General features: G+C 56.7%; 61 protein-coding genes and 1 tRNA gene (2 of these 62 running past the window's edge). 30 read left to right on the forward strand and 32 right to left on the reverse strand.

What is annotated here, in order from left to right; translation table 11 throughout:
• The 4 genes from ftsY to AC2FIZ_RS05060 form a co-directional block, all read left to right on the forward strand.
• Positions 1-1,028, forward strand: the 3' portion of a protein-coding gene (ftsY, locus tag AC2FIZ_RS05045) for a signal recognition particle-docking protein FtsY (protein ID WP_496790671.1). Its footprint begins 91 nt before the window's first position; 1,028 of the gene's 1,119 nt are visible here — the last part of the coding sequence; its start codon lies off the left edge, out of view; the stop codon is at positions 1,026-1,028.
• A gap of 86 nt (positions 1,029-1,114) precedes the next feature.
• Entirely contained in the window at positions 1,115-2,017 is a 903-nt protein-coding gene (locus AC2FIZ_RS05050; RefSeq protein WP_496790673.1) for an EamA family transporter, read from the forward strand.
• A gap of 17 nt (positions 2,018-2,034) precedes the next feature.
• On the forward strand, positions 2,035-2,640 hold the full coding sequence (locus AC2FIZ_RS05055) for an inner membrane-spanning protein YciB (protein WP_142634562.1): 606 nt from the start codon (positions 2,035-2,037) through the stop codon (positions 2,638-2,640).
• Between the two features lie 142 nt (positions 2,641-2,782).
• Positions 2,783-3,451 (forward strand): Crp/Fnr family transcriptional regulator, encoded by a 669-nt coding sequence (locus tag AC2FIZ_RS05060; protein ID WP_142634564.1) that lies wholly within the window; start codon positions 2,783-2,785, stop codon positions 3,449-3,451.
• Between the two features lie 215 nt (positions 3,452-3,666).
• On the opposite strand, the gene AC2FIZ_RS05065 is transcribed toward AC2FIZ_RS05060, so the two are convergent.
• From AC2FIZ_RS05065 to rpiA, 7 genes are all read right to left on the reverse strand, one after another.
• Entirely contained in the window at positions 3,667-5,157 is a 1,491-nt protein-coding gene (locus tag AC2FIZ_RS05065) for a Do family serine endopeptidase (protein ID WP_425595912.1), read from the reverse strand.
• A gap of 130 nt (positions 5,158-5,287) precedes the next feature.
• Positions 5,288-5,482 carry a DUF2065 domain-containing protein gene (locus AC2FIZ_RS05070; RefSeq protein ID WP_142634568.1) on the reverse strand — a complete coding sequence of 65 codons (195 nt, stop codon included), beginning with the start codon at positions 5,480-5,482 and terminating at the stop codon, positions 5,288-5,290.
• Positions 5,482-6,378 (reverse strand): protease modulator HflC, encoded by an 897-nt coding sequence (hflC, locus tag AC2FIZ_RS05075; RefSeq protein WP_142634570.1) that lies wholly within the window; start codon positions 6,376-6,378, stop codon positions 5,482-5,484. Before hflC ends, AC2FIZ_RS05070 begins: the two co-directional genes overlap by 1 nt.
• Complete coding sequence (gene hflK / locus AC2FIZ_RS05080; protein WP_142634572.1) at positions 6,378-7,520, reverse strand: FtsH protease activity modulator HflK; 1,143 nt, start codon at positions 7,518-7,520, stop codon at positions 6,378-6,380. Before hflK ends, hflC begins: the two co-directional genes overlap by 1 nt.
• Before the next feature lie 72 nt (positions 7,521-7,592).
• On the reverse strand, positions 7,593-8,951 hold the full coding sequence (gene gor, locus AC2FIZ_RS05085) for a glutathione-disulfide reductase (protein ID WP_281972308.1): 1,359 nt from the start codon (positions 8,949-8,951) through the stop codon (positions 7,593-7,595).
• Between the two features lie 61 nt (positions 8,952-9,012).
• Complete coding sequence (locus AC2FIZ_RS05090; protein WP_281972309.1) at positions 9,013-9,549, reverse strand: hypothetical protein; 537 nt, start codon at positions 9,547-9,549, stop codon at positions 9,013-9,015.
• 3 nt (positions 9,550-9,552) lie between these two features.
• Positions 9,553-10,341: a ribose-5-phosphate isomerase RpiA gene (rpiA, locus tag AC2FIZ_RS05095; protein ID WP_271946345.1), complete on the reverse strand. Its 789-nt coding sequence runs from the start codon at positions 10,339-10,341 to the stop codon at positions 9,553-9,555.
• Positions 10,342-10,508: 167 nt separating this feature from the next.
• Between rpiA and AC2FIZ_RS05100 the strand changes: the two genes are divergently transcribed.
• From AC2FIZ_RS05100 to AC2FIZ_RS05115, 4 genes are read left to right on the forward strand one after another with little or no spacing between them, the layout of a single operon-like run.
• Entirely contained in the window at positions 10,509-11,210 is a 702-nt protein-coding gene (locus tag AC2FIZ_RS05100; protein WP_142634580.1) for a glutathione S-transferase family protein, read from the forward strand.
• Between the two features lies 1 nt (position 11,211).
• On the forward strand, positions 11,212-12,585 hold the full coding sequence (locus AC2FIZ_RS05105) for an L-serine ammonia-lyase (RefSeq protein ID WP_142634582.1): 1,374 nt from the start codon (positions 11,212-11,214) through the stop codon (positions 12,583-12,585).
• A 19-nt stretch (positions 12,586-12,604) separates the two neighbouring features.
• On the forward strand, positions 12,605-13,021 hold the full coding sequence (locus AC2FIZ_RS05110) for a GFA family protein (protein ID WP_142635156.1): 417 nt from the start codon (positions 12,605-12,607) through the stop codon (positions 13,019-13,021).
• A gap of 42 nt (positions 13,022-13,063) precedes the next feature.
• A complete protein-coding gene (locus AC2FIZ_RS05115) occupies positions 13,064-13,978 on the forward strand; it encodes a DMT family transporter (protein WP_281972310.1) in 915 nt (304 codons plus the stop codon).
• On the opposite strand, the gene AC2FIZ_RS05120 is transcribed toward AC2FIZ_RS05115, so the two are convergent.
• Entirely contained in the window at positions 13,923-14,618 is a 696-nt protein-coding gene (locus AC2FIZ_RS05120; protein ID WP_496790677.1) for a thiamine diphosphokinase, read from the reverse strand. The two genes, AC2FIZ_RS05115 and AC2FIZ_RS05120, sit on opposite strands and share 56 nt — an antisense overlap.
• Positions 14,619-14,752: 134 nt before the next feature.
• Here AC2FIZ_RS05120 and AC2FIZ_RS05125 point away from each other — a divergent pair, with 134 nt between their 5' ends.
• A complete protein-coding gene (locus AC2FIZ_RS05125) occupies positions 14,753-16,348 on the forward strand; it encodes a hypothetical protein (RefSeq protein WP_282021377.1) in 1,596 nt (531 codons plus the stop codon).
• Positions 16,349-16,461: 113 nt separating this feature from the next.
• Here the strand turns inward: AC2FIZ_RS05125 and AC2FIZ_RS05130 are convergent, their stop codons facing one another.
• From AC2FIZ_RS05130 to nthA, 5 genes are all read right to left on the reverse strand, one after another.
• Entirely contained in the window at positions 16,462-16,704 is a 243-nt protein-coding gene (locus AC2FIZ_RS05130) for a DUF2842 domain-containing protein (RefSeq protein WP_142634590.1), read from the reverse strand.
• On the reverse strand, positions 16,704-17,999 hold the full coding sequence (locus AC2FIZ_RS05135; RefSeq protein WP_142634592.1) for an adenylosuccinate synthase: 1,296 nt from the start codon (positions 17,997-17,999) through the stop codon (positions 16,704-16,706). The genes AC2FIZ_RS05130 and AC2FIZ_RS05135 overlap by 1 nt, the downstream gene beginning before the upstream one ends.
• A gap of 216 nt (positions 18,000-18,215) precedes the next feature.
• Positions 18,216-18,551: a nitrile hydratase accessory protein gene (locus AC2FIZ_RS05140; RefSeq protein ID WP_281994809.1), complete on the reverse strand. Its 336-nt coding sequence runs from the start codon at positions 18,549-18,551 to the stop codon at positions 18,216-18,218.
• Entirely contained in the window at positions 18,544-19,224 is a 681-nt protein-coding gene (gene nthB / locus AC2FIZ_RS05145) for a nitrile hydratase subunit beta (protein ID WP_281994810.1), read from the reverse strand. The genes AC2FIZ_RS05140 and nthB overlap by 8 nt, the downstream gene beginning before the upstream one ends.
• On the reverse strand, positions 19,221-19,835 hold the full coding sequence (gene nthA / locus AC2FIZ_RS05150; protein WP_142634598.1) for a nitrile hydratase subunit alpha: 615 nt from the start codon (positions 19,833-19,835) through the stop codon (positions 19,221-19,223). The genes nthB and nthA overlap by 4 nt, the downstream gene beginning before the upstream one ends.
• A 151-nt stretch (positions 19,836-19,986) precedes the next feature.
• Between nthA and secG the strand changes: the two genes are divergently transcribed.
• The 10 genes from secG (at position 19,987) to AC2FIZ_RS05200 (ending at position 28,196) form a co-directional block, all read left to right on the forward strand.
• Entirely contained in the window at positions 19,987-20,352 is a 366-nt protein-coding gene (gene secG / locus AC2FIZ_RS05155; protein ID WP_142634600.1) for a preprotein translocase subunit SecG, read from the forward strand.
• Between the two features lie 161 nt (positions 20,353-20,513).
• On the forward strand, positions 20,514-22,157 hold the full coding sequence (pyrG, locus tag AC2FIZ_RS05160; protein WP_496790680.1) for a CTP synthase: 1,644 nt from the start codon (positions 20,514-20,516) through the stop codon (positions 22,155-22,157).
• Between the two features lie 102 nt (positions 22,158-22,259).
• The gene (locus AC2FIZ_RS05165; protein ID WP_142634604.1) at positions 22,260-23,024 is read left to right on the forward strand and encodes an isocitrate lyase/PEP mutase family protein; all 765 of its coding nucleotides are present in this window, start codon (positions 22,260-22,262) and stop codon (positions 23,022-23,024) included.
• Positions 23,025-23,127: 103 nt separating this feature from the next.
• Positions 23,128-23,577, forward strand: coding sequence for a tellurite resistance TerB family protein (locus tag AC2FIZ_RS05170; RefSeq protein WP_142634606.1), 450 nt, complete (start codon positions 23,128-23,130; stop codon positions 23,575-23,577).
• Positions 23,578-23,597: 20 nt separating this feature from the next.
• Positions 23,598-24,035, forward strand: a complete 438-nt coding sequence (locus AC2FIZ_RS05175) for a tellurite resistance TerB family protein (RefSeq protein WP_496790681.1) — start codon at positions 23,598-23,600, stop codon at positions 24,033-24,035.
• Positions 24,032-24,763: a phosphate/phosphite/phosphonate ABC transporter substrate-binding protein gene (locus tag AC2FIZ_RS05180; RefSeq protein ID WP_281972317.1), complete on the forward strand. Its 732-nt coding sequence runs from the start codon at positions 24,032-24,034 to the stop codon at positions 24,761-24,763. The genes AC2FIZ_RS05175 and AC2FIZ_RS05180 overlap by 4 nt, the downstream gene beginning before the upstream one ends.
• 146 nt (positions 24,764-24,909) lie before the next feature.
• Positions 24,910-25,686 (forward strand): ABC transporter ATP-binding protein, encoded by a 777-nt coding sequence (locus tag AC2FIZ_RS05185; protein WP_271946306.1) that lies wholly within the window; start codon positions 24,910-24,912, stop codon positions 25,684-25,686.
• Positions 25,687-25,719: 33 nt separating this feature from the next.
• Positions 25,720-26,433, forward strand: a complete 714-nt coding sequence (locus AC2FIZ_RS05190; RefSeq protein WP_271946303.1) for a transporter substrate-binding domain-containing protein — start codon at positions 25,720-25,722, stop codon at positions 26,431-26,433.
• A 72-nt stretch (positions 26,434-26,505) separates the two neighbouring features.
• A complete protein-coding gene (locus AC2FIZ_RS05195; RefSeq protein ID WP_142635158.1) occupies positions 26,506-27,393 on the forward strand; it encodes an ABC transporter permease in 888 nt (295 codons plus the stop codon).
• The gene (locus AC2FIZ_RS05200; RefSeq protein ID WP_281972319.1) at positions 27,390-28,196 is read left to right on the forward strand and encodes an ABC transporter permease; all 807 of its coding nucleotides are present in this window, start codon (positions 27,390-27,392) and stop codon (positions 28,194-28,196) included. The genes AC2FIZ_RS05195 and AC2FIZ_RS05200 overlap by 4 nt, the downstream gene beginning before the upstream one ends.
• Before the next feature lie 149 nt (positions 28,197-28,345).
• Here the strand turns inward: AC2FIZ_RS05200 and AC2FIZ_RS05205 are convergent.
• A tRNA-His gene (locus AC2FIZ_RS05205) sits at positions 28,346-28,422 on the reverse strand.
• A gap of 47 nt (positions 28,423-28,469) precedes the next feature.
• Positions 28,470-28,952: a GNAT family N-acetyltransferase gene (locus AC2FIZ_RS05210; RefSeq protein WP_281972320.1), complete on the reverse strand. Its 483-nt coding sequence runs from the start codon at positions 28,950-28,952 to the stop codon at positions 28,470-28,472.
• Positions 28,953-29,029: 77 nt separating this feature from the next.
• Between AC2FIZ_RS05210 and AC2FIZ_RS05215 the strand changes: the two genes are divergently transcribed.
• Positions 29,030-29,218, forward strand: coding sequence for a DUF6324 family protein (locus tag AC2FIZ_RS05215; protein ID WP_496687475.1), 189 nt, complete (start codon positions 29,030-29,032; stop codon positions 29,216-29,218).
• Between the two features lie 4 nt (positions 29,219-29,222).
• Here the strand turns inward: AC2FIZ_RS05215 and AC2FIZ_RS05220 are convergent, their stop codons facing one another.
• Positions 29,223-29,654, reverse strand: coding sequence for an MmcB family DNA repair protein (locus AC2FIZ_RS05220; protein ID WP_281972321.1), 432 nt, complete (start codon positions 29,652-29,654; stop codon positions 29,223-29,225).
• A 113-nt stretch (positions 29,655-29,767) separates the two neighbouring features.
• On the opposite strand from AC2FIZ_RS05220, the gene AC2FIZ_RS05225 reads away from it, so the two are divergent.
• Positions 29,768-30,088, forward strand: a complete 321-nt coding sequence (locus AC2FIZ_RS05225; protein ID WP_271946295.1) for an ArsR/SmtB family transcription factor — start codon at positions 29,768-29,770, stop codon at positions 30,086-30,088.
• Positions 30,085-30,510, forward strand: coding sequence for an SRPBCC family protein (locus tag AC2FIZ_RS05230; RefSeq protein WP_496790683.1), 426 nt, complete (start codon positions 30,085-30,087; stop codon positions 30,508-30,510). The genes AC2FIZ_RS05225 and AC2FIZ_RS05230 overlap by 4 nt, the downstream gene beginning before the upstream one ends.
• Positions 30,511-30,785: 275 nt before the next feature.
• On the opposite strand, the gene AC2FIZ_RS05235 is transcribed toward AC2FIZ_RS05230, so the two are convergent.
• A complete protein-coding gene (locus AC2FIZ_RS05235; RefSeq protein ID WP_496693323.1) occupies positions 30,786-31,682 on the reverse strand; it encodes a LysR family transcriptional regulator in 897 nt (298 codons plus the stop codon).
• A gap of 90 nt (positions 31,683-31,772) precedes the next feature.
• Here AC2FIZ_RS05235 and AC2FIZ_RS05240 point away from each other — a divergent pair, with 90 nt between their 5' ends.
• A complete protein-coding gene (locus tag AC2FIZ_RS05240) occupies positions 31,773-32,600 on the forward strand; it encodes a TauD/TfdA dioxygenase family protein (protein ID WP_496678226.1) in 828 nt (275 codons plus the stop codon).
• A gap of 112 nt (positions 32,601-32,712) precedes the next feature.
• Here AC2FIZ_RS05240 and AC2FIZ_RS05245 read toward each other — a convergent pair whose 3' ends face one another.
• From AC2FIZ_RS05245 to AC2FIZ_RS05265, 5 genes are all read right to left on the reverse strand, one after another.
• Entirely contained in the window at positions 32,713-33,018 is a 306-nt protein-coding gene (locus AC2FIZ_RS05245) for a hypothetical protein (protein WP_142634632.1), read from the reverse strand.
• A 59-nt stretch (positions 33,019-33,077) separates the two neighbouring features.
• Positions 33,078-33,560, reverse strand: a complete 483-nt coding sequence (nusB, locus tag AC2FIZ_RS05250; protein ID WP_142634634.1) for a transcription antitermination factor NusB — start codon at positions 33,558-33,560, stop codon at positions 33,078-33,080.
• Positions 33,557-34,108, reverse strand: coding sequence for a 6,7-dimethyl-8-ribityllumazine synthase (locus AC2FIZ_RS05255; protein WP_281972326.1), 552 nt, complete (start codon positions 34,106-34,108; stop codon positions 33,557-33,559). Before AC2FIZ_RS05255 ends, nusB begins: the two co-directional genes overlap by 4 nt.
• 2 nt (positions 34,109-34,110) lie before the next feature.
• On the reverse strand, positions 34,111-35,232 hold the full coding sequence (gene ribB / locus AC2FIZ_RS05260; protein ID WP_281972327.1) for a 3,4-dihydroxy-2-butanone-4-phosphate synthase: 1,122 nt from the start codon (positions 35,230-35,232) through the stop codon (positions 34,111-34,113).
• Positions 35,233-35,341: 109 nt separating this feature from the next.
• Positions 35,342-35,929, reverse strand: a complete 588-nt coding sequence (locus AC2FIZ_RS05265; protein WP_142634640.1) for a riboflavin synthase — start codon at positions 35,927-35,929, stop codon at positions 35,342-35,344.
• Positions 35,930-36,067: 138 nt separating this feature from the next.
• Here AC2FIZ_RS05265 and AC2FIZ_RS05270 point away from each other — a divergent pair, with 138 nt between their 5' ends.
• The 3 genes from AC2FIZ_RS05270 (at position 36,068) to AC2FIZ_RS05280 (ending at position 40,598) form a co-directional block, all read left to right on the forward strand.
• The gene (locus AC2FIZ_RS05270; protein ID WP_281972328.1) at positions 36,068-37,366 is read left to right on the forward strand and encodes a capsule polysaccharide biogenesis protein; all 1,299 of its coding nucleotides are present in this window, start codon (positions 36,068-36,070) and stop codon (positions 37,364-37,366) included.
• Between the two features lie 92 nt (positions 37,367-37,458).
• Positions 37,459-38,592, forward strand: coding sequence for a polysaccharide biosynthesis/export family protein (locus tag AC2FIZ_RS05275; protein ID WP_496704911.1), 1,134 nt, complete (start codon positions 37,459-37,461; stop codon positions 38,590-38,592).
• Positions 38,592-40,598 (forward strand): capsule polysaccharide biogenesis protein, encoded by a 2,007-nt coding sequence (locus tag AC2FIZ_RS05280; protein ID WP_496790684.1) that lies wholly within the window; start codon positions 38,592-38,594, stop codon positions 40,596-40,598. The genes AC2FIZ_RS05275 and AC2FIZ_RS05280 overlap by 1 nt, the downstream gene beginning before the upstream one ends.
• On the opposite strand, the gene ribD is transcribed toward AC2FIZ_RS05280, so the two are convergent.
• The 6 genes from ribD to AC2FIZ_RS05310 all read right to left on the reverse strand — a co-directional run bounded on the left by ribD (position 40,595) and on the right by AC2FIZ_RS05310 (position 44,179).
• Positions 40,595-41,695 (reverse strand): bifunctional diaminohydroxyphosphoribosylaminopyrimidine deaminase/5-amino-6-(5-phosphoribosylamino)uracil reductase RibD, encoded by a 1,101-nt coding sequence (ribD, locus tag AC2FIZ_RS05285; RefSeq protein WP_281972331.1) that lies wholly within the window; start codon positions 41,693-41,695, stop codon positions 40,595-40,597. The two genes, AC2FIZ_RS05280 and ribD, sit on opposite strands and share 4 nt — an antisense overlap.
• Complete coding sequence (gene nrdR / locus AC2FIZ_RS05290; protein WP_142634651.1) at positions 41,692-42,162, reverse strand: transcriptional regulator NrdR; 471 nt, start codon at positions 42,160-42,162, stop codon at positions 41,692-41,694. Before nrdR ends, ribD begins: the two co-directional genes overlap by 4 nt.
• Before the next feature lie 121 nt (positions 42,163-42,283).
• Positions 42,284-42,697, reverse strand: a complete 414-nt coding sequence (locus tag AC2FIZ_RS05295) for a secondary thiamine-phosphate synthase enzyme YjbQ (RefSeq protein ID WP_281972406.1) — start codon at positions 42,695-42,697, stop codon at positions 42,284-42,286.
• Between the two features lie 19 nt (positions 42,698-42,716).
• Positions 42,717-43,115, reverse strand: a complete 399-nt coding sequence (locus tag AC2FIZ_RS05300; protein WP_142634653.1) for a hypothetical protein — start codon at positions 43,113-43,115, stop codon at positions 42,717-42,719.
• Between the two features lie 78 nt (positions 43,116-43,193).
• On the reverse strand, positions 43,194-43,796 hold the full coding sequence (locus AC2FIZ_RS05305; RefSeq protein WP_496790685.1) for a DUF4166 domain-containing protein: 603 nt from the start codon (positions 43,794-43,796) through the stop codon (positions 43,194-43,196).
• Positions 43,739-44,179, reverse strand: coding sequence for a thiol-disulfide oxidoreductase DCC family protein (locus tag AC2FIZ_RS05310; protein WP_282021544.1), 441 nt, complete (start codon positions 44,177-44,179; stop codon positions 43,739-43,741). The genes AC2FIZ_RS05305 and AC2FIZ_RS05310 overlap by 58 nt, the downstream gene beginning before the upstream one ends.
• A 329-nt stretch (positions 44,180-44,508) precedes the next feature.
• Between AC2FIZ_RS05310 and AC2FIZ_RS05315 the strand changes: the two genes are divergently transcribed.
• Complete coding sequence (locus AC2FIZ_RS05315; protein WP_281994815.1) at positions 44,509-45,486, forward strand: helix-turn-helix domain-containing protein; 978 nt, start codon at positions 44,509-44,511, stop codon at positions 45,484-45,486.
• Positions 45,487-45,679: 193 nt separating this feature from the next.
• Here the strand turns inward: AC2FIZ_RS05315 and rpoD are convergent, their stop codons facing one another.
• The 4 genes from rpoD to AC2FIZ_RS05335 form a co-directional block, all read right to left on the reverse strand.
• Positions 45,680-47,668: an RNA polymerase sigma factor RpoD gene (gene rpoD / locus AC2FIZ_RS05320; protein ID WP_271946269.1), complete on the reverse strand. Its 1,989-nt coding sequence runs from the start codon at positions 47,666-47,668 to the stop codon at positions 45,680-45,682.
• Between the two features lie 114 nt (positions 47,669-47,782).
• Positions 47,783-49,732, reverse strand: coding sequence for a DNA primase (gene dnaG, locus AC2FIZ_RS05325; RefSeq protein WP_496790687.1), 1,950 nt, complete (start codon positions 49,730-49,732; stop codon positions 47,783-47,785).
• An 80-nt stretch (positions 49,733-49,812) separates the two neighbouring features.
• The gene (locus tag AC2FIZ_RS05330) at positions 49,813-50,109 is read right to left on the reverse strand and encodes a hypothetical protein (protein WP_142634663.1); all 297 of its coding nucleotides are present in this window, start codon (positions 50,107-50,109) and stop codon (positions 49,813-49,815) included.
• Positions 50,110-50,254: 145 nt separating this feature from the next.
• Complete coding sequence (locus AC2FIZ_RS05335; RefSeq protein ID WP_271946263.1) at positions 50,255-51,685, reverse strand: Glu/Leu/Phe/Val family dehydrogenase; 1,431 nt, start codon at positions 51,683-51,685, stop codon at positions 50,255-50,257.
• A 332-nt stretch (positions 51,686-52,017) separates the two neighbouring features.
• On the opposite strand from AC2FIZ_RS05335, the gene AC2FIZ_RS05340 reads away from it, so the two are divergent.
• The 3 genes in view from AC2FIZ_RS05340 to AC2FIZ_RS05350 are tightly spaced (at most 4 nt apart) and all read left to right on the forward strand, a layout consistent with a single transcriptional unit that may run on beyond the window.
• Positions 52,018-53,631 (forward strand): TadE/TadG family type IV pilus assembly protein, encoded by a 1,614-nt coding sequence (locus tag AC2FIZ_RS05340; protein WP_281994817.1) that lies wholly within the window; start codon positions 52,018-52,020, stop codon positions 53,629-53,631.
• Entirely contained in the window at positions 53,628-54,161 is a 534-nt protein-coding gene (locus AC2FIZ_RS05345) for a TadE/TadG family type IV pilus assembly protein (RefSeq protein ID WP_142634669.1), read from the forward strand. Before AC2FIZ_RS05340 ends, AC2FIZ_RS05345 begins: the two co-directional genes overlap by 4 nt.
• 4 nt (positions 54,162-54,165) lie before the next feature.
• Positions 54,166-54,619: the 5' portion of a hypothetical protein gene (locus AC2FIZ_RS05350; RefSeq protein ID WP_142634671.1), read on the forward strand. Its footprint extends 227 nt past the window's final position; 454 of the gene's 681 nt are visible here — the first part of the coding sequence; its start codon is at positions 54,166-54,168; its stop codon lies beyond the right edge, outside the window.

The following is a 54,619-nucleotide window of genomic DNA, read 5'->3' on the forward strand; positions in this document are numbered from 1 at the left end:
AGGAAACAACTGCACCGGATTCAATCCCGCCAGCGCCAGCGCCGCATTCCGAACCGGGACCCGAAGTCGCGCAACCGGACATGGCACCGGAACAGGCAGTTGCCAAACCGGTGGCCACTACAGCCGAGTCTGCGCCGTCCAAATCCATGCTCGGGCGGCTTTTCGGGCGCGCCGAAACCGAGACAGCAGTTCGCCGCACGCTCGATGACGACATGCTGGAACAACTTGAAGAGCTGTTGATTGCATCCGACATGGGTGTGGACACAGCGCTGCGCGTCACCGCCAATATGGCCGAGGGCCGTTATGGCCGCAAACTTTCGACACAAGAGATCAAGCAGCTTCTGGCGCAGGAAGTCGCCCGGGTTATGGAACCCGTTGCAAAGCCCATGCCGCTCTATTCCAAACGCCCACAGGTGGTACTGGTCGTTGGCGTCAACGGATCGGGCAAGACCACCACGATCGGCAAACTAGCCAGCCAGTTCAGGGCGGCCGGCAAGAACGTAGTGATCGCAGCTGGAGACACCTTCCGCGCAGCCGCCGTTGAACAGTTGCAGGTCTGGGGAGACCGCGCAGGCGTTCCGGTCCTGACAGCCCCCGAAGGCTCGGACCCCGCCTCCCTGGCCTTCGATGCGTTGACGCGCGCGCAAGAGGATGGCGCCGATCTGTTGATGATCGACACCGCCGGTCGTCTGCAAAATCGTGCCGACCTGATGGAGGAATTAGCCAAGATCGTCCGGGTGATCCGCAAAGTCGACGAAACCGCACCGCACAATACCCTTTTGGTTCTGGACGCCACCACCGGTCAGAACGCACTCAGTCAGGTCGATACCTTTCAGAAACTGGCCGATGTCTCCGGCCTGGTGATGACCAAGCTGGACGGCACCGCAAAAGGCGGCGTGCTGGTGGCTCTGGCTGACAAGTTCGGCCTGCCCATTCACGCAATCGGCGTCGGAGAGCAGATCGACGATCTCGCCCCTTTCGATCCCGAAGAATTCGCAGCGGCCCTAACAGGCCTGGAAAAAGGCTAGTCCCTACTTCATCTGGCTAAAAATATCTTCGGGGGTGTGGGGGGCAGACAGCCCCCCACCCTCTCCACCCGCGAAAGGTCGATGTCTTGAGCGACTGGCTCATCTCTCTGGAAGGCACGCCCAAGGGCCATGACCTTGCCCTCGGGCTCGCGCTGATGGCCGCCTTCTTGCACGCGGTGTTCGGAGCCTTGCAAAAAGGCCGTCACGACCCGTGGCTGTCCCGCGGGGCCATAGACGCCAGCTACTGTCTTCTGGCTGCACCTTTCGCGTTTTTTGTCGTGCCCTGGCCCGAACCCTATATGTGGCCAATCTTCGCCACCGTCTGGCTGATCCACATCGCTTACAAGATACTGCAGGCAATGGCCTATACCAAGGGCTCTTACACGGTGGTCTATCCCGTCGTGCGCGGCACCGGACCACTGTTCACCGTTTTCGGCGCCTATCTTTTGTTTGGCGAGACCTTCTCTGCCACGCAATGGTTTGGTGTCGCGGTCTTGCTGGCCGGGATATTCGGGCTTGCGGCCTATAATCTGCGGTTTCTTGAAACCAACCGCGAAACGCTTGGGATCGCCCTAGCCTTGGCCCTCGCAACTGGCCTGTTTGTGGCGTTATATACCACCTATGACGCCTATGGCATTCGTGCGACGGCCGATCCGTTCACCTTTCTGGCCTGGTTTTTCATGATCGACGGGGCCGCCATGCCGATCTATGCGTTCTTTCGCTGGCGCGTGATGGCCCATCGCCCGGCCTTGGGACCCTTGGCGCTGCGCGGCATCGCCGGCGGGATCATCGCCCCCCTATCTTTCGGGGCCATCATGCTGGCCACGCGGTTGGACAAGGTCGGCGAAGCCGCCGTTCTGCGGGAAACCTCCACCGTCTTTGCCGCCCTGATCGGCTGGCTGGTTCTGAAAGAAACCGTCGGCCCAAGGCGGATCGCGCTGATGGCATTGATTGCACTCGGCGCCGTAATAGTTGAAATGGGCGGGTAAGCAGCAGGACAAAAGACATGACAGGCAAGACCGACATAAATCCATTTCTGAAACAGGTGCTGGAACTGGGTCCTCCGCTGGCCTTTTTCTTCATCTACCTGCGCTTGCGCGATGACAGCTTTATGATCGGCGGCATCGAGTATTCCGGCTTTATCATTGCCACGATCATTTTTGTGCCGCTGATGCTGGGGGCAATGGGCATCTTGTGGTACCTGACCGGCAAGCTAAGTCGGATGCAGATATTTACAGCTTTCATGGTCATTTTCTTCGGCGGCCTGACCGCCTGGTTCAATGACGAGCGGTTCTTCAAGATGAAAACCACGCTTGTTTATGGCCTGTTTGCTCTGATCCTGGGGATCGGGCTGCTGCAAAAGAAATCCTATCTTGCCTATGTTCTGGACGAGATGCTGCCCATGAAACACGAAGGCTGGATGATCCTGACCCGTCGTCTGTGTGCGTGTTTTGCTGTTCTGGCCGTCGCAAATGAATTCGTGTGGCGCACGATGTCGACTGACCTGTGGGTCAAGATTGAAACCTTCGGATTTCCCATTGCCCTGATGGCGTTCCTGATGCTGCAGTTCAGCCTGTTGCAAAGCTATATGGATGATCCCGATCATCAATGACGGCTAAATCCTCAACCGCCCTTCGGATGACTTTTCCGTGAAGCGCGGGAGGCCATAAAACCTAACAAAATCCTTGGCTAAACGCTTGGGCTATGAAAAGTTGTGTCACCACTCACCTTTTCCCGCCGGAGCACCACACCAAATGACGGCTTTCCCAAATAGTGGCTTTCTATCCGAAGCTTCAGACCGGCTGAGATCAATGCTCTCAGCACAGGCGACAGAGATTTCTCTCGAACCTGGTGATATCCTTTTCGAACAAGGGGATGAAGGGGATGCCCTCTATGCCATTCTTGCCGGCACGCTAGAGGTGTCCTTCTTGGCGATGAGCGGTCGAAAACTCTCGTTGACATTGATGAAGCCTGGCGAGGTCTTTGGTGAAATCGGCTTGTTCGACAATGGCCCCCGCACCGCAACCGTGGCCGCGGCCGAGGCCTCTCGGGTGCTGCGTGTGCGTAGGTCCGATGTCATGAACCAGATCCGCCAACATCCTGACCTTGCGGTGGATATGATCCGACTGGCCGGTTTGCGCATGCGGTGGATGGGGTCGCAACTGAATGAACAGGTCTTTTTGCCGATGCCTATCCGGCTTGCGCGCAAACTGCTGCATCTGTCCAACCTTCAAGACGATCCAACCACTCGCATTACCCTGTCCCAAAGCGAGCTGGCCGAATTCGTTGGTGCCACGCGCGAAGCTGTCTCAAAGACAATTTCAACCTGGAAACGCGACAAGGTTGTCGAAGCTTCGCGGGGCGGCCTGATGATCCATGATTTTGAGGCGCTGCGGGAACTGGCGGATTCCGACCTCATTTGACCTGTTGTGACCTGCTTCACATACGACGGATCGCATTAAGATTACGTTAGGAACTGTTACCGTAGGAGGTCAGAGAATCATCCCCGATATCTGTCCACTGACCTCTCCCTGTACCAGAGCCATACGCCTTCCCCGGCGTGTGGCTCATCTTTTTTCAGCACAGAAAAAAGGCCAGAGCAGGTGCCCTGGCCTTTCTGTTTGTTCAACCTAAGAGATCACTCTTCAAGGCTCAGCGCGACAAAGCGTGGATCTCCACCGCGCCGCACCAAAAGCAGCAGTGACTTCCGCCCGGCCGTGCGGGCTTCTTCCATTCGGTCCTCGAGATCAGAAATCGCAGTGACCTTCTGCTGGCCAGCCTCGGTGATCAGATCACCGGCGCGCAAACCCTTGGCATAGGCTTCTGACGCCTCGTCCACTTCGGTCACAACCAGCCCCTCGGTATCCGGCTCCAGCCCCAGATCAGCACGCAGGGCTTCAGTCACGGGCGATATCGTCAGCCCCAGAATATCGGCATTTTCCTCAACCGGGGCTTCTTCTGCCTCACCCTCTTCGCTTTCGGCCCGCTCGGCATCTTCGCGGCGGCCCAGAGTCACAAGCACTGTCTGCGTGCTGCCATCCCGATGCACCACCACACGGACCGACTTGCCAACCGTTGTCTCACCAACCTGACGTACCAATCCACGGGTGTCATCGACCTCGACACCATCAAAGCTGAGGATCACATCGCCCGCCAACAGGCCTGCCTCTTTGGCCGGGCCCTCGGGTACATCGCTGATCAGTGCGCCACCCGGCTTGTCCAGGCCCATCGCCTCGGCCATATCCTCGGTCACGTCCTGAATGCGGACACCCAGCCAACCGCGGCGGGTCTCGCCGAACTCGCGCAGTTGGTCGACAACCTTGACCACCACATTCGAGGCCATCGAGAAGCCAATCCCGATCGAACCACCATTCGGCGACAGGATCGCCGTATTCACGCCGATCACCTCGCCATCCATATTGAACAGCGGCCCGCCCGAGTTCCCCCGGTTAATCGCAGCATCGGTCTGGATATAGTCGTCATAAGATCCGCTGAGCGCGCGGTTCCGCGCCGAGACGATCCCCGCCGAAACCGAAAACCCTTGCCCCAGGGGATTGCCCATCGCAATCACCCAGTCGCCAACGCGCGCAATGTCACTATCACCAAACTTGACGTATTTCAGCGGCCCGGTGGCTTCGACCTTCAAAAGCGCGATATCGGTTTTTTCATCTGTTCCGATCACTTTCGCAGGCAGTTCTTTCTTCGGTTGACCGTCGCCCGGGAAGAATTCGACCAGTATCTCATCAGCCTCGGCAATAACGTGGTTGTTAGTAACGATGAAACCATCCTCGGATATCACAAACCCCGAGCCCAGCGAATTGCTGCGGCGGGGGCGGTTATCTTCATCCCCGTTACGGTCTTGAAACTCGCGAAAGAAATCTTCGAACGGAGAGCCTTCGGGAACGATCCCCTGTGGGCCGGTCTGGCCCTCGATCAGTGTCGAAGTGGTGATGTTGACCACCGCTGGGCTGATCTTATCGGCCAGCGGAGCCAGGCTTTCGCCCCGCGCCTGGGCGGCCACTGACTGCGCCAATACAAGCAGCATCCCGGCAAAGGCCAGCCACATCAACCGCATGAAACCAACAACGTCGCCCCGCCGGACGGATATACTGCGCGCTTGTGACTGCACGTGGGAACTCCTTGTCGTCAACACTATCTGGATCGCCCGCAGGCGGCCCTTCTTGATATCCAATGTAGCTGGTTTGTCCTTGCCCGCAACTGAGGATCGCGGGGAAATCACCATGAAGTGTAGCCGTTGTTCAAAACCCGACCTGATATGCACCCCATAGCAACACGAGACCTCCCACCATACATAACAATCCTGCAAGCCGACGTGCCTGCTCTGGCATAGACCGCAACGCCTCTAGCATACGTTCAATAAGCGAAGGGGCCAGCGCATAGGCCAGCCCCTCAACAATCAACACCAGCCCAAAGGCCAGAAGGATCATACCCATTATTCAGACGCCTGCCCCGCCGATTGGCCCCGGCCGGTGGGTGATTTGAGATAGTTGAAGAACTCGGAATCCGGGCTCAATACCATCGAGCTGTTACCGCCCTGCAAAGCATTCTGATAGGCGGTCAGCGAACGATAGAATTCAAAGAATTCAGGGTCCGCTCCGTAAGCTTCGGCAAAGATCGCATTGCGTTCGGCGTCAGCCTCACCGCGAATGATCTCAGCCTCACGCCGCGCATCCGACACCAGTTCGACAACGGTCCTGTCGGCCTGGGCACGTACGCGCTGTGCCGCCTCATTACCACGGGCACGTTCGTCCGTTGCTTCGCGCTCCCGCTCGGCCTTCATCCGGTCAAACGTCGCTTCGAGGTTGGCCTGCGGCAGATCGGTCGCTTTCAGACGCACGTCGATGACGGTCACACCCAGCGCACGTGCCTCGGCAATCGCACTATTGCGAATACGCAACATCAGCGCAGCCCGGTCCGAGCTCAGGATGTCACGGGATGAAACTGAACCCAGAACTTCGCGGGTTTCAGCGCGCAAGATGCGGTCCAGACGATCCTCGGCAACCGGGATACCACCGACACCAACCGCCTGGCGGAACTGGTTCAGATCGGAAATCCGGTAGCGGGCGAAGGCATCGACGACCAGACGCCGATCATCCAACGGCGTCACTTCAAGCGGTTGAACGTCGATGGACAGGATACGGTCGTCATAACGGACAACTTCCTGAATAAGTGGAATTTTGAACGCCAGACCGGGATCTTCTTTCACCGCGACCACACGGCCGAATTGCAGAACCAGCGCACGCTCGCGTTCATCAACGATAAAGATCGAAGACAGCCCAGCGACGCCAAGGATCACCACAAGGATGAGGATAATGGGTGACTTACGCATCAGTTGCTCTCCCCGGATTGATTGCGGCGCAGTTCGTTCAGCGGCAGATACGGCACAATGCCCTGTCCCTGACCGGCCGAGTTTTCGTCCAGTATGATCTTGTCGACATCACCCAGAATCTGCTCCATCCGCTCCAGATACAAACGTTTGCGCGTTACATCCGGCGCTTTGGAGTATTCTTCCAGAACCGCGCTAAAGCGGCTGGCTTCACCTTGTGCGCTGTTGATCTGCTGGGCGCGATATCCTTCGGCCTCTTCCACAACTTGCGCGGCTTCACCACGTGCTTCGGCCAGTACCTTATTGGCATAGGCGTCGGCGACGTTCTGCAGACGGTCACGTTCTTGTGCGGCGGCCTGAACATCGCGGAAGGCCGCGATTACGTCCTGTGGCGGGTCGGCTTTGTCAAAGTTGACACGCACAATGTTCACGCCGGAATCATAGCTGTCCATCGTCGACTGAATCAATTCCTGCAAGCGATCAGCAATCACACCCCGATCTCGGTTCAGGATCGGTGCCAGCTCGCTTTGTGCAATGATCTCGCGCATGGCCGATTCCGACACGGCGCGGATCGTCTGGCGCGGGTCGCGCAAATTGAACAGATACTTGGCCGGGTCATTGATGTTCCAGACCACCTGATAGTCGATATCGACAACATTTTCGTCGCCGGTCAGCATCAAGCCATCATCGCTACCACGGGCTCCGCCCATGTCTTCGTTCTGCTCGCGGGTCACAGGAATGACCTCGGCAGTTACAAATGGCCAAGGCGCAAAGTTCAGACCGGGATTTCCAACGTTTGAAAATTCACCCAAAAACAGCTCTACTGACTGTTCTTCCGGCTTTACCGTATAAAAGCTGGCCGCCCCCCAAAGGACTGCACCCACCACCAACCCAATGGCAACGGTCCCTTTGGTAAAGATGGGACCACCACCGCCGCCACTGCCCGAACCATTGGTGCCACGACCACCGCCGCCGCCCATCAGGACGCGCAGCTGTTCCTGGCCTTTTTTCATCAGCTCGTCGATCTCGGGAATCTGCGGGCCTTCATTTTCGGGAGGCTTGCGCCCATCCCCGTTGTCACCCCGATTTCCTCCGCCGCCAGAAGAGCCTCCGCCCCCCCAGGGGCCGCCGCTGTTGCCCGCCATTTTTATCTATTCCCTTGTGTTGAACCGTGTGATCACGGGTTCCCTTGTAACTTGTGTGCGCGCGGTTGCAAATCAAGCCGTACGCACAGGATGACGCATTGTTACCAGTTCTTCCGCCATGACCGGATGAACTGCAACGGTGCGGTCGAAATCTTCCTTGGTTGCACCCATTTTGACGGCAATGCCAGCCAGTTGAATCATCTCGCCGGCGCCCGGTGCCACAATGTGACAGCCCAGTACCTTACGCGTGGCCTGAGAGACGATCAGTTTCATCAAAACCCGCTGCGTGCCACCTGCGAATGCCTTTTGCATCGGCTTGAACGAGGTTGCATAGATCTCGACCGGCTCTTGGGCTGCAGCGTCTTCTTCGCTCAACCCGACCGTGCCGAATTCCGGCTGCGTGAAAATCGCAGTTGGAATCAGGTCGTGATCCACAGGTGTCGGGTTGCCTTTGAATACGGTTTCGACAAAAGCCATCCCTTCGCGGATCGCAACCGGAGTCAGGTTTACCCGATCCGTCACGTCGCCAATCGCATAGATCGAGGGCACGCCGGTCTGGCTGTAATCATCCACGATGATCTCACCTTTGCGGCCGCGTTCAACGCCGATCGCCTCAAGCCCCAGATTGTCGGCATTGGGCGCGCGACCAGTGGCATACATGACCACGTCAAACAGCTGTTCCGTGCCATTGGTGGCCTTTACGCGAATCTTGTCACCGTCTTTGGCCATCTCAAGCACATTGGTGCCCAGATGCAGATTAATCCCGTTCTGGCACATCTCTTCGCTGATCAGACCGCGAGCTTCTTCGTCAAAGCCCCGCAGGATTTGCGCACCGCGGTAGAACTGTGTGGTTTTCACGCCCATGCCGTTCATGATTCCTGCAAACTCGCTGGCGATATAACCGCCACCAACGATCAGGATGCTTTCGGGCAGTTTTTCCAGATGGAAAATCTCGTTCGAGGTGATCGCCAGGTCCGAGCCCGGAAACTCGGGCACAACAGGGCGTCCCCCTGTGGCGACCAGAATATGCTTGGCCGTCATGCGGGTGCCATCGGCCAGCTCAACCGTATGTGCGTCCACCACATGTGCACGCTGATCAAAGCTTTCGACGCCGTTGTTTTTCAGGATGTTGCGATAGATGCCTTCCAGCCGGTCCAGCTCGACATGGAGTTTGCCGCGGAAGAGATCCCAGTCAAATGCACCGGGTTTGACGTCCCAGCCATAAGCCTGTGCATCTTCAACCATGCCAGAGAACTCGCTAGCAAATACCATCAGCTTCTTAGGGACACATCCGCGGATCACGCAGGTCCCGCCATAGCGATCCTCTTCCGCCAGTGCCACTTTGGCCCCGTTTTCGCCAGCCGCCACACGCGCCGCCCGGACCCCGCCCGAGCCGCCTCCGATGACGAAAAGATCATAGTCAAAGCTCATTTACAGTGCCTCTTTCAGTTTTCTGACAACGCTATCGAGCCATCATCAATGATGTACCCGGTCACTCATGACGGCCCAGGCTGGACCACTGGGACAGTTGATCTTGCCAGGACGCATACAGATTTGGTCGATAATGCTCAATCGTCTCTACGAAACACTCAGATATGGGTTTCGGCATGGATTGCAACGGAAGGGGTAAACACTCATGCCCGCCATCTGACTTGTTGAAGCTAACAAAAAAAATAAGGCGTCGTTTTTGCTCGGTTTCGTCCAACGCATCAATGTAGCGTACATCAGGCCAAACAATGTCTTGGATCGTTCCTCTACGCGTGCGGAGCTTCAATCCACCAGAGTCCACTAGGGCCACAAGCGACGGCATATTGAGTGAGACTAGATAGTTCATGAACAACACGACGGAAGTAAGGACAACGAGCACCAATGTGAAAAGCGTGCCACCTGTCCACCCCGCGGAAACAAAACCCCACGCCGCCACCACAGCCGCAATCCCGATCTTGATCAGGTTGCGTTTTAGCGTCCTGGCTCGCGCAGCCAAATCTGCTTCGGTTTCGCGGTATTCAGCAACCGGAGAGGTGCTCATTCCTTAATCCGCCAAATCCGTGAACAGGTTGTCTTTGCCGCCATCAAACAACTCGTCCAGTTCCACCGTTCCCTCGTTGATGTCGCGCAGTTCGACCCGTCCATCTCCATAACCGATCACGACCTTGTCGCAAATGTCGATGAACAACCCGTTCTCGACCACGCCGGGTACCTGGTTCAGCACCAGCGCCATCTGCCTTGGGTTTCCGATCCGTTGCAAATGCAGGTCCAGCACGTGATTGCCTTCATCCGTGACAAACGGCGCTTCTCCGTTCATGCGAAGCGCCGAGCGGGTACCGAGAACATCCATGGTATCCAGCACCTCTTCGATCAGGGTGCGTGTGGTCTGCCAGCCAAAGGGGATCACCTCGACCGGCAATGGGAAGGCACCCAGAGTCTCGACCTCTTTGCCGGCATCGGCGATGACCACCATCTGGTCGCTGGCCGTGGCTACGATCTTTTCCTGCAGGTGCGCGCCGCCGCCGCCCTTGATCAGATTAAGCTCTCTGTCGAATTCGTCCGCACCGTCGATGGTGATGTCCAGCCATCCCGCCTGATCCAGAGAAACAACCTCAATGCCCAGTTCGCGGGCCAGTTGGGCCGTCCGGGTCGATGTCGGAACACCCTTGATCGCCAGACCTTCTTCTCTGACCCGTTCCCCCAGCCGACGCACCATCCATGCAGCGGTCGATCCGGTTCCCAGGCCGACTCGCATCCCATTCTGCACCATGTCAGCCGCACGGCGTGCTGCGACGTATTTTGCAGTGTCGATGGGCGACAGATCACCGGCCATTTCAGCATCCCCCTAATTTGCTGCGGAACTTATACGGAATGCCTACAACAACTGCGAGAGAGAATTGTCCGGATCGGTAGACCAACATGTCGCGAAACTACGCGTTTCCTATGGGAAACGTCGCAATCAGGTCTGTTGAAAACATACGTGAGGTATACATAGTTCGCATGAACACGCCTTACCGCCTGCACTATGCCCCGGACAATGCTTCGCTGGTCATCCGGCTGGCGCTGGAAGAGATGTGCCTGCCCTATGAAACCGTTCTGGTAGACCGCCGCCAAAGCGCACAGGACAGCCCGGAATATCGCGCGCTGAACCCCAATGGGCTGATCCCGGTATTGGAAACACCACAGGGGCCGATCTTCGAAACCGCTGCTATCTTGTTGTGGCTGGCGGATACGCATGGCCGGCTGGCCCCTACCCCCATGGACAGCAACCGCGCCGCGTTTCTGAAGTGGCTGTTCTTTGCCTCCAATACGCTGCACGCTGATCTGCGTATTCTGTTTTATGCCGAAAAATATATAGACGCAGCGCAGGTCAATCCTTTGCGCGCCGGTATCCGCCCTCGTTTGCGCCAGCACTTGCGCCTGCTTGACGATGTTGCGAAAAGCGCGCCTTCCTGGCTGAGCCCGGACATACCATCGGTCCTGAGTTATTATCTGGCCTGTCAGATGCGCTGGATGGCGCTCTATCCTGCGAAGGCTGATCGCAGCTGGTTTCAGATCGCTGACACGCCGCATCTGCAGCGAATGCTGATGCAGTTGGAGACGCGCCCTGCCACACGTGCCGCAATCGCGGCCGAGGGTTTAGGGGTTACACCCTTTACCTCACCAACCTATGCTAACCCACCGGAAGGCTTTGCTACCTGATATGTTTCTGTCTGTCTTCGATATGTTCAAAGTGGGCATTGGCCCGTCCTCGTCCCATACGATGGGACCAATGGTTGCTGCCGCGCGGTTTCTGGACATGATGCGCGCCTCTCCGTTCGAATTTTCAGGGCTGCGCGGGTCGTTGCACGGGTCGCTGGCCTTTACCGGTGTCGGCCACGCAACCGATCGCGCCACGATCCTGGGCCTGGCCGGATTTGTGCCCGACACATATGATCACGAACGGGCCGAGGCCGCACTGGCTGGCATAAGTGAGACCCACAGCGTGACCCCCGAAGGATTGCCCACGCTGCAGTTTGATCCCAAGGCCGATCTGGTTTTCGACTATGAAAACAATCTGCCGGGCCATGCTAACGGTATGGTCCTGATGGCCACGGACGCACAGGGCGACGTGATCCTGCGGCAGGTCTATTACTCGATCGGTGGCGGCTTTGTTCTGACCGAGGAAGAACTGGCCCAGGGCAAGGCAACCGATGAAGGCGCACCGGTGCCCTTTCCTTTCAAATCGGCGGTCGAGATGTTGGACATGGCCAAAACCAGCGGCAAAAGCATCGCCGAGATGAAGCGCGCCAACGAGATCGCGCGCGGCTGTGCAGACAGTTTTGCCAAAGGCACCGCGCGCCTCTGGCAGGTCATGAACGACTGTATCGAGCGCGGTCTGACCACCGACGGCATTCTGCCAGGCGGTTTGAACGTGCGTCGTCGCGCCAAAGGCATCTATGACGCGTTGATGGCCGAGCGTGGCATGAACCTGAACGCGCCCCACACGATCAACGACTGGATGAGCGTTTACGCCATGGCCGTAAACGAAGAAAACGCAGCTGGCGGTCAGGTGGTGACCGCCCCCACCAATGGTGCTGCCGGGGTTCTTCCAGCGGTAATGCGCTATTATCTGGACCATGTACCCGGTGCTTCAGAGAACCACATCGAAGATTTCATGCTGACTGCGGCCGCTATTGGCGGGCTGGTCAAATACAACGCCTCGATCTCGGGCGCCGAGGCCGGGTGTCAGGCTGAAGTCGGCAGCGCCGCAGCCATGGCTGCAGCCGGGCTGTGCGCGGTTATGGGCGGCACCCCGGAACAGGTGGAAAATGCCGCCGAGATCGCTCTCGAGCATCATCTGGGCATGACCTGTGATCCTGTCGCCGGACTGGTTCAGGTACCCTGTATCGAACGCAACGGGCTGGGTGCGATCAAGGCGGTATCAGCGGCCTCCTTGGCCCTGCGCGGAGATGGTCACCATTTCGTACCACTGGACGCCGTCATCGAAACCATGCGTCAGACAGGGCATGACATGCACGAAAAATACAAGGAAACGTCATTGGGCGGTTTGGCGGTGAACGTGCCGAATTGCTGAAACAAAGCGGGGAAGCATGATGGATGGCCATTGTCTTTGCGGTAAAGTTTCATTTCAGGTGGACCCGCCTGTTCTGTCCTGTGTAACCTGCCACTGCGACAGTTGCCGCAGACAATGCGCGGCCCCGATGACGGCCTATTTCGGGATCCGCGATGGACAGTTGAAATGGACGGGCCAGGCACCAAAGACATTCGCATCCTCACCCGGCGTAGAACGCAGCTTTTGTCCTGATTGCGGCTCGCCGATCTCATTCCGGTCTGCGTCCATGTCCGGCATAATGCACCTCTACGTGGCCCTTCTGAAGGACCCCAACCAGTTGCAGCCAACACTGCATGTCGCGCATGAGGAAAAGCTGGACTGGTTGCAAATGGATGACGGGCTACCGATCTGTATCGGCCCGGACTACACCAAGATGCAGCCTTTGCCTGAAACCTAGCTTTCGCTTTCCCCGGTTCAGCCAAAGCGCTAGCGTCGCTGCATGACACAGGATCGTCCCGTTTTTGGCATCGTGCTGATGCTTGGCTTTTGTGCGCTCGCACCGTTGGGGGACGCGGTCGCCAAATTGCTGGGCGAAACCATGCCACTTGGGATGCTGGTCTTTGTCCGGTTTACACTTCAGGCCCTGTTGCTGGTTCCGCTGGTCGCCTGGACCGGCAGGCCCTGGCAAATGCCGAGGCGCATTTTTCGTCTCGCTGTCATAAGAACTCTGCTGCACATCGTCGGTATCACCGCGATGTTTAGTGCCCTGCAATACTTGCCCCTGGCAGACGCTGTGGCCATCGCCTTTGTTATGCCGTTTATCATGTTGCTTCTTGGCAAACTGGTACTAAAGGAAGAAGTCGGCAAGCGGCGCCTGATTGCGTGCCTTGTGGGCTTTGGTGGTACATTGCTTGTCATTCAACCCAGCTTTGCCGAAGTCGGATATGCGGCTTTGCTTCCACTTGTCGTCGCGGTGGTGTTTGCCCTGTTCATGCTCGTGACCCGGCAAATTGCAAAAGCTACAGATCCCATTGCGCTGCAGGCCGTGTCGGGCGTCATAGCCTCTGTCATCCTACTGCCTGCACTGTTGGTGGGAACACCCGCCGGAATCTGGGAGCTGTCCCTGATTGCTCCGAATTTGGGCGATGTCTGGCTTTTGCTTGCAATCGGGCTTCTCGGTACGGTCGCACATCTGTTCATGACTTGGTCGCTGCGATATGCACCCTCTGCAACATTGGCCCCGATGCAGTATCTCGAAATCCCGGTCGCCACGGTGTTTGGCTGGCTGATCTTTCACGACCTGCCCGACGGTGTCGCCGCTTTGGGCATCTGCATCACCATCGCCGCCGGCCTCTATGTCATTCTGCGTGAGCGGGCCAGCGCCCGGACGGCCCCGACAGAAGCGCCTGCATGACCTGATCCAGCATCGCCCTGGGAAACATTACCAAAAGGCCCGGCCCATCCATACGCAATTCAACCGAGCCCAATGCGCGGTTGGACGTTCCGACAGCGCCATTCGGCTCCATCACCAAACCGTCGATTGGCCATTCAAGGCCGCGGCTTTCCCCTGATACACGCTGTAATGGAAACAATGAGACGACATCTCGAGGTGCCATAGAAACCGAGATTTGGGGGGGTGCGTGAAAGATGATCTCACTTTCGCCAATCAGAATACAGGGCTGATCTTGCCTGCGAACCAAGACGTTTAGTGCTGCTAACTGGTGATCCAGACGCCCCCCGAGAAAACCGACCCCAATCACCAACGGCGCCTCGACACTGCGCAGGGCTTTGTCGAAATCCGTGCTGTTTTGTTCGCTAATTGGAAACAGTCGATCCAGCGGAATCTGATCTTTGTGATCCGAATCAAGCGAATCAAAATCACCGATAACAGCGTCTGGAATGCGCCCAATTTCCAACAAACTTGCCGCCCCGCCATCTGCGGCGACGGCCAACTTGGTGCGAATCAACGCCAAATCCAAATCTTCAGGGCCAATTTGACCGCTTCCAACTAGCGTGATTGACTCTTTCGAACGTACAATTCGCGTCTTTTTCATGAGATTGATCATTTTTTCCGGGTTTTGACACATTGAGACCACAAAATGATAGGTTCATGGACAAAGTTCTGAGCCAATAGCTCTGCCCACGACCGGGCTGATGGCTCGTGTAGTTTGTAGAGGACGTACGTCTGATGGTACAGAATAACAAGGTTTTGACAGTTTCCTACGGAACCTTCTCGTGCACTTTGGAAGGATTTGACGATTCTTTTGAAACGATGAAGTCGATTGCCGAATACTTCCGCGACCTTGCAGCGGATGACAGGTATTTTGGGTCCGAACCTCCGCAACCAGACGCCGAAATGCTGACCCGCATTGCTCAGCGAGATGCGACGCGTAAAGTCGAAGCCAGCCAGAGCGAAAACGGATTGCTTCTGCGGGCGCAAGACCGTGCCGCTTCACCGCCCCTTTCTACCGCGCCCATGACCCCGCCCAGTACCCCAAGTGCTCCGGCCTATACCGCTGCCCCCTCACAGTCCGCGTCCATCGCAGAGGCCGAGCCGGTTGAGGGTCGACCCGAACCCGCCGCCGATAGTATCGCCGCAAAGCTGCAACGGATCCGGGCGGTGGTCTCTCATAGCGAAGAAAACTCGGTGATCTACGCCGAGGATGAAGATTCCCCCCTGATGAAATCCGAAACCGGCCCAACTGATGCCGTATCGGCTGCCTTTCAGGCCGGAACTCTGACCCCCACAGATCTGGCCGAATCCCCCGCGGCCGATGCTGAGGTTGAAGCGGCTCAGGAATTTGAGCCCGAACCTCAGATGGACATGCCCCCACCCGCCGCGGAAGAGGCAGAGATCGAAGGCCCGGCCCAAGAGACCCCCGCCGTGCCAGAAATTGATGTCGCACCTACTGCCGACGACGTGACCACTGTCGAGGCAGAAGAGGTTTTGATTTCGGATCTGAGTGCCGAGACGGACGAAGCCGAGAGCGACGAAATCGACAATATCCTGACAGAAGACATTTCGGCGGACGCAGACGAATCTGAAGAGGTTGCCGGCTATTTGACCGAAGAAGACGAGGAAACTCTGCTTGATGAAATCGCCAGCGTCGAAGCCGTGTTGTCCGCCCGTGCATCCGAGCCTCTGCCTGAGGAACCGAACCTGGACGAGGACGTTTCTCGCCTGATGGAAAAGGCGGTCAAACAGATGGATGATCCCGCGACCGCCAATCAGCGCGAGACATATTCCCGTCTGCGCAATGCAGTGGCCGCAACCAATGCTGATCGTGCAGATGCGCTAAACCGTAATCAGGCTCAGCAGATCAGCCCGCGCCGCCCCGAAAGCAATGTTACAACTGCCCGTCCCAAGGCAGAGCCTGCCGCTCCCCTCAAGCTGGTTGCTGAACAGCGCATCGACAATAAAGACGAGGATGAAATGGGGCCGATTTCTCCGCGCCGTGTAAAATCCAAACCGCTGGGTCTTCCGATCGAGGAAAGCGGCTTTGCGCACTATGCGCAGGAACAGGGCGCACAATCTCTGCCGGACCTGCTGGAAGCTGCGGCATCTTATCTGTCGTTCATCGAAGGACAGGAACAGTTCTCGCGCCCGCAACTGATGAACAAGATCCGTTCTCTCAAGCAGGACGATTTTAATCGCGAGGAAAGCCTGCGCTCATTCGGGCAACTGCTGCGCGACGGCAAGATTGAGAAAGCTGGCGGAGGTCGGTTTGCGGCTTCGGACGAGATCGGGTTCCGCCCTGACGGAGATGAACGCGCCGCAGGCTGAATTCAAACCGAAAAGAAAAAAGGGCCGGAGACCAACTCCGGCCCTTTTTCATTGGGCGATCTTTTGTGGGCAGGCGTATGAACCCGCCGCAGGATGAGCCCCGAATAGGCCGCTTAGTCAGAGGATCCGTTAGGATCTTCTTTTCCAACACCTTTGAAGATGAATTTGAAAGGCAGAGCCCACAAAATGCCGAGCGCTACGTATACCAGAAGTTCCAACCATATTGGTGGCCGGTCCAACCAGTTTATCACCGTCACCACCGCAACGATATAAGCCGGCAGGCCAATCAGCAGCAGCACCATCGACCAACGACGACGCGCTTTATAGCTCAGGCCATTTTTCTGTTCGCCGGCCATCAGTCAGCAAACGGGTCTGTCACCAAAATGGTGTCGTCCCGCTCTGGGCTAGTGGACAGCAATGCAACCGGACATTCGATCAACTCTTCGACCCGACGCACATATTTGATGGCATTTGCAGGCAAGTCCGCCCAACTGCGCGCGCCTTCCGTTGATTCGCTCCAACCAGGCACCTCTTCGTAGATCGGAGTACATCGTGCCTGCTGATCGGCTGCAGTGGGAAGATAATCCAGACGCTTACCGTCAAGGTCATAGGCAACACAGATTTTCAGCGTCTCGAATCCGTCCAGTACGTCCAGCTTGGTTAGCGAAATACCGTTTACGCCACTAGTGGCACAGGTTTGGCGCACTAGACAGGCATCAAACCAGCCGCAACGCCGCTTGCGCCCGGTGGTCGTACCAAACTCGTGCCCACGCTCACCCAGACGCTGGCCATCCGCATCATCCAATTCGGTTGGAAACGGCCCCTCACCCACACGGGTCGTGTAAGCCTTTACGATGCCAAGGACAAAATCAATCGAGCCGGGCCCGATGCCGACGCCGGTCGCCGCCTGACCGGCGATCACGTTGGACGAGGTCACAAACGGATAGGTTCCAAAGTCGATGTCCAGAAGGGCACCCTGCGCGCCTTCAAACAGAATACGCTTACCAGCCTTGCGCTTTTCGTTCAGTACTTTCCAAACGGGTGCTGCGAAAGGCAGAATCTCGGACGCAATTTCCCTTAGCTGAGCAATCAGTGCATCGCGGTCCACGGGTTCGATCCCCAATCCCTTGCGCAGCGGGTCATGGTGCTGCAGCGCGCGATCTACGCGTGCCTCAAGGGTCGCCTCGTCTGCCAGGTCAGCAACCCGCACAGAACGCCGCCCAACCTTATCTTCATATGCGGGGCCAATTCCCCGACCCGTGGTCCCGATCTTGGTTCCTTTGCTTGCCGCCTCTTCGCGTGCGCGGTCCAGTTCACCGTGGATGGGCAGGATCAGCGGGGTGTTCTCTGCGATCATCAGCGTTTCGGGCGATATCTCGACCCCCTGCGCCTGGATCGTTGCGATCTCTTTCAGCAGGTGCCAGGGGTCAAGAACAACGCCATTGCCAATGACACTCAGCTTGCCGCCACGTACCACACCGGATGGCAGAGCGTGCAACTTATAGACGGCACCGTCGATTACCAACGTATGACCGGCATTATGCCCGCCTTGAAAACGCGCGATCACATCGGCCCGTTCACTGAGCCAATCGACGATCTTGCCTTTTCCTTCGTCACCCCACTGGGCGCCGACAACAACCACATTGGCCATATCTGGTCCTTTTGCGCTGAGATATCAAACCCGGCTCGTATAGCGATGTGTCAGCGACAGGGAAACCGATAATTCGCCGCAGATCATAACCACACTGTGCGTGGTGCCTCCGGCGGAGTTATTTTTGGCTAGATGAAGAGAGGATCCCTTGCTTCATCTGGCTCAAAATACCTCGGGGGAGTCGCGGCTTGCCGCGGTGGGGGCAGCGCCCCCTTTCTAGCCATTCGACAAATGAACGGGTTCACCATGTGGAGTCGTCAGATAGGCCTCCTCCCAATCCAACGAGACTGCAGCGACATCACTTGGGTTCGCGTCACCCATTTCGGCTAAATAGGCCTCGAGTGTTTCCAGCCAGGCATGGAAATAGTCGTTGCCACCATTCAGCTCTTTGCTCAGACCATGGCGTTTTAGCATCTTCGAAAATCGATCGGCCCATTCCGACCATTCGAATCGTCCCGCTTCATTCAGCGCGACAGTGACCGCAAAGACCTGTGCATGCCAGGGCTCTGCGAATGCCAACTCGGGTAATGGCTGTGCGTTACACTCACTCATCGGGCACCAGATAGCTTTGCCACAGATCTAATATGACCTCGTCATTTCGGTTCTCGGGATCGGCCCAAAGCTCCGAGGCCGGGAATGCAACCGCATATAATGGTTCAGGTGCCTCTCCCAGACCATGAGCATTGGAATCCGGCAAAACATGCGTCCCATGCAGGCGTAATATCCGACCGCAAGCGCCAGAAGCGTAAGATGGCAATCTGGTATGACCACCGTTTTTCAGGCGGTTGGCAGCCGGTCGTACTGTACGCACCTTTTGGCCGGGATCAAACTGCACCGCGATATTCGAGGGTCGATCAGCCGGACCGCCTTTGGACAGTGCGCCCTCAACCGCCCCGGCTGTCAGCGCGCGGGAAGCCAAAGGATGTGAAGCATCCGTTCCTTGGCCCAGAAGGTCTTCCAATGTCAGGACCCCCTGCTCTACCAACAGATCTGCAAGTGCTGACACCCATTTTTCGTAGTAAGAGAATCGTGCATAGTCTTTGGGCGACAGTCGTTCGCGTGCATGGCGCGAGATGTCGATATTCCATTGTCCCAGAAACCCGGCAGCCAATGTCAGTGCCAATGCGCGCCCGTGCCATTCTTCTGGGAAAATCACTGCATCTTGGGATTCGGGGATCACCGGACCGTCGCCGAACCGTCCTCCCATATCGTGAACGCGGGTCATGACGGCACCTTTGGCAGGCCGGTTCCGATCATACTGTCACGGGTCACAAGCGCGGTCAGGTCGTCTTCGGTCATCCCATCGGTGCCATCGGGGCGCATGGGTAGAACAAGATAGCGTATCTCGGCCGTTGAATCCCAAACCCGCACGGCTGTTTCATCCGCCAGAGAAACTCCGAACTCTGACAAAATTTTACGCGGCTCACGCACGGCCCGCGCACGATAGGCATCCGATTTATACCACCCCGGTGGAATCCCCAACAAAGGCCATGGGTAGCAACTGCACAGCGTGCAAACGACCATGTTGTGGAGATCAGGGGTATTTTCGACAACAACGATATGTTCACCTTGCCGACCGTAAAAACCAAGCTTTGTCACCTCGGGCGTTGCATCCTTAAGCAGTGCTGCCTTAAAGGCCGGGTCAGTCCAGGCTTTGGCAACAACCCGGGCACCGTTCTGCGGGCCAATCTTGTTTTGGTAAGTGTCGATGATCTCATCCAAAGCGGCCGGGTCGATCAGCCCCTTGCGGGTCAGAATCGTTTCCAGCGCCTTGACGCGAAGGGCGGGTTCAGGCGGCAATAAGGCGTGCGGATGGTCGGGATCGTCATGTGGCATGGGTCGCAGCCTGCTTTACCATCCCCTTGCCTGTCCAGTCTCTTTGCTGTGATCCCGAAGATCACTTGGCGTGATGGTAACTCGTGACTTGCCCCCGGAACCAAACTTGCATAAGTACCTCGCGATACACGCCACGCTGTACAGGACCACCATGGAAAACGTCGTTCTCATTATCCATCTTCTTCTGGCTTTGGGCCTGATCGCCGTCGTCCTGATGCAGCGGTCCGAAGGCGGCGGCCTTGGCATGGGTGGCGGCGGAGGCGGTGCCATGGCTGGCCGGTCGGCTGCAACAGCATTGGGCAAGGTGACCTGGATTTTAGCCGCGTGCTTTATCGTCACTTCGATCACACTGACCATTCTGGCGGCACAAAAATCCTCGGGCAGCTCTGTGCTCGACCGGATTGGGACACAGGCACCGGCCGCGACCGAAGAAAGCACACCGGCAATTCCGTCGGCGGATGACCTGTTGCCTCCGGCACAGGGTGACAACGCGCCTTTGATCCCGCAGGCCAACTGACACACAAAACCTAGAAACAGAAAAGAGAACTGCAACAGCATCTTGCGGTTCTCTTGCGCTATTGGCGCGAATCCTTTATACGTGAAGTCCCGTGATGCAGCGGTTTTTCTTGAACCGCCGGGCAGCTGATATTGACGTCTCACGGGGAGCAGCCGAAAAACATGGCGCGTTTTATTTTCATCACTGGTGGTGTGGTTTCATCCTTGGGCAAAGGATTGGCTTCGGCGGCTTTGGGCGCGTTGTTGCAGGCCCGCGGATATTCGGTGCGTCTGCGCAAGCTGGACCCCTATCTGAATGTCGATCCGGGCACCATGTCGCCTTTTGAGCATGGCGAAGTGTTCGTTACAGATGACGGGGCAGAAACCGATCTGGACCTTGGCCATTATGAACGTTTTACCGGCGTCGCCGCGCGCAAAACCGACTCGGTCAGTTCCGGGCGGATTTATTCCAACGTGCTGGAAAAAGAACGCCGCGGCGATTACCTGGGCAAAACCATTCAGGTGATCCCGCACGTCACCAATGAGATCAAGGATTTCATCGCCATAGGCGAGGATGAAGTCGATTTCATGCTGTGCGAGATCGGCGGCACCGTGGGCGATATCGAAGGCCTGCCCTTCTTTGAGGCCATCCGCCAATTCAGCCAGGACAAACCACGCGGCCAATGCCTGTTCATGCACTTGACCCTGCTGCCCTACATCAAAGCCTCGGGCGAATTGAAAACCAAGCCAACCCAGCACTCGGTGAAAGAGCTGCGTTCGATCGGTCTCGCCCCCGACATTCTGGTCTGCCGGTCCGAAGGCCCGATCCCGACGAAGGAACGTGAAAAGCTGGCTTTGTTCTGTAACGTCCGCCCCGATAGCGTGATTGCTGCGCAGGACCTCAGCACCATCTACGATGCTCCGCTCGCCTACCACCGCGAGGGACTGGATCAGGCGGTTCTGGATGCCTTCCAGATCAGCCCTGCCCCCAAGCCCGATCTGACCAAATGGGAAGACGTCAGTGATCGCATCCACAATGCCGAGGGCGAAGTGAAGGTCGCCATCGTCGGTAAGTACACCCAGTTGGAAGACGCCTATAAGTCGATAGCCGAGGCGCTGACCCATGGCGGGATGGCCAACCGTGTCCGCGTCAAGGTCGAATGGGTCGATGCCGAGGTATTCGATACCGAAGAGGCCGCCCCGCATCTGGAAGGCTTCCACGCGATCCTCGTGCCCGGCGGATTCGGTGAGCGCGGTACCGAAGGCAAAATCAAGGCTGCGCAATACGCCCGCGAACATAAAGTGCCCTACCTGGGTATCTGCCTGGGCATGCAGATGGCCGTAATTGAGGCCGCGCGAAATGCCGCTGGCATCAAAGAGGCCGGGTCCGAGGAATTCGACCATGAATCCGGTAAAAAGCGTTTCGAACCGGTGGTCTATCACCTGAAAGAATGGGTGCAGGGCAATCACAAGGTCGAACGCAAAGTCGGTGATGACAAGGGCGGCACCATGCGCCTGGGAGCCTATGACGCAGTTCTGGCCGAAGGGTCAAAAGTGGCCGATGTCTATGGCGGTACCGCCATCGAAGAGCGCCACCGCCACCGCTATGAAGTGGACATCAAATACCGCGACAAGCTGGAAAAAGCTGGTCTCAATTTCTCAGGCATGTCCCCCGACGGCCGGTTGCCAGAAATCGTCGAGTGGTCGGATCATCCGTGGTTCATTGGGGTCCAGTACCACCCCGAGCTGAAATCAAAGCCGTTCGACCCGCATCCTTTGTTCCGCGACTTTGTGCGCGCTGCCAAGGACACCTCGCGTCTGGTCTGACACCAGGCACGAAAGCAGATTGTATCGGTCAGCGCGAAAAGACTGTACGCGCTGACCCTTTGCACGGTTAACTGTCCGCAACTCAGAGATAGGAGACCGTCCATGACCGATCAGATCACCAATGCACTGACATTCGCGGCCCTGCACAAAAAGGGCGAACCGGTTATCCTGTACAATATCTGGGATGCTGGCAGTGCCGGTGCCGTGCGCGACGCTGGCGCCCAAGCCATTGCCACTGGAAGCGCTCCTGTTGCGATGGCACAAGGGTTCAGCGACGGCCAAAACATCCCGATGCAGGCCGCGCTGGACAATGCTCGCCGGATTGTCGAATCCGTTGATCTTCCGGTTACTCTGGATTTCGAAGGTGCGTATGCGGCTGATGCTCAGGGTATCTCTGCCAATGTCAGGCTGGCCCTTGAATCCGGCGTTGTCGGCTTCAACTTCGAAGACCAGATCATCGGATCAAATGAGTTGTACGATATTGAAACTCAGGCCGCCCGTGTCAGCGCGATGCGTGAAGGTTGCGATGCGGCGGGCGTTCCTGCGTTTATCAACGCGCGGACCGACATTTTCCTGAAGGCGCAGCCCGAAACCCATGATGATGCGATGCTGGAAGAGGCAATGGTCCGAGCACAAGCCTATTCAGATGCAGGGGCCAGCGGATTCTTCGCCCCCGGCCTACGGGATCAGGCCATGATTGCCCGGTTAGTAGAGTCAATCGACCTGCCGCTAAATATCATAGCATTACCCGGCACACCGGACACCGCCACTTTGGCTGGGCTGGGAGTCGCGCGTATAAGCTATGGCCCTGTACCCTATCGGAAAATGCTGGCCTGGCTGCAAGACGAAGCGCGAAAGGTACTCTGACCCAGCGCGCTATCCGGCTGTAGCAGGCGGTCTTTTGATCATTCTGAGCCTTGCGCGATAGTCCGTGCTTGGCGGGTTATCAAATATGGAATAATCTCTGACCATGTTGAAAAAACTCTTTCAGGCTTTCCGCCCGCCACAACACGACAATCTGCCCGACCCAGACGCTGAACTTGCACTCGGGGCGCTTATGGTGCGCGTTGCACAAGCGGACAGGGATTATAAGCTGGAAGAGATCAGCCTGATCGACCGTATCCTCGCCCGACTTTATCAACATAATGCGATCGAAGCCGCAAAGGTCCGCGCCACCTGCGAGAAACTGCACGCAGCCGCACCGGAAACGGACACGTTCGGTAAGCTGATCCGGGAAACCACGGACCTGCACGAGCGCTTGGCCGCTTTGGATGCCCTCTGGGAGGTGGTTCTGGCCGACGGGAATACAGATGAGGGCGAGATGAAAATCGTCGAAGAAGCCCGCATCGCCATGGGTCTGAGCTTTAACGACAGCAAGACCGCCAGAAAGCGTGTGCAAAGACGCTTGGAAGAGGCGTAAGGCCTCTCTATACCTGTCTCATGTTTATTGATTTTCTGTCTCGACTGACCCAGCCTCAGCCCGCCCCTTTCACCGATGACGATGCTCGACTGGCCTTGACGGCCCTGCTGGTGCGCGTTGCCCGATCTGACAACGACTATGCCGACAGTGAAATGGCGCGAATCGACCGGATTTCGATTGAACGCTATGACCTATCCCCGTTCGAAGCCGCCGGCCTGCGCGCCCGCGCCGAAGATCTCGAGGCCGAAGCACCGGACACCGTACGGTTCACTCGCGCAATCAAAGAGGCCGTTGCCTATGACGACCGCCTGGCAGTCGTTCAGGCCTTGTGGTCGGTCGCTCTGGCGGATGGGCACCGCACGGGTGAAGAGGATTCCTTACTGCGACTGGTCGTCAGCCTGCTGGGCATCAGTGATGTCGACTCTGCAATGGCCCGTCAAAAGGCTGCCAAATCTTGATAGCCACGCTGGGCATGTACGACATGCCTGCGCTGCGCCCTGCGAATGATCGGTTTTGGGCATCGATTCGGGATTACCTTGGCTATGGCCCCGCAAACCTAAACCGAGACCGGGATGTCTGGGATGTCTGGTTGGACCCGGATCTGGTTTTTGCCCAGACCTGCGGCATGCCCTATCGCACCCGGTTGCATGGCAAGGTGCAGTTGGTTGGAACGCCGGATTACGCGTTGCCTGGCTGCCCACCTGGCCATTACCGGTCAGTTTTTGTAGCCCGCCGCCACGACCCCCGCGATCTTGATGAATTGGCCGATGGTGTTTTTGCCTATAATGAACCGCTGTCGCAATCCGGATGGGCCGCCCCAATGGTTCACCTTGAACGATACCACCGAACACCATCGTCGGTTCTGCAATCCGGTGGTCATGCGCTGTCTGCTCAAGCCATTTCCGAGGGCCGTGCCGATTATGCCGCGCTGGATGCGCTGACATGGGAGATGCTGAAGGTCCATTCCGACCTTCCAGAAGCTCTGCGTGAGGTCGCCGAAACAACCCCAACCCCCGCGCTACCTTATATCACAGCGAAGGATCAGGACGCCGCTCAGATCGCACGCGCAGTTCGCAACGCGATTCAAACCATGTCACCGCAAGATCGGAACCTTCTGCACCTGCATGACCTGATCTCTATTCCTGCCAAAGATTATCTGCGCGTCCCAAATCCGTCGAAATTGTAAACTGCGATGGATAATTCATGATCAAATTGACCAGAACGCTTCGTCAAATTGACGGAATCACCCACTTACTCTGTCATTTGCGCATTGCATTGAGCTGATTTTTAAGCCCTAGTACCGCACCAACACCAATAACACCTGGACCAACCGTGACAGATTCAACTCCCGTCATTGAGATCAAGAACCTACACAAGAGTTTCGGCAATCTGGAAGTGCTGAAGGGCGTGGATATCACTGCCAGACGGGGCGATGTCGTATCTTTGATTGGGTCCTCGGGGTCTGGGAAATCCACTTTATTGCGGTGCTGCAACCTGTTGGAAGACAGCCAGCAGGGCGAAATCCTTTTCAAGGGTGAACCTGTTCGTTGGTCCGGTAACAGCCACACGCGCCGGCCTGCTGATGCGAAACAGGTTCTGCGCATTCGCACAAACCTGTCGATGGTTTTCCAACAGTTCAACCTGTGGGCTCATTTGACCATCCTGCAGAACGTGATGGAAGCACCTGTAACGGTATTGGGCCGTGACAAAAAAGAAGTTGAAGACAGCGCACGCAGATACCTTGAAAAAGTTGGTATTGGCGACAAGTGCGACGCCTACCCCGCACAGTTGTCTGGTGGCCAGCAACAGCGTGCCGCGATCGCGCGGGGGCTGTGCATGGAGCCCGAGGCGCTTTTGTTTGACGAGCCCACGTCGGCGCTGGACCCCGAATTGGAACAAGAAGTGATCAAGGTGATCAAAGACCTGGCTGCAGAAGGCCGCACCATGATCATTGTGACCCACGACATGAAAATGGCCGCTGATATCTCTAGCCATGTCGTTTTCCTTCACCAGGGCCTCATCGAAGAAGAAGGCCTGCCTGAAGATCTCTTTACTACCCCTGAATCTCCACGGCTTCAGGGCTTTCTTTCCGCCACTCAGGCGGCATAACTTCAGATCAGAACCAAAACTGGGGAGTATCCAATGAAAAAACTGATCCTGACCACTGCGGCCCTTGCGCTGAGCGCAGGCATGGCTATGGCAGACACCATCCGGATGGGGACCGAGGGCGCCTATGCACCTTGGAACTTCGTCAATGACGCAGGTGAGATTGACGGCTTTGAGCGCGAGCTGGGCGACGAGCTGTGCAAACGCGCAGACCTGACCTGCGAGTGGGTCAAGAACGACTGGGATTCGATCATTCCGAACCTGGTCTCGGGCAACTACGATGTGATCATCGCTGGTATGTCGATCACCGACGAGCGTGACGAGGTCATCGACTTTACCCAGAACTACACACCACCGGATCCCTCCGCCTATGTTGCAATGTCGGATGACGCCGATGTTGCAGGTGGTGTGGTCGCCGCACAAACTGGCACCATTCAGGCTGGCTATATCGCCGAATCCGGCGCGACCCTGGTCGAGTTCGCCAGCCCCGAGGAAACCATCGCTGCCGTACGCAACGGTGAGGCCGATGCGGTTCTGGCCGACAAATCCTTCCTTGCCCCGATCGTCGACGAAGACGCAGATCTGCGCTTTGTGGCCGATGAGGTTCCGCTGGGTGGTGGCGTCGGCATTGGCGTCCGTGAATCCGACGGTGAGCTGAAAGAAAAGCTCAACGCAGCCATCCAATCCATGAAGGATGACGGCAGCCTGAACGAGCTGATCACCAAATGGGAAGTGTCTTCGACCTTCTAATTCTGATCCGGCGGCGTGCCCCAGTCTACGGGCGCGCCGCCCCAGCGCCTTTACCACCTGAAGAGGCCCGCCATTTTTTCGTTCTGCACTGACCCCGACACGCTGGGAACCTTCCGTTGGTTCTCGTGCTATCTGACCAATGGTGTGCATTGGTCCTTTTACCTGTCCTTCCTCAAGGTACTGGCTCTGCTTGCCGTGACGGCGCCCGTAGCGCTGGGTTTCGGGTTCGTCGGGGCCATGGCTGCCCGTTCGCACGTTCTGCCGGTCAGTTGGCTGGGTAAGGGTTATATCGCCATCGTGCGCGGCGTGCCGGATATCGCCTTTTTCATGTTCTTCGTGATTGCTTTGGATCAGGCATTCGAATGGACGCGGCATCAAATTCTCTGCCCGGACTGGACGGATTCGATCCGACAGGGCAACGACTTTATCGTCTGCCAATCTGCCAAACTGCCACTGGGCACCTCGCCGGAATGGGTGCACGAAACCTATGGGTTCTTTCTGGCTGTCATCACTTTCTCTATTGTTTTCGGTGCTTTCGCCGCCAATGTTCTGTTCGGCGGCATGCGGGCCGTACCCTATACACAGCTGGAAACCGCCGAAGCCTATGGGATGTCCCGTCGCCAGACTTTCTGGAAAATCCTTGTGCCTCAGATGTGGGTTTATGCCCTGCCCGGTCTCAGCAATCTCTGGATGGTTCTGATCAAGGCCACGCCGTTGCTGTTCCTTCTGGGCATCGAAGATATCGTGTACTGGGCCCGCGAACTGGGCAGCACCAAGACTCCGAAGTTTACGCAATACCCACACGGTGACTGGCGCATGTGGTATTTCCTGTTCCTGCTGGTTTTCTACCTTGGCTTCACCCGTATGTCCGAGATCGGGCTTGAACGCCTGATGCGCCGGCTGTCCCACGGACAGGCCACCGCCGCCGGAGAATTGCTGCGCAAGGAGACCACCGCATGAGCTGCTTGCAGACCATTCAGGACTACGGCCTGCGATCTCTTGGATATGGCGAGCGTCTGCTGCCAAAATCCGACTTTACCTTATGTGAGCACTTTACCCTGATCGGGTCTGGTATGATCTGGAATATCTATTTCGGAGTCATGGCGCTTGCGACCGGGTTTTTCCTTGCCACAGCACTGGCGCTTGGCAAAGCTTCACCCAGTTTCTGGCTGCGCAAACCTTCGGAATGGTTCATTTTCATCTTTCGTGGTTCGCCGCTGTTCATTCAGTTTTTCTTTGCCTATTTCTTCTTCCTGTCGCTGAAGAAATCCTATCCGATGTTCGATTCTCTGACGTCGGCCTGGATTGGGGCGCTGATCGTTCTGTTTCTGAACACTGCCGCCTATTCAGCCGAAATTTTCTTTGGCGCGCTCCGATCCATTCCCAAGGGCGATACCGAGGCTGCAGATGCTTATGGCATGTCCGGCTGGTCTCGCTTCCGGCGGATCGTCTGGCCCACCATGCTGCGGCTTGCCTGGCCCGCCTACACGAATGAGGCGATCTTTCTGTTCCATGCCACCACGCTGGTGTTCTTCTCGGCCTTCCCCGCCTGGCAGCAACGAGGCGATGCGCTGTATTACGCAAGCTATTTCGCGGATAAGACGTTCAACCCCTTTGTCGCCTATCCAATCCTTGCCTTCTATTTCATCTTACTGACGCTTGCGATCGTTGGGGGGTTCGGCCTAGTGAACAAGCATCTGAACCGTCATTTACCTGCGGAACGGAAAACAAAGATGCGCTTTCGCCTGAATCTGGCACGCTAAGGCCCATCCGGGGATGCAGCCGCTGCAATCCCCGGAAAAGACAATTTCTCAAATAAAAGTCGGTACCGTTTTGAGTAAAGGCAGCCCTTCGATTTGCGCGACGGCCTAGGGGCGGAACTAGCTTGGGAATTTTCTGGCAATCGGGGAGATGGTACCGCCTCCCTGGCTTGAACAGGGGACCTCTGGATCCACAATCCAGCGCTCTAACCAACTGAGCTAAGGCGGCACTTGTGAAGGGCGATGTATCGAACGCGTTCGCGGAATGCAAGAGGATTAAAGCTGAATTTTCCAGCTTTGTTCGACCAGATCAACCCCGAAGGAATGGACCGGTTTGCTATCCATCAACTGCCACCCAGTGGACCCATAAAGCGCACAGGCAGCCTTGTGGCTTTCATGCGTCCACAGCCTCATTTCAGTGTAACCGGCGCTGCGAGCAAAGCCCATGCAGCTCTCCAGCATCCGCTTTCCCAGACCCACCCCGCGCGCTTCGGGCAACAGTAAGAACAACCGCAGTTTTGCGGTCGTTTCACTCAGGGCAACGCAGAAAATACTGCCCAAAGGTTTACCGTCACATTCCGCAATCCAGCCACGCTCGCGCTTGGCATCATGGTCAGTGATAAAATCATCGAGGATTTCTTTCACCAACACGACAAAAGAGTCGTCAAAACCCTCGTCTCGTGAATACAAAAGATCATGCACAGCCACCAACCACGGCGCGTCCAAAGCTTCAAAGGGTCTGATCTGAATAGAGTGCATCCCCTATTTGAACGCAAAGGTAACTTGATTCTCAAGCCTTTGCGCGCTAGCACGAACTCTCATCCCCGGAGGCACACATGAGCATCAATACCGAAAGTGACATTCAGGCGAATTTGCAGATCGGACCAACAGATCAGGGGATGGTGCGCCTATTCATCGAAGCAGAAAACCTTGAGATTCCAATGGATTTCGATCCAGAAGAAGCCGAAGAGATTGCCGACGAGCTCCGCGCCGCCGCGCATGCCGCACGGGCAGTAAAAGGCTGACCTATCAAATTCTGGGATCTCTCAGAGACTGCAAGCGACGGGCCGCGTCTGTGGCAAATTTCTGGATCATCTTCTTCCGCCGGGCCGGAGCTATCTTGTCCTCTGGTGCCATACGCACGATCTCGGCGTCATAAGCATCGGCAATGATCAACCCGGTCTCGGCAGGCAACAGCTCGGTCGGAAACTCCGTATCCACTGCCCAGAAGAATCGATCACACCACTCCAAATAGCCCTGCCATTTGGAATCCGACTGGAAATCAGCGCGGCTTGATTTACATTCGATCACCCAAAGCTCACCCTTAGGACCCAGCCCCATCACATCAACCCGCAGTCCGCGTATAGGCACGAATTCCTCAACGGATACAAAGCCATGCGCCGTCAGGTGACGGGCGACGCCACGTGCAAGTCTTTGTCCGGGTTGCAGGTCCAATGTCATATCCCAAATGTGAACAATTAGTGAACAAATGTAAAGTGAGCCCATACGGCTTGACTTAGTACCATTTGGTATTGCATTAATGTGAAACCAAATGGTATCTCTTTAGGTTGCATATGGAAAACCAAACTCAAAACGCGTTCCGCGCTCTGGCTGACCCTACCCGCAGGGACATTGTGCAGATGTTAGCACTGCAGGACATGACGATCGCTCAGTTGACTGATCGCTTCGACATGACCCGCGCGGCGGTCAAGAAACACCTAACCGTGCTGTCGGATGGCGGCCTGATTGCCGTCGAAGCCCGTGGCCGGGAACGCATAAACCGACTTGAACCAAAAGGCATGGCCCCTGTTCTGGATTGGCTCAGCTACTTTGATCAATTCTGGGATGAACGCCTTAACTCTCTTAAAGAAGCTGTTGAAAGGAAATCAAAATGACTGATGCCGTTCTAAGGAAATCCATCTTCCTGAGGGCCGAGCCCGAGACCGTCTGGGCCTATCTGACCGAACCCGACCGGTTGGCGGAATGGTTTCACAAACCCGAACGCCCCCTGGCGCAAGGACAAAAACTGGAGATGTTCGGAACGACCAGTGGCGACCTTCTGATCTGGGGAGAAGTCCGCGAAGCGCGCCCGCCGTCATACCTGGAGTATTCGTTTACGGTTAAGCCAATGGGCGACGCAGTCAGCATCGTGAAATGGACGCTGGAACCGGTTGCGGGCGGTACACGCCTGGACCTGCTGCACGAAGGTCTGCCGCAAGGTGCCGATGCCTTTGGCCTGATCCTGGCGCTGGACAATGGCTGGGACGAGCATTTTGGCAAGATGCGCGCGTCCTTGCACGAAACTGTTGACGCCTGACCCCTTGTGCGAACCCGCCGGACGCCCTACTTAGGCCCGTGGCGGGTTCTGCCCTTCTTGTGACTGGTAGCATTCTGGTGGCCTTAAGCAATTCCGAGGGGGCTGGCTCTGTTCAGGTCCTGGCCTGATTACCTGGCGCCCACCTGTACATACAGGTCCTCGGGAATCAAACCGCACGGTTGACTGGTGGTCCCGCCACACTCGATCCAAACTCCGGCAGGAAATAGCCAGATTTACGAGCTCTGGGTTCTGACCTGCGGACCAGATCGCGCTAATCATACCTGGAGCAGACAGGCATCAAGAAATGCTTTTACGGGTTCGGGTTGCCGAATGGCACGGGGCTGCACAATCACAACATTGAAATACCCGATATCCTGTGCCAGCGGACGCGCGACGACCGCATCGCCTTCTATCGTTCGTCTCGCCTCTGGCGGAAAACCAACCAGCGTGAACCCAAGCCCTTTGCCAACATAGGCATGCACCAACTCTCGTGATTGCGAGATCAGTGGCACTTCTGGATCAAGCCCAGCGGCCTGCAACAGGTCAAGATAGCTTGGACCCGGACCGGAACGCGACACTGCAATGTAGGGCATGCCTGTCAGCTGCTCAAGCTGTACGCTGTCGGCATGCACCAATGGGTGCGAGGCCGGAAGTAAAACCAGAGGCGCCAGTTCTTTAAGTACTTCAACGTGATGACGTCGGGGTTCAAACCCTTGATCAAACACCACAAGCGCGTCCAACTCGCCGGCATCCAGCGCAGCAACGAGGTTCGGGAAATCATCCTCAACAACCTCGATGCGGATACCGGGATGGCTTTGGCGAAAAGCCAGAACAGCTGGTAGAATGATCTTCTGCGCAATCGCATAATGCGTCCCGATAACAATAGAACCTGTTTTACCCTCAGCCATCACAGCGGCCCGATTGCCGAGCGCGCCTGCTTGCATCAGCAACGCGTCGGAATCCGTCAAAAAGGCTGCGCCAACGCGGGTCAACCTCATCCCGCGTGCAGGAAAGCGATCAAACAACGTCAAACCAGTGACATCTTCGAGTTTGTCGATTGCCGATGAAATAGCGGCGGCCGAAACATTCAGGTTCCTGGCTGCCTGCGCGATACCGCCACATCGCGCCGTCTCGGCGAAGAACGACAACTGGCGCAAAGTGAAACGTATCATCAATAAAATCTTCTTTTTACAAATTTTAAATCAGTTTTTTCGACCTTTAGCAATGCGCTACCCTGCGTTTGAAATTCAGGGAGAAAGCAGATGGACATCAGACCACTTACCGGCGGTGTGGGCGCAGAGATCATCGGCGCCGATATCCGAGACGGCAGCCAGTTCGACGCCATTCATACGGCCTTTGCTCAGCACTCTGTCATCGTACTCAGAGCGCAGGATGTCGGCCCGGATGAGCATCTGGCGTTTGCCCAACGCTTTGGCGCGATCAACATCAACCGCTTCTTCAGGCCGGTCGATGGGCATCCAGAAATCGCTATGGTGCTGAAGGAAAAGGATCAGAAAGAGGCCATCGGAGAGGGCTGGCATACCGATCATTCCTACGACCAAATCCCGGCGATGGGGTCTATCCTGCATGCTTTGGAAACCCCGCCCTTTGGAGGCGACACACTGTTCGTCTCGATGGGTGCAGCTTATGAGGCGCTGTCACCTACCATGCGGAGCTTTCTGGATGGGCTCTGGGCGGTTCATTCGTCTCGGCACGTTTTTGGAACAAGCTCACAGGACAGTGAAGCGGCGCAAAGTGGTCGGCTAAGCAATGCACAGGCAGCCACCCAAGACGCGCGACATCCTGTGATCATAAAACACCCCCTCAGCGGGCGGCGCGGTATTTATGTGAATCCAGTGTTCACAACCCAAATCGAAGGCCTGAGCGCCGATGAATCAGCAGCCATCCTTGCAATGCTATATGACCATTGCCAGCAACCCGAGTTCCAATGCCGCATTCGTTGGCAAACAGGCGACATGACCATCTGGGACAATCGGGCCACATGGCACAAAGCGGTCAATGACTATCATGGATTTCGACGATTGATGCACAGGGTTACCGTGGAGGGTGTCGCCTTGTCTGCCGAATGACCCGAACCCTGTCAGAGAAAAGACACAACGCAGTCAGACTAAAACTGACGCCCTGACCTACCAATTACGGCGGGCAAGCTCTGCGTCCACCTCAACCGGCGTGTCACGTGTCTTAACGCCCTGTACGTGCCTCTTGTTTGATCAGGGCAGGCTTTAGCCTGACAGAAACCGGCGTTCCACCGCGCGGACCGCCGGGTTTTTCTGCCATGCTCATAATGGCATAGGCAAACTGTACACCGGCAAAGACGATCCCGTTCATGAACCAGATCATCGCCAGAGCAACCAGACCGATATCAGAACCAGTAATCAGATGACGCAGGTTGGCGACGTTCAGGGCCAGAAGCACCCCGACAAAAATTGCCGAGATGGCAAAGCCCCAGGCCACTTGCGTGATATACAAACGGATCAGTTTGGGCATGGCGGACCTCATTGCGCTATAATATTCAGTTTAACGCATATTTGATCCGTGTAAACGCGTCAGAACGCCTCGGGCTTGGCCTCGTGCGCCATGTGATCCAGCACTGCGTTGACAAATTTGGTCTCTTTACCTTCGGGGAAGAAGGCCCGCGCCACATCGACGAATTCAGTGATGACCACCTTGGGCGGTGTGTCGTTCTGTGTCAGCTCTGCTCCGGCGGCCCGGAAGGCCGCACGCAGGGTCGGGTCGATCCGGGCAATCGGCCATTTGGCAACCAAAGCACGATCGGTCATCTGATCGATCGGCGCCTGATAATTGACCGCATCTTCAACCAGCTTGCGGAACAGGCGAATATCGCCGTCCAGCATTTCCTCGCCCTCATAGACGGCGCCAAAGCGGTGATCCAGAAACTCGGTCACAACCTGATCGGTTGTCTGACCCGATTGCTCCATCTGGAACAGCGCCTGCACGGCATAGAGCCGAGCGGCGGATTTCATCAGGCGTTTCTGGTTGGCCGGTTTTGGCGCGTCTGTCTTGGTCATGCTGTCGTGGATCCGTTGCTGTCGCCCGCCACAAGGATGGACTCGGACGGCGGCTTGAACCCGACGCCCTTTTTGGAAGAGCCCCACTTACGGCTGAGCGCGATCAGATGCAAGGCCGCAGCGGCAGCCCCGCCCCCTTTATTCATTTTTTCCGGATTGGCGCGCACTTCGGCCTGATCGTCATTCTCGACTGTCAGGATACCGTTGCCGATGCACAGCCCCTGCAGACCCATCAGTTGGATGGCACGGCTGGAGTCGTTGCAGACGGTTTCGTAATGCGTGGTCTCTCCGCGAATGACACAGCCCAGCGCGACATAGCCGTCAAAATTGCACTGACGGTCCGCCATGGCGATAGCCGTCGGGATTTCCAAGGCGCCGGGCACTTCGACCACATCACAGGTGCCGCCTGCCCCTTCGATCTCGGCCTTTGCGCCAGCCACCAGATTGTCAGCGATGGCGCGATAGAACGGGGCCACAACGATCAACAGCTTGACGGGTTTGTCGAAACTCGGTGTCGGCAACACGCCGTGTTTGTCTTGTTCAGCCACAATCAGTCCTCCCTGAGGATAGAACGGGTCCCGACAATGGACAGGCCAAAAGCGTCGAGCCCGAGATAAACGGTTTCCGGCGAGTCGGTCAGCAGCACAAGTTCCTGGATCCCCATCTTGGACAGGATCTGCGCCCCCAGACCGGTTTGTTTGATGGTGCGCGGGCCCTCATCTTCAGCCGCATAGAGCGAGTTGCGCGGTTGGCGGAACAGACAGACTACGCCGCGCCCTTCATCCGCAATCTTTTCCATCGCGCGCGGCAGCTCACGTGAGGATTTCGGGCCAAGACCCAGAATGTCGGGCGCCTCGTGCAGCGCATGGGTCCGGGTCAAAACCGGCTCGGGCGTGGTGATGTCACCCTTGACCATCACGACATGTTCGATGCCATGGGTCTGATCGGTGAAAATCCGCATTTCCCAGTCGCCGCCATATTCGGATGTGACGGTTTCCCGAGATGTCTCAACCACCAGATTGTCATTGCGCGACCGGTAGGCGATCAAGTCGCTGATCGTGCCGATCTTCAACCCGTGTTCCTTGGCGAATTCGACCAGGTCAGGCAGCCGCGCCATGGTTCCGTCAGGGTTCATGATCTCGCAGATCACGCCCGACGGGTTCAGCCCGGCCAGGCGTGAGATATCAACGGCGGCCTCGGTATGGCCCGCGCGCACCAGCACCCCGCCCCGCTTGGCCCGCAAGGGGAAGACGTGACCCGGCGTGGCGATATGGACCATCGTGTTTTGCTCGTTGATCGCAGTCGCCACGGTCAGCGCCCGGTCACCAGCGGAAATGCCAGTCGACACTCCCTCGCGCGCTTCAATCGACACGGTGAACGCGGTCTCATGACGTGACGAGTTGTTCACCGCCATCATCGGCAGACCCAACGTGTCAATCCGTTCCGCCGTCATCGGCAGGCAGATCAGGCCACGACCATGGGTGGCCATGAAATTAATTGCCTCAGCATCAGCGAACTCGGCGGCAATCACCAGATCGCCCTCATTCTCGCGATCTTCGTGATCAACCAGGATATACATCCGGCCTCTGCGCGCCTCGTCGATGATCTCTTTGATCGGGCTGATTGCCGCGCGCAGCTGGGCCTCGACCGGTCCGGGAGTTTCAAAGCTCATGGGGCAGCCTTTCACATGCCAAGTTTGACCGGGTGGATAGACCACCGCGCGGTCAAAGACCAGACCGCATGCGGCACCGTTCCGGTCAGACGCGACGTTGAATTGTGGACTAGGACATTTCAGCGAGGCGCGCGACATAGCGAGCCAGCGTGTCGATCTCAAGATTGACCCGGTCGCCGATGCCGACATCCCCCCAGGTCGTCACCTCTTTGGTGTGCGGAATGAAGTTGATACCAAAATCGCACCCGTCCACATCGTTTACGGTCAAAGAAGTACCGTTCAGCGCAACTGATCCCTTGGGCGCAATGAAGCGAGCCAGATCTTTGGGTGCGCGCAAGGTTACCCGCGTGCTGTCGCCCTCGTCCAGAACGGCGACCACTTCTGCGACGCCATCAACATGACCAGACACGATATGACCGCCCAACTCATCTCCGACCTTCAGCGCGCGTTCCAGATTGACGCGTTTGCCGACGGTCCAGCGATCCAGGTTTGTTTTCGAAACGGTTTCCGCGCTGATTTGCACATCATACCAGTCTTCGCCCAGTGCGATGACTGTCAGGCAAACGCCGTCGCTGGCAATGGATGCACCAATATCAATCCCCGGGGTATTGTAGGCGGTTTTGATCCGCGCCCGCAGATCGCCTTGCTGCTCCAGTTCGGTGATGGTGCCGATATCTGTGACGATCCCCGTAAACATTGCGTTAACCCTCTGTTTCTAACCTGATGCCAGCGCTCACCGTCGAGGTAAGCGTAAGCGCGCCTACGGGCAAGCCCCAGGTTGCCGCAAATACGACAAACAGGCATAATTCCTCATCTAACGACAAGAGCAGCAGAAATGTTACCACTCAACGGCGCTGCGCAAAAACGCGTATTTCTTTTCCTGCAAGGACCGCACGGGCCGTTTTTTGGCGCGCTTGGTAAGATCCTGCGCGCAGCGGGTTCCGAGGTGTGGCGCGTGGGTTTCAACGCCGGGGATCAGGCTTTCTGGTCTGATAAGGCCAGCTTTATTCCCTATGCTGGCAAACCCGAAAACTGGCCGGCAAAATTTGTTGACCTGGTTGTCGGCCGCGAGGTGACAGACATTGTCCTGTATGGCGATACGCGTCCAATCCACGCCCAAGCCATCCGCATCGCCCGCGCCCACGGGATCACTGTTCATGTTTTCGAAGAAGGGTATCTGAGGCCCTGGTGGGTCACCTACGAACGCACAGGTACGAATGGCAATTCGCATCTGATGAATCTGGAAGTTACCCAGATGCAGCGAGCGCTGGAGCGTACTGATGCGCCGATGCCGCCCCCTCCGACGCATTGGGGTGATATGCGACAGCATATTTTCTATGGCGCGCTGTATCATTGGTTTGTTCTGTTCCTGAACGGCAAGTATCGCAATTTTCGAACCCACCGTGACCTACCGGTTTCGAAAGAGTTCAGGCTGTATTTCAAACGGCTGGCAATGATGCCGTTCCACAGAATCCGGAGGCGAATGGCGACGGAGCGGGTCCGGCGGGGCGGGTTTCCCTATCACTTGGCATTGCTGCAACTGGGACATGACAGTTCGGTTCAGTCACACTCGGACTTTGACTGCATGTCCGAGTTTCTTGAGCAGGTACTGCACGGTTTTGCAAATGGCGCACCAACGCACCATCATCTGGTCATCAAAGAACACCCGCTGGAAAATCATCGGGAACCATTGCGCCAGGTGGCACGCAAACTGGCCAAAACACTGGGTATCGCTGATCGGGTCCATTATGTACCCGGGGGCAAACTGGCCACATTGCTCAACGAAGCGAGCTCGGCCGTGACGATCAATTCAACTGCGGGTCAGCAGGTATTGTGGCGCGGCATTCCTCTGCGCGCCTTTGGCAAATCGGTCTATGACAAGCCCGAATTCGTTTCCAGCCAACCGATCACTGATTTCTTTTCCAATCCAGATATCCCCGATACCGAAGCCTATCAAAGCTATAGGCGTTTTCTGCTTGAAACCAGTCAAGTCCCCGGCGGGTTTTATTCACGCCGTGGGCGGCGACAGTTGCTTAGGCGCGCCGTGGATATGATGCTAAGGGCGAAAGATCCCTACCAATCCGTGCTGACCGACAAAGAGGCGCGGACGCCACAGTTGAGGATCGTTGAGTAAATCACCCCTCTTGATGCTGGCGATTGCAGTTGGAAACAAGTACGCTGCTGGAAACAAAAGACCAAAACCAAGACGTTCGAGGATATTCGGCAGTGCAGCGCTTTCCAATCCGATGGGGACGGGGTGTAACCCTTGTGGCCGTTCTTGGCCTGCTGGCCGCGTGCCAACTACCTAAAACTGGCCCAAACAAATCCGAAATCCTTGCCGGTTCGACCACGAAAGGTGGAAACGCCTATGTTGTTGAGGTTGACGACCGGGTGGCGCAGGTCACGTCCGCAGTGCCTCAATACGGGTTCTCGCAAACCTTCCGTAGCGCTCAGAACCTGACCGCCGACACGGTTCGTCCGGGTGATGTACTGGGCCTGACAATCTGGGAAAACGTGGATGACGGGCTGTTATCCGGAGAGACCGGTGCCTCAACATCCCTGGAAGAGGTACAGGTCGACAGCGAGGGCTTCATCTTTGTTCCCTATGCCGGGCGCCTGCGCGCAGCCGGAAACACGCCGGAACAGCTTCGCATGTTGATCACGGAAAAGCTCCAGGACCAGACCCCTGATCCTCAGGTCGAAGTGCGCCGTATCGCCGGGGACGGATCAACCGTCTCACTATCGGGCACCCTGTCCGCACCCGGGATCTATCCGATCGAACGACCAACCCGCACACTGGCCGGAATGCTGACACGGGCTGGCGGCGTGATCGAAGGGTCCGATATCGCCCTGGTGACACTGATCCGAGGCAATCAAAAAGGGACGGTCTGGTACAATGACTTGTTCCGCAACCCGGAATTTGACGTTGCCCTGCGGGGTGGCGACCGCATTCTAGTCGAAGCCGACAACCGGTCCTATGTCGCCTTGGGGGCGACGGGCGGTCAGTCGCGCGTGGCATTCGACAGTCAGGATCTGTCCGCGCTGGAAGCGCTGGCACAGGTTGGTGGCTTACAGCCCCTGTCTTCGGACCCGACCGGTATTTTCGTTCTACGAAAGGAACGGCAGGACATTGTCCGGTCAGTCATGGGAAAACCGGACCTGCAGGGAGAGCAGCGCATGATCTACGTGCTGAACCTGACAGCTCCCAATGGCCTTTTCATCGCCCGTGACTTTGTCATCCGCGATGATGACACAATTTACGTCACCGAAGCACCTTACGCGCAATGGAGCAAATCCATCTCGTTGATCGCCGGTGGCCTGACCCCGCTTGCCAATGTCACGACTCTGACAGGCGGATGATGCCCTCCGTTCCACAAGGAACGTATGCCAAGGCCGAACGCAGTCGTCTTTTGGTCTATAATGGCGGATTTCTGACAGCCGCGCGCGTGCGGAGAATTCTGTCACTGACCGGATATGATATCGGCATCGGCACGCCCAAAGGGTCGGATCTGGTGGGTATCTGGGGCAATAGCCCGACGGCACATCGTGGACTGCGAATAGCGACCAAATACAATGCTCCGATCTTGCGCGTAGAGGATGCATTCCTGCGATCTCTGCACTCAGGACGCAGTGGCGAGGCTCCGCTGGGTCTGCTGCTTGATCGCAGCGGTGTGCATTTTGATCCAACACAGCCTTCGGATCTGGAAACACTTCTTGCGACCGACCCGTTGGATAATACGGCCCTGCTGAACCGGGCACGTGGCGGGATGGCGCGGCTGCGCGAACTGCATCTGAGTAAGTATTCCGCCTATGATCCCGCGACCCCTGCGCCGGACCCAGGGTATGTCCTGGTTGTCGATCAAGCACGCGACGATGCTTCTGTAAGGGCAAGCGGCGGCGATGAGGCCCGGTTCCGCGAGATGCTGGTTATGGCGCAAGAGGAGAACCCCGGCGCGACCGTTCTGATCAAAACCCACCCCGACACGATCGCAGGGCACCGGCCCGGATATTACTCTGCCGATGATCTGACCGACCGCGTATCCTTTCAGCACAGCGCCATCAGCCCCTGGACCTTGTTAGAGGGTGCTGTGGGCGTCTACACCCTGTCCTCGCAACTTGGGTTCGAGGCCATATTGGCCGGTCACAAACCCCGCGTCTTCGGCCAACCGTTTTACGCCGGATGGGGTCTTACCCAAGACGAAGCCCATTTCCCAAGACGCCAACGAAACCTGACGCGCGCGCAACTCTTCGCCGCCACCATGGTTCTTTATCCCAAGTGGTACGATCCCTATCGGGATCAGCTGTGCGAATTCGAATCCGTGCTGGACACGCTTGAAGGTCTGACCCGCGCCTGGCGACAAGATCACAAGGGCTGGACGGCATCCGGGATGCGGCTTTGGAAACGCAGGCACCTGCAGCACATGTTTGGGCGCGAGAAAAAGGTAAAATTCACACCTGACGTTCCCGAAAACCCAGATCGTCCCCACATGGTTTGGGCGCGGCACGGCCGTGATATGGAAAACGTCACACGGGTCGAGGATGGCTTTGTTCGGTCCCGTGGGTTGGGGGCCAGCCTTGTGCCGCCTCTGTCGCTGTCGCTGGATGACCTTGGGATCTATTACGACCCGACCAAACCCAGCAGGCTGGAAGAGATGATCGCCAAGCGGGAGACCCTGCGGCCGGATCAGGAATTGCGGGCCGAGCGGTTGGTGACACAGATTATCGCCGGAGCGGTCAGCAAATATAACACCGGCGGCCCGGTTCCGGACTTGCAAAAAGGTCACCGCATTCTGGTGCCCGGACAGGTCGAGGACGATGCCTCGATCCTGTTTGGAACCAGCACCGTTCGCACCAATACCGAACTTCTGCGCACCGCCCGCGAGATGAACCCGACCGCCGTTCTGATCTATAAACCGCATCCCGATGTCGAAGCTGGCCTGCGTGAAGGTGAGGCCGAAGCTGAGGGGCTAGCAGACCTGATCGTCAAGAACACCGATCCCGCCGCATTGTTGGGTGAGGTTCAGGAGGTCTGGACCATGACCTCTCTGCTAGGGTTCGAGGCGCTGATGCGCGGATTGCCGGTCACAACGCTCGGCGCACCCTTTTATGCTGGTTGGGGTTTGACGCAGGATTTGGGGTCCGTCCCCGCCCGTCGTGGTGCACGGCCCTCCCTGCTGGGATTGATCCATGCCGCACTGATCGATTACCCGAGGTATCTGGACCCTGTCACCGGCATGCCCTGCCCTCCGGAAGTGGTATTGGAAAGGCTGACAGACGGCTACCAGAGCCGATCTGGCCCCGGCCTTAGACTGCTCTCGAAACTACAGGGCGTTTTCGCAACACAGGCGCATCTCTGGCGCCGTTAGCGCAATGCCCGCGCCCAGCGATGCATCACGTCTTGACCGATGATGCGGGTCTCCAGCAGTTCAAACCGTGGGGCCTCATCCAGACGATCCATACCAAGCCCCCCGATGGCAGGCAAACCTTCGGCACCAATCGCAAGCCCGGCACTGAAGCCGATCAACTCATCAACCAGTTCATCCGCCAAAAGCGACGCGGCAAGGGACGATCCGCCCTCGCAAAAGACGCGGGTCAAACCCTCCTGCCCCAACTGCAGCAACAGGTCAGCGGCATCGATGTGATGATCGCGTAACGCGCAGGGGATAAGCCTTGCGCCCAGTCCTTCCCACGCTTTTGCACGTTCGGCATCCGGTGACGGACCATGGCACAACCACACCGGAACTTTCGAGGCGGTGCGTGCCAGTTGACCCATCAACGGGATATCCAGATGGCGCGAAACGACGACGCGCACAGGCTGACGTTCAATCCCAAGATCCCGAACTGTCAGAGAGGGGTCGTCTACACGCGCTGTACCCGCCCCAACCATAACGGCATCATGCGTTGCCCGCATGGCATGAACAGCCCGCCGCGAGGTCTGACCCGTAATCCACTGACTATGGCCGCTTTCGGTCGCAATGCGCCCGTCAAAACTGCTGGCCAGTTTAAGCGTGACAAATGGCCGGCCCTGTTCGGTCTTTAGAAAGAAACCGGCGTGGTCGCGGGCCGCCTGATCCGCAAGAACACCGGTTGTCACGTCAATCCCAGCGTCGCGCAGCATGGCAAAGCCCTGCCCGGCAACACGCGGATCACTGTCTTCGATGGCTGAAACAACACGCGCCACACCGGCCTCAATCAAGGCCTGAGCGCAAGGCGGGGTCTGTCCGTGATGGGCGCAGGGTTCAAGCGAGACATAAGCAGTCGCGCCACGCGCCTGCGATCCCGCCTGTCTTAACGCTTCGGTTTCTGCATGTGGCCGACCGCCAGGTTGCGTCCAACCACGCCCAACAATCCGCCCGTCCTGTACGAGTACGCAGCCAACGGATGGGTTGGGCCAGCACGTCCCCTGTCCGCGCCGCCCCAAGTCAAGGGCCAGCGCCATATATCGCTTATCTGTTTCGCTCACTCGTCCGTCGAAGGCTGCGGCGGGCGCAGTTCGTGGACAAACTCCTCGAAATCATCGGCCGCCTGGAAATTCTTATACACGCTTGCAAACCGAACATAGGCAACGGTGTCGATCCGCGCCAGAGCTTCCATAACAATTTCACCGATCTTGCTGGACGGAATGTCGGTATCGCCCATGCTTTCCAGCCGTCGCACAATACCCGAGATCATCTGATCGATACGTTCCGGATCAATCGGGCGTTTCTGCATCGAGATACGGATCGAACGTTCCAGCTTGTCGCGATCGAAATCCTCGCGTTTTCCATTGGTTTTGATCACAACCAGATCGCGTAACTGAACGCGTTCATAGGTGGTGAACCGTCCGCCGCAAGCCGGGCAGAAACGGCGCCTGCGGATCGCGACATGATCCTCTGCCGGGCGTGAATCTTTGACCTGAGTGTCGATATTTCCGCAAAACGGGCAGCGCATCCGCCGTCTCCTCGTCTCTTGTTCCGCCTCTTTTAGTAAGCGCTGTGGCCCACTTATCCACAACTATAGGGCAGCCTCTAGGATTTGGGTAGTCGGAAATTTTTACCGCTAAATAAAGGGGTCACGCGAAATGCGCAGCGACGCGTCGGTTGTGTGATTGGGTCCGGTGTTCAAACAGATAAACGCCCTGCCATGTCCCCAGCATGGGCACCCCTGCGGCGACAGGAATGCCCAAGGACACAGGCAGCAACGCAGCTTTGATATGTGCTGGCATATCGTCTGGCCCCTCATAGGTGTGGCTTAAATACGCCATCGACGGATCATCCGCCGGTGGGACCAGACGTTCGAAAAAGGCCTGCAAATCTGTCCGCACCTCGGGGTCCGCATTTTCCTGAATGGCCAGAGAACACGAGGTATGGCGTACAAACAGGGTCAACAATCCGTCGTAACCGCTTGGGGCAAGCCAGTCTCGTATATCCGAGGTGAACTCATACAGCCCCGGCCCCTGCGTTGAAATGATAAACTCGGTCTGCAAAACGCGAGTCTTACCTTCTTCAGTCAAAAATTGGCTGCCGGAAACACAGGCCATTCGCGTTCTGGACGGACCTGCTCTGCCCCGGCTGGAAACCAATGGAAACAAAGCTTGTGCTCTGCTCGACATTTGCTGGAGGGGTCAACGAGAATTGGACCGCCGTGCGGCGACCGGTGGCTTCGCTTGGGCCATATCCACGCACAACATAGATATTCTGCTGCCACCCTGCCCCCAAGCTGCGACGAGCAAAATCTGCAGCAGCGCACCAATAGCCATCCACATCCCTGCGCGCGCGCGGGATCACCTCAAACACTTTGTCGTTTACTGCAACAGTCTGAAAACCGTTTGGTGCTGCTGTCACCGCCCCCGGTTCAAACAACGTGGCGGCGGCCAGAACCGCAGATGTGATCACTTTTTTCATAATGCTACTCTCTCATGTTTCTTGATAAATATTAAAGTAGATTGCAGGCGGCCATGGCAAAGCCACCTCACGTTCAATTCAGGCATTGTTCCTATTTACGTGAACCGGCATCAGCCAGCCCCGATATCGGATCAGTTGACCCAACATCGGCATTTCTGCCGAAACATCGAACCGAAACCGGCCTTGATCATCCTGCCATTCCACCGTCGCCGAACGCGGTAAAAGAAAGTTTGGGCATGGCACCCCCAATAGAGTGAGGCGCAGGATGTTCAAATGCAGCTTTTGACCTCGAACCTGTGGGCGCATCCAGATGGTCAGCCCTCCGATCCTCTCTTTCACGCACCGCCTGTCTGCGTCGTAGACCAGATGAGACAGCGTCTCATGCCCGCCAAAATCCCTGAACCATTCCCATTCCTGGCCATTGAGTTTGGTTCGAATGCGGACCGTCTGAGTATCTGCACCGGGGGGAAACCCATCCAACCACAATGACAAAGAGGTCAACCACCCGGTTCCTCTTTGGATGCTGCATAGTCCTGTAAACTCTGCCGTTTCACTGTGGAATTTTCGGACCGCATCCGGCACCTCAGAATTGGCTGGAAGGGCCTGCAGAAATGGGTCCGGCCTCACGCATACCCTCCGGGGAAGAACTGCGCTTTCATGGATGAATCCGGAACCAGGCACGTTTCGAACCGTCCAAAGAATGCAAATCGGTGGCGCGCGATGAAATGATAAAGCGGATCCTTCAAAAACCGCGGAAGAAATCGACAGGCCGACAGAACAGGCCACAAAGCGGGTAAGCTGCGCATTGCAGCAGCAAAAGCATCCAAGCGCTGATGCACAACACCGTCAACGATCACAAGATTGGTTTCAAACTCGTCGGTGGGCAGGCCGAGTTGCCGGTAAAGGCTTTGTCCTATGGGGGACTGGGCAATTACAAACTTGAACCGCTTCTTTGTGTCGGCCCACAGCATGAACCTGAAAAATCGAGAACACAGCACGCATTCTCCATCAAAAACGATGAGGTTCTGCTCGGTTCCCACATCTGAGATCGCCCGGTCTTGCATTGGATACCAGATCAATTTCGCCACAACCGGACCGTGCCATTGAAGGGTAAAATCCGCAATGCGACACGTAGGTTTTCAGATGAAACGTGCCGGGGAGCTACCGATCGCTAGTCTGAGACGACCGGAGCTCTACCCTCATCCCAATAAGGTGCTGACCCGACAACACGAGGTAACTATGCCTTTGCGTTGCTATATCCTTGCTGAAAAGTGCCAGAAACTTGTGAAAACCTGCCAGATGGGTTTGCCTGCACTCGTACAAACTGGGTTCAAATTTTTCGCGAAAGCATTAAGAATTGGATATGGAGCTTGATATTGCCAGAATTCAACACTTGACCCGAACGGTAGATGAGCGTTCGGGCGGCCCAGAGTTGGCAGACCAGCTTTTGGAACGCAGCGGTCTAAGCCGAGCGGCAATCGCTCCCCCCACTACAGTCTACAGTGCGCAAACTGAGGCGATGTTCATCAGATATGCCTGCGACGCTATGCGCGACATAACTTTTGCCGCCTATGCGGGTTCAAAAGTCAGTTCGGCCTCTAGCATTACGGCCTATATCAGCAAGTACTCTCGTGACCTCCGACAGGTGTTTGAAAACACAACCCGCTTCTCTCGCATCATAGATCCCACAATCACCTTCAGTCTGCGCCATGCCGGGAATTTTGTGTCCTTCGAGGCGGACTGGGAAGACGCAAGTTTTGCCCGGTATCACAGACGCACAGAGTTTTTGATGTTTGGGACACTGGCGCGAATGCGGAACCTGACGCAGTCAGACTTCCACCCCATAGCAATTCGCTTTCAACACGAGGTTGGAGAGAAAAGAAATCTATTTCAAAAGCTTGCAGGATTTTCGGTAGAGTTTGGAGCAGAAAACCTAGAGATTGTTCTGTCGCCTTCATCTCTGGATCTTCCCGTGCCCACATATGACCCGATGCTTCGAGAGCATCTGATTGAGTACGGGGAACGCGTTCTGGCAGAGCGGGCCTCGCCTAAGCAAAAATTGCGGGCGCAGGTCGAGGGTCTGATTACACGTTCGATGCCGGGAAATTTTCCGCAAGCCGATGACATAGCCGCCAATCTCGGCATGAGCCCGCGAACATTTGCGCGTCGGCTAAAGGATGAAGGGTCAAGCTATCGAGAGATCGCAGACGATCTGCGCTGTGATCTGGCCCAAACTTTCATCACCAACGGGATGCAGCTATCTGAAATTGCATTCTCACTTGGCTACGCAGACCAACCCGCCTTTTCCACCGCTTTCAAACGGTGGACGGGTCGCGCGCCCAGCGCTTTCCGCAGCCGCCTGGACCCGTGATCGTAGCTTTGAGGTAGCCGGGGGTCGTCAGCCTTGCAGCCTCGCCCCGGCCCGTCCCATGAGTGGACATTGCGGATATAGGAAGACGCGCAGCGGGCTTCTTGTGAGTTCTCGCCAAATTGATGTTTCTACAAGCCACCGTGAACAGTGGTTTCAAACGAAAAAGGCGCCTCGGTCGAGGCGCCTTTCTGGATTACTGATCCAGGAACGACCGCAACTTTCGCGACCTGCTGGGGTGTTTCAGTTTTCGCAGCGCCTTCGCCTCGATCTGACGGATACGTTCGCGGGTCACGCTGAACTGTTGGCCGACCTCTTCCAGAGTGTGGTCGGTGTTCATACCGATGCCAAACCGCATCCGCAGAACCCGTTCTTCCCGCGGGGTAAGTGAGGCCAGAACACGCGTGGTCGTTTCCTTGAGGTTTTCCTGAATAGCACTGTCCAACGGCAGCACAGCATTCTTGTCCTCGATGAAATCGCCAAGCTGGCTGTCTTCTTCGTCGCCAATCGGCGTTTCCAGGCTGATCGGTTCCTTGGCGATCTTCATCACCTTGCGGACCTTCTCCAGCGGCATCTGCAGCTTTTCGGCCAGTTCTTCCGGCGTCGGCTCGCGGCCGATTTCATGCAGCATCTGACGACCGGTCCGAACCAACTTGTTGATCGTCTCGATCATATGGACCGGGATACGGATCGTGCGTGCCTGATCCGCGATGGACCGGGTGATCGCCTGACGGATCCACCAGGTGGCATAGGTCGAGAACTTATACCCGCGGCGGTATTCGAACTTGTCTACGGCCTTCATCAGGCCAATGTTACCTTCCTGAATAAGATCAAGGAATTGCAGACCACGGTTCGTGTATTTTTTGGCGATCGAGATCACCAGACGCAGGTTGGCTTCGACCATTTCTTTCTTGGCCTGGCGCGCCTCTTTCTCGCCTTTCTGGACCTGCTGTACGATGCGGCGGAATTCGCTGATGTCCAGGCCAACATATTGCCCGACCTGAGCCATATCGTTGCGCAGTTCCTCGACCTTGGAGGTCGAGCGTTCGATGAACATCTGCCAGCCCCGGCCCGGCTTTTCAGCCATCTCAGCCAGCCAGTTCGGGTCCAGTTCACGCCCACGATAGGCGTCAACAAATTCGCGACGGTTGATGCGGGCCTGATCCGCCAGCTTCACCATCGAGCTGTCCAGCGACATGATCCGACGATTGATGCCATAGAGCTGGTCGATCAAAGCATCGATCCGGTTGTTGTGCAGATGAAGGCCGTTCACCAGTTCGACAATCTCGGCGCGCAGCTTCTGATAGGTCGCTTCGTCCGTGTCGCTGAATGTGCCGTCTTCGTTCAGGGTTGCCGAAATCCGGCTGTCCTGCATTTCGCTCAGCATCGCAAAATCAGTCGAAATACGCTCGAGCGTCGTCAGAACCTGATCTTTCAGAGCAGCTTCCATAGCAGCGAGCGACATGTTCGCCTGCTCGTCTTCGTCATCGTCATCATCGGTCGCAATCGGGTTGCCATCGGCATCCAGCTCGGGGCCTTCTTCCTTGGCGGGCTTTGCGGCCTGCACGGTCGAAGTGTCGACGACCGGCTCTTCAACATCGCCGTCTTCGTCCATCTGATTGCCGAAAGTGGCCTCCAGATCAATGACGTCGCGCAGCAGAATGTCTTCGGACAGCAATTCATCATGCCAGATCGTAATCGCCTGGAAGGTCAGCGGGCTTTCACAAAGCCCCAGGATCATCGTATTGCGACCAGCCTCGATCCGCTTGGCGATAGCAATCTCGCCCTCACGGCTGAGCAGTTCGACCGAACCCATTTCGCGCAGATACATGCGCACCGGGTCATCGGTACGATCAAGCTTTTCGGTGGCGGCACCGGCCAGCGTGACCTCACGGTTGCTTTCCGTTGTGATCAGGTCGGTCGAGCCTTTATTCTCTTCCTCTTCCGCCTCTTCATCTTCGATGATGTTGATCCCCATCTCGGACAGCATCGACATAACGTCTTCGATCTGTTCCGAGCTGACCTGATCAGGCGGCAGGACCTGATTGAGCTGGTCGTAGGTGATGTAACCTTTCTCGCGGGCCTCGGCGATCATCTTCTTGACCTGAGTCTGGCTCATGTCCAGCGAGATTTCCTGTTCCTGCTCGTCGGATTTGCTGTCTTCGTTTGTATCCTTGGCGGCCATTCAATGCTCCTGCAGGGATGGGTGATTCGATTGAACCGAATCATTAGCGCGTTGAAGTGATTCGGCCACCCGTTTACCTGTTTTTCTTTTCCAGTGCCTTACGAAAACACCACATTACCGGCGTTTTCGCTCGAAATTGATACCTGACATGATTGCCTTAAACGCATCCTTCTCGTCGCGGTTGATTCGCGCACCATTGTCAGCGATGTCGAAAACGGCCCTGTCTTCATTCTGGCTTCGGCTTGTTCTGTTGCGCTCTTCGGCAGCTTGCGCCAAGCGATAGGTCAACGCTTCATCGTCCAGGTCAGACAGCTCCTCTGCGGCTTCGGCAATCTCTGCGTCCAGACCCCTGAGAGCTTTGATTTTGGCGAGTTCCTCGGCCAACGTCATTTCGGCCTTTTCAACGTCGCCCGGTTTATTCACGCAGGGGATTACTGCGACATGGCGAAGGGCCAGCAGGTTTTCAAGGGCGTGATGTCCCAAAGTTTCCGCAATATGTTGTTTGAGGTTCTCAGGATCATCTATCGCGTGCCGCAGAATGGCATCGCGCAGGCCCGCGTGATCTTGGTCACGGCACCCCATTTCTTCCAGTTGGTGTTCAAACTGCACCACGACTTGGGGGTTCAATGCGGCGATGGCCAGAATGGCGGCTTCGCGCATCTGGATATCGGCATTGTCGGATGATGCCAGGAATGACGCCCGCGCGCCCGGTGTGGCCGGTTGCGGCTGGGGCTTCCATTTCCCGCGTGTTTGCCAGGTGCGGTTTTGTGGCTGCCTTTGAGGGCGAAACAGCTGCCAGCGCAGGTCTTTGATCTCTTGCCCGTAATGCGACCGGATCGACGCGTCACGGATCAGCTTGATCTTGTCGCGCAAGACCTTGTCCAAAGCTGCTTTGCGTTCGGGGCTGTCGAACACCTTGCCTTCGGTTTCGCGCTGCCAGAGCAGCCTGACCATCGGCATTGCCCCTTCCAACACCGCCTGCACGGCTGCCGGTCCTTCCGCCCGCAATAGGTCGTCAGGGTCTTTGCCCTCGGGCATCAGCGCAAAGCGCAAGGACTTTCCTGCCTCAAGCAGCGGCAGGGCCAGATCGACCGCCCGCATCGCAGCACGCAAACCCGCCGTGTCGCCATCCAGCGCAATGATCGGCTCGTCCGAGATACGCCACAGCAGTTGCAACTGATGCTCGGTGATTGCGGTGCCCAATGGGGCCACCGATGCGCCAAAACCGGCCTCGGCAAGCGCGATCACATCCATATATCCTTCGGCCACGATCAATGGCTGCCCTTTGCCGGCAGCCTGCCGCGCGGGGCCTTGGTTATAGAGGCTGCGTCCCTTGTCGAACAGTTCGGTTTCGGGCGAGTTCAGATATTTCGCATTGTCATTGGGGTCCATCGCCCGGCCACCGAACGCAATGCAACGCCCGCGCGGATCCCGGATCGGATACATGATCCGGTTCCGAAACGTGTCATAGGGCTTTTTACCTTTGTTCGAGGGTTTCGCCAGACCCGCACCAAGGATCAGATCTTCGGCAACGTTCTTGCCGCGTAGGTGATCCCAAAGCGCCTGCCAACCGTCGGGCGCAAAGCCGATTTCCCACCGATCCAGCGCCCGCTCTTTCAAGCCGCGCCGCGCCAGATAATCGCGCGCCTCCCCACCTGCCCCTGTTTTCAGTTGCAACCGGAAGAACTGCACCGCCTGTTCCATCACCTCGGCCAGTTGCGTGCGACGATCCTGTTTCTCTTGCGCCTTGGGGTCACGTTCTGGCATCGGCATCCCGGCTTCACGCGCGAGAATTTCGACCGCTTCGATGAACGAGACATTCTCGGTCTCTTTCACGAAGCTGATCGCATCCCCTTTGGCATGGCAGCCAAAGCAGTAATAGAATCCCTTTTGGTCATCGACGTGGAACGATGCTGTCTTCTCGTGATGGAACGGGCACGGAGCCCACATGTCGCCCTTGCCCTGATTGGACTTGCGCGCGTCCCACATGACTTTGCGCCCGACGACCTGAGACAAGCTCAGCCGGGTGCGCAACTCATCCAGAAAACCGGGTGGTAATGACATGGGTTAAACCTGACAGAAACAGCAACGCGCGCCAAGGGGAAGGCGCGCGTTTGTCCGCAAAGAAATCGCAAGGTTTTGGATTACTGCTGCAGGCACAGCTCCATCCACGTGGCGCCGAGATCCTTTTTGCGCACATCGCGCATCTTCTGCTCATAGACCCAAGGGGTGATCAGCGGGATCGCGGCATTATAGTTCGCGGGCCAGGTCGGACCTGTATCGGCCACGGCTTGCGGCACGTCGCGCTCTTTCACGCGGTCAAGTCGCGCCTGCTGGATCGCCGCCACGACATCCGCCTGATGCTGACAGCTTTGTTCTTTTGTTTCCTGAGCAGCCAGAGGTGTGGCCAGTAAAATAGCCGCGACGGCAATACGCAACATGGTGGTCTCCGGGATTCGTTCTCGTCGCTGAAGTCTACTGCCGGGCGCGGATGCGCGCCATCGTCGAATTGCATCTTGCGCAGCCCTGTTGCGCCTTGGTCCTGCGGGCGAGGGATCAGATGCCAACCGCCCGCAGAGAGTATTGTCAAAGCCCCTTAGCGCGGTAGCTTTTCGAGACACGGTCAATGGCCACGATGTAGGCCGCGGTCCTCAGATCCTCGACATCGTCGCGACTGTGCCAGACTTCACGCATCGACTGGTAAGCAATCCGCATGGTGTCATCGAGCCCCGAACGAACCAGCTCAAGCTCATCCGCACCTTTCAGGTATTTCGCCTTGAAGTTCGGAGACATGGACCAGGCATCGCCCAGATAGCGGTCCAGCCGTTCCAGTTCACTGACGATCAGCTCGTGCCGCGACTCTTCCTGGCGACGCTGCATGCGGCCAAACCGGATATGGCTTAGGTTCTTAACCCATTCGAAATACGAAACGGTCACACCGCCAGCATTTGCGTACATATCAGGAATGATCACGACGCCCCTATCGCGCAGAACTTCGTCTGCACCAGCTGTCACTGGGCCGTTTGCAGCTTCGATGATCAACGGGGCCTTGATGCGATCGGCATTATCAAGGTTGATCACACCTTCCAGCGCCGCCGGGATCAGGATGTCGCACTCTTCTTCCAGCACGGCCCCTCCCTCGGCGGAATGGGTGGCGTCGGGATAATCGCTGACGCCGCCATGCTTGACAATCCATTGGCGAACCGACTCGACGTCGATCCCGTCGGGATTATACAGCGCTCCGTCCCATTCAATGATGCCCACGATACGAGAGCCGTCTTCCTCGCTCAGGAACTTGGCAGCGTGGTAGCCCACATTCCCCAAGCCCTGAACAATAATGCGCTTGCCGTCCAACTTGCCCGACAGCCCTGCCTTTTGAATGTCTTCAGGATGGCGGAAAAACTCGCGCAGCGCATATTGAATGCCGCGGCCCGTGGCCTCGACCCGTCCGGCAATACCGCCAGCATTCAGCGGCTTGCCTGTCACACAGGCGCGCGCGTTGATGTCAGTTGTATTCATCCGGGCGTATTGGTCCGCCATCCACGCCATTTCACGCTCACCCGTCCCCATATCCGGGGCTGGCACGTTCTGTGACGGGTTAATCAGGTCGCGCTTGGCCAACTCATAGGCGAACCGGCGGGTGATCTGTTCAAGCTCATGCTCTTCGTATTGGCGCGGGTCTATACACAAGCCGCCCTTTGATCCGCCAAATGGCGTTTCGACAAGGGCGCACTTATAGGTCATCAGCGCCGCCAGCGCTTCGACTTCGTCCTGGTTCACCGCCAAAGCATAGCGAATGCCGCCTTTCACCGGCTCCATATGTTCGGAATGTACCGACCTATACCCGGTGAACGTGTGTATGTCACCGCGCAGCCGGACGCCGAAGCGTACAGTGTAGGTGGCGTTGCAGACCCTTATCTTTTCTTCAAGGCCCGGAGGCAGATCCATCAGGGACGCTGCCCTGTTAAACATAAGATCTACACTCTCTCGAAAGCTGGGTTCTTTTGTGGCCGTCATTTAAACCTCCGTGCCGGCGAACGACTTGCGTTCTGACGTTTTGTCGCACCCCTTTGCTAAACGATCAATGTTTAAGCAGAAATAAAATCTCAAGTTACGGGGAAATATTCGAACTCTGGCTGAGTCGCCAAACCCAGACATTATCCGCCGAATTGTTCACGCATCGAATACAGCCCCGCGCAACGGTCCGGAATTATCCCTCAATTTCCCTCAAACCAGCCAAAACTGGGCCCTTTTCGCCCAATTCCCGCCACGTTTCGCAGTTAATTTCCATACGTTAACTTTTCCTTAGCAGCTTTGGATGTCTGCTCAGCGAGGTCTGCAAGATGAAAATGCCCAAGTTTCTACGCGAAAGCAAAAGCGGCGCTAAATCCGCGCTAAGCGCGCGCCGGTTCGCAAAAAGCGAAGACGGTACATTCACAATCTTTGTATTGTTGGGTTTCCTGGTGATCATCGCCTCGACTGGGGCTGGCGTTGACCTAATGAATTTCGAACGCGACCGCGCCAATCTGCAATCGACATTGGACCGCGCCGTTCTTGCGGCCGCTGACCTTGATCAGAAAAAGCCCGCACGCGAAATTGTCGATGCCTATTTCGAGAAGGCCGGGCTGGGCGGCAAAATCACTTCTGTCGTGGTGGAAGAAGGCTTTGGATCACGTAAAGTATCAGCCACCGCCGAGGCGACCATCAAAACCCACTTTATGCATTTCTCTGGCGTCAACAGCTTGACCGCTAACGCGGCCAGCACGGCCGTCGAAAGCATTGGAGCTGTTGAAATTTCGCTGGTTCTCGACATCTCTGGCTCAATGAACAACTATTCGAGTTCTGGCGGGAAGAGCAAAATTGCGCTTCTGCAGGATGCGGCCACAGAATTTGTCACGCTGATGCTGGATTCAGATGATCCGAACCGCACGGGCATTTCGATCTCGATCGTGCCTTACGCAACTCAGGTCAACGCGGGTGAACCCATCCTGAGCAAATTCACCAACGTTACAGCAGAGCACAACTACTCCCATTGTGTGAACTTTATCCCTGAACAGTATAGCGACGCGGACCTAGAGCGTGATGACAGGCTGGAACGCACCGCGCATTTTGACCCCTTCACCTATTCCGAAGGCTCGATCAGAACACCGGTTTGCCCGGTCCGCGATGGCAGTGCGATTACGCCTGTTACCGATAATCTGGAGGCATTGACCAAACAGATCAAGGCGTTGACTGCAACCGGGAATACCTCGATAGATGTCGGCATGAAATGGGGCGTGGCCTTCCTGGACCCAAGCGTTCGTGGCATTGTGAGCGACCTGGCTGACGACAACATCGTTCCAAATCACTTCCGGACCCGCCCGTCAGACTATAACTCGGACATCTTGAAAATTGTAATCGTAATGACCGACGGTCAGAACACGGACCAGTATATGCTGAACCCGTCCCTTCGGGAGGGCTTGTCGGATGTCTGGTACAATGCTGAGGCCTCCGAATACACAGTCTACCATTCGCAGGGTCAGCCTAACTTTTTCTGGCCACAGCAGAACACATGGGCGGACCATCCGTTCGGCAATCCTGATCCAGAGACACCAGCCAACGAAGAATTGGGTACGGCTGTTCGCCTGACCTATCCAGAACTCTTCAACCGTGTGTCTTTGGCCTGGAATGCAAGATATAACTATTACTGGCAGTCAAGTGCATGGGCCGAGTGGTACTCGAAAGCGTATGCCAAAGTTGAAACTTCGGCCAAGAACCAGCGCACCAAGCATATCTGTGACGCAGCCAAAGATGAGGGCGTCATTGTCTATGGCATCGCCTTCGAAGCACCCAGAGCCGGGTACAAAACCATCAAGGACTGTGCCAGCTCGGACAGCCATGTATACAATGTGAACGGTCTGGACCTGGAAGACGCATTTGCTTCTATCGCGTCGTCGATCAGAAAACTGCGGTTGACCCAATGATCGGAGCCCTTGTTTCAAAGCTGCGAAGCCTGAGACGCAGGGAAGATGGGGCGGTCACCGTCGAGTTTGTGATCATCTTCCCGGCATTCATGTTCTTCATCCTGAGTGCGATGGAATATTCGGTGGTCACCTTGCAGCAGGCGATGTTAGAGCGGGCTGTGGACCAGACAGTTCGCGACATTCGCCTCGGCACGGGCACCAACCCAACGCATGATCAGATAAAAAGTACGATCTGTGATCGCGTCGTAGTGATCAAACGCTGTACCACCAACTTGCAGCTGGAGATGCTGCAACAAAGCGCGTTTGTCGGGTTGAACCTTCCGCCTGTCCCGGATTGCACTGACAATTCTGAAGAAGTGAACCCAGTTCGCGCTTTCGAAAATGGCCTTTCGAACGAGTTGATGATCCTTCGGGCCTGCGCAAAGGTCGATCCGATTTTCCCTACATCGGCGATGGGGCGTATTTTGTCGGATGAATCAGGCCAGATCGAACTTACCGCGACGACTGCCTTCGTACAGGAGCCTCTGTAAGCCTATGTTTTTCATTTCAAAGCTCCGGAATCTTCTGAAATCCAAGACGAAAGACGAGAGTGGGGTACTCACGGTTGAGGCTTTGCTTGTCTTTCCGATGCTGGTGTGGACGATCACAGGCGCCTTCACGTATTTCGACGGCTTCCGCCAAAGCGCATCTAACCTTAAAGCGGCATATACGGTTGGCGATTTGATCTCTCGCGAGACCGGCACGATCACGGACACATATATTACCTCATTGCATTCGCTGCTGGTGGCGATGGTCAACAACCGATCACAGATGAATCTGCGCGTGTCGCTGGTTGTGTTCGACGAAGAAGATGATCGTCATTACGTCAGATGGTCAACCGCGCGCGGGTACGACAGCATCTGGACCGACGACAATATTGACCGCATGCGTGATAACCTGCCGCCTATGCCCAACCAGGACACACTGATCATTGTTGAAACGGCGAATG

This window comes from Ruegeria sp. CDSB022, from assembly GCF_059611145.1.

What these genes read in the sequence shown, in the direction of transcription:
- AC2FIZ_RS05055 (WP_142634562.1), top strand. Translation starts at nt 2,035, where the DNA reads ATGACAGGCAAGACCGACATAAATCCATTTCTGAAACAGGTGCTGGAA.
- AC2FIZ_RS05060 (WP_142634564.1), top strand. Translation starts at nt 2,783, where the DNA reads ATGACGGCTTTCCCAAATAGTGGCTTTCTATCCGAAGCTTCAGACCGG.
- AC2FIZ_RS05070 (WP_142634568.1), bottom strand. Translation starts at nt 5,482, where the DNA reads ATGGGTATGATCCTTCTGGCCTTTGGGCTGGTGTTGATTGTTGAGGGG.
- hflC (WP_142634570.1), bottom strand. Translation starts at nt 6,378, where the DNA reads ATGCGTAAGTCACCCATTATCCTCATCCTTGTGGTGATCCTTGGCGTC.
- hflK (WP_142634572.1), bottom strand. Translation starts at nt 7,520, where the DNA reads ATGGCGGGCAACAGCGGCGGCCCCTGGGGGGGCGGAGGCTCTTCTGGC.
- gor (WP_281972308.1), bottom strand. Translation starts at nt 8,951, where the DNA reads ATGAGCTTTGACTATGATCTTTTCGTCATCGGAGGCGGCTCGGGCGGG.
- AC2FIZ_RS05090 (WP_281972309.1), bottom strand. Translation starts at nt 9,549, where the DNA reads ATGAGCACCTCTCCGGTTGCTGAATACCGCGAAACCGAAGCAGATTTG.
- rpiA (WP_271946345.1), bottom strand. Translation starts at nt 10,341, where the DNA reads ATGGCCGGTGATCTGTCGCCCATCGACACTGCAAAATACGTCGCAGCA.
- AC2FIZ_RS05100 (WP_142634580.1), top strand. Translation starts at nt 10,509, where the DNA reads ATGAACACGCCTTACCGCCTGCACTATGCCCCGGACAATGCTTCGCTG.
- AC2FIZ_RS05105 (WP_142634582.1), top strand. Translation starts at nt 11,212, where the DNA reads ATGTTTCTGTCTGTCTTCGATATGTTCAAAGTGGGCATTGGCCCGTCC.
- AC2FIZ_RS05110 (WP_142635156.1), top strand. Translation starts at nt 12,605, where the DNA reads ATGGATGGCCATTGTCTTTGCGGTAAAGTTTCATTTCAGGTGGACCCG.
- AC2FIZ_RS05115 (WP_281972310.1), top strand. Translation starts at nt 13,064, where the DNA reads ATGACACAGGATCGTCCCGTTTTTGGCATCGTGCTGATGCTTGGCTTT.
- AC2FIZ_RS05120 (WP_496790677.1), bottom strand. Translation starts at nt 14,618, where the DNA reads ATGAAAAAGACGCGAATTGTACGTTCGAAAGAGTCAATCACGCTAGTT.
- AC2FIZ_RS05125 (WP_282021377.1), top strand. Translation starts at nt 14,753, where the DNA reads ATGGTACAGAATAACAAGGTTTTGACAGTTTCCTACGGAACCTTCTCG.
- AC2FIZ_RS05130 (WP_142634590.1), bottom strand. Translation starts at nt 16,704, where the DNA reads ATGGCCGGCGAACAGAAAAATGGCCTGAGCTATAAAGCGCGTCGTCGT.
- AC2FIZ_RS05135 (WP_142634592.1), bottom strand. Translation starts at nt 17,999, where the DNA reads ATGGCCAATGTGGTTGTTGTCGGCGCCCAGTGGGGTGACGAAGGAAAA.
- AC2FIZ_RS05140 (WP_281994809.1), bottom strand. Translation starts at nt 18,551, where the DNA reads ATGAGTGAGTGTAACGCACAGCCATTACCCGAGTTGGCATTCGCAGAG.
- nthB (WP_281994810.1), bottom strand. Translation starts at nt 19,224, where the DNA reads ATGACCCGCGTTCACGATATGGGAGGACGGTTCGGCGACGGTCCGGTG.
- nthA (WP_142634598.1), bottom strand. Translation starts at nt 19,835, where the DNA reads ATGCCACATGACGATCCCGACCATCCGCACGCCTTATTGCCGCCTGAA.
- secG (WP_142634600.1), top strand. Translation starts at nt 19,987, where the DNA reads ATGGAAAACGTCGTTCTCATTATCCATCTTCTTCTGGCTTTGGGCCTG.
- pyrG (WP_496790680.1), top strand. Translation starts at nt 20,514, where the DNA reads ATGGCGCGTTTTATTTTCATCACTGGTGGTGTGGTTTCATCCTTGGGC.
- AC2FIZ_RS05165 (WP_142634604.1), top strand. Translation starts at nt 22,260, where the DNA reads ATGACCGATCAGATCACCAATGCACTGACATTCGCGGCCCTGCACAAA.
- AC2FIZ_RS05170 (WP_142634606.1), top strand. Translation starts at nt 23,128, where the DNA reads ATGTTGAAAAAACTCTTTCAGGCTTTCCGCCCGCCACAACACGACAAT.
- AC2FIZ_RS05175 (WP_496790681.1), top strand. Translation starts at nt 23,598, where the DNA reads ATGTTTATTGATTTTCTGTCTCGACTGACCCAGCCTCAGCCCGCCCCT.
- AC2FIZ_RS05190 (WP_271946303.1), top strand. Translation starts at nt 25,720, where the DNA reads ATGAAAAAACTGATCCTGACCACTGCGGCCCTTGCGCTGAGCGCAGGC.
- AC2FIZ_RS05200 (WP_281972319.1), top strand. Translation starts at nt 27,390, where the DNA reads ATGAGCTGCTTGCAGACCATTCAGGACTACGGCCTGCGATCTCTTGGA.
- AC2FIZ_RS05210 (WP_281972320.1), bottom strand. Translation starts at nt 28,952, where the DNA reads ATGCACTCTATTCAGATCAGACCCTTTGAAGCTTTGGACGCGCCGTGG.
- AC2FIZ_RS05215 (WP_496687475.1), top strand. Translation starts at nt 29,030, where the DNA reads ATGAGCATCAATACCGAAAGTGACATTCAGGCGAATTTGCAGATCGGA.
- AC2FIZ_RS05220 (WP_281972321.1), bottom strand. Translation starts at nt 29,654, where the DNA reads ATGACATTGGACCTGCAACCCGGACAAAGACTTGCACGTGGCGTCGCC.
- AC2FIZ_RS05225 (WP_271946295.1), top strand. Translation starts at nt 29,768, where the DNA reads ATGGAAAACCAAACTCAAAACGCGTTCCGCGCTCTGGCTGACCCTACC.
- AC2FIZ_RS05230 (WP_496790683.1), top strand. Translation starts at nt 30,085, where the DNA reads ATGACTGATGCCGTTCTAAGGAAATCCATCTTCCTGAGGGCCGAGCCC.
- AC2FIZ_RS05235 (WP_496693323.1), bottom strand. Translation starts at nt 31,682, where the DNA reads ATGATACGTTTCACTTTGCGCCAGTTGTCGTTCTTCGCCGAGACGGCG.
- AC2FIZ_RS05240 (WP_496678226.1), top strand. Translation starts at nt 31,773, where the DNA reads ATGGACATCAGACCACTTACCGGCGGTGTGGGCGCAGAGATCATCGGC.
- AC2FIZ_RS05245 (WP_142634632.1), bottom strand. Translation starts at nt 33,018, where the DNA reads ATGCCCAAACTGATCCGTTTGTATATCACGCAAGTGGCCTGGGGCTTT.
- nusB (WP_142634634.1), bottom strand. Translation starts at nt 33,560, where the DNA reads ATGACCAAGACAGACGCGCCAAAACCGGCCAACCAGAAACGCCTGATG.
- ribB (WP_281972327.1), bottom strand. Translation starts at nt 35,232, where the DNA reads ATGAGCTTTGAAACTCCCGGACCGGTCGAGGCCCAGCTGCGCGCGGCA.
- AC2FIZ_RS05265 (WP_142634640.1), bottom strand. Translation starts at nt 35,929, where the DNA reads ATGTTTACGGGGATCGTCACAGATATCGGCACCATCACCGAACTGGAG.
- AC2FIZ_RS05270 (WP_281972328.1), top strand. Translation starts at nt 36,068, where the DNA reads ATGTTACCACTCAACGGCGCTGCGCAAAAACGCGTATTTCTTTTCCTG.
- AC2FIZ_RS05280 (WP_496790684.1), top strand. Translation starts at nt 38,592, where the DNA reads ATGCCCTCCGTTCCACAAGGAACGTATGCCAAGGCCGAACGCAGTCGT.
- nrdR (WP_142634651.1), bottom strand. Translation starts at nt 42,162, where the DNA reads ATGCGCTGCCCGTTTTGCGGAAATATCGACACTCAGGTCAAAGATTCA.
- AC2FIZ_RS05300 (WP_142634653.1), bottom strand. Translation starts at nt 43,115, where the DNA reads ATGAAAAAAGTGATCACATCTGCGGTTCTGGCCGCCGCCACGTTGTTT.
- AC2FIZ_RS05310 (WP_282021544.1), bottom strand. Translation starts at nt 44,179, where the DNA reads ATGCAAGACCGGGCGATCTCAGATGTGGGAACCGAGCAGAACCTCATC.
- rpoD (WP_271946269.1), bottom strand. Translation starts at nt 47,668, where the DNA reads ATGGCCGCCAAGGATACAAACGAAGACAGCAAATCCGACGAGCAGGAA.
- dnaG (WP_496790687.1), bottom strand. Translation starts at nt 49,732, where the DNA reads ATGTCATTACCACCCGGTTTTCTGGATGAGTTGCGCACCCGGCTGAGC.
- AC2FIZ_RS05330 (WP_142634663.1), bottom strand. Translation starts at nt 50,109, where the DNA reads ATGTTGCGTATTGCCGTCGCGGCTATTTTACTGGCCACACCTCTGGCT.
- AC2FIZ_RS05335 (WP_271946263.1), bottom strand. Translation starts at nt 51,685, where the DNA reads ATGACGGCCACAAAAGAACCCAGCTTTCGAGAGAGTGTAGATCTTATG.
- AC2FIZ_RS05340 (WP_281994817.1), top strand. Translation starts at nt 52,018, where the DNA reads ATGCCCAAGTTTCTACGCGAAAGCAAAAGCGGCGCTAAATCCGCGCTA.
- AC2FIZ_RS05345 (WP_142634669.1), top strand. Translation starts at nt 53,628, where the DNA reads ATGATCGGAGCCCTTGTTTCAAAGCTGCGAAGCCTGAGACGCAGGGAA.